The organism is Micromonospora sp. NPDC007271 (assembly GCF_040634005.1).
Classification (GTDB): domain Bacteria; phylum Actinomycetota; class Actinomycetes; order Mycobacteriales; family Micromonosporaceae; genus Micromonospora.
Genome location: NZ_JBEYER010000001.1, coordinates 113,167 through 168,571 on the forward strand (window position 1 = coordinate 113,167; position 55,405 = coordinate 168,571).

At 74.5% G+C, this 55,405-nt stretch carries 55 protein-coding genes and 1 pseudogene (2 of these 56 running past the window's edge); 19 read left to right on the forward strand and 37 right to left on the reverse strand.

What is annotated here, in order from left to right:
- The 3 genes in view from ABZ570_RS00505 to ABZ570_RS00515 are tightly spaced (at most 58 nt apart) and all read right to left on the reverse strand, a layout consistent with a single transcriptional unit that may run on beyond the window.
- Window positions 1-80: the beginning of an alpha/beta hydrolase gene (locus ABZ570_RS00505; protein WP_358055142.1), read on the reverse strand. It extends 904 nt beyond the left edge of the window; 80 of the gene's 984 nt are visible here — the first part of the coding sequence; the start codon lies at window positions 78-80; its stop codon lies off the left edge, out of view.
- Window positions 80-1,306 (reverse strand): cytochrome P450, encoded by a 1,227-nt coding sequence (locus ABZ570_RS00510; RefSeq protein ID WP_358055144.1) that lies wholly within the window; start codon window positions 1,304-1,306, stop codon window positions 80-82. The genes ABZ570_RS00505 and ABZ570_RS00510 overlap by 1 nt, the downstream gene beginning before the upstream one ends.
- Before the next feature lie 58 nt (window positions 1,307-1,364).
- A complete protein-coding gene (locus tag ABZ570_RS00515; protein ID WP_358055315.1) occupies window positions 1,365-2,648 on the reverse strand; it encodes an SGNH/GDSL hydrolase family protein in 1,284 nt (427 codons plus the stop codon).
- Between the two features lie 353 nt (window positions 2,649-3,001).
- On the opposite strand from ABZ570_RS00515, the gene ABZ570_RS00520 reads away from it, so the two are divergent.
- The 5 genes from ABZ570_RS00520 (at window position 3,002) to ABZ570_RS00540 (ending at window position 7,831) form a co-directional block, all read left to right on the forward strand.
- Window positions 3,002-4,651: an AMP-binding protein gene (locus tag ABZ570_RS00520; protein WP_358055146.1), complete on the forward strand. Its 1,650-nt coding sequence runs from the start codon at window positions 3,002-3,004 to the stop codon at window positions 4,649-4,651.
- Window positions 4,648-5,871, forward strand: coding sequence for an MFS transporter (locus tag ABZ570_RS00525; RefSeq protein ID WP_358055148.1), 1,224 nt, complete (start codon window positions 4,648-4,650; stop codon window positions 5,869-5,871). Before ABZ570_RS00520 ends, ABZ570_RS00525 begins: the two co-directional genes overlap by 4 nt.
- Before the next feature lie 219 nt (window positions 5,872-6,090).
- On the forward strand, window positions 6,091-6,747 hold the full coding sequence (locus tag ABZ570_RS00530) for an ABATE domain-containing protein (RefSeq protein ID WP_358055150.1): 657 nt from the start codon (window positions 6,091-6,093) through the stop codon (window positions 6,745-6,747).
- A 17-nt stretch (window positions 6,748-6,764) separates the two neighbouring features.
- On the forward strand, window positions 6,765-7,157 hold the full coding sequence (locus ABZ570_RS00535) for an MmcQ/YjbR family DNA-binding protein (RefSeq protein ID WP_358055152.1): 393 nt from the start codon (window positions 6,765-6,767) through the stop codon (window positions 7,155-7,157).
- The gene (locus ABZ570_RS00540) at window positions 7,154-7,831 is read left to right on the forward strand and encodes an HAD family hydrolase (protein WP_358055154.1); all 678 of its coding nucleotides are present in this window, start codon (window positions 7,154-7,156) and stop codon (window positions 7,829-7,831) included. The genes ABZ570_RS00535 and ABZ570_RS00540 overlap by 4 nt, the downstream gene beginning before the upstream one ends.
- A 59-nt stretch (window positions 7,832-7,890) precedes the next feature.
- Here ABZ570_RS00540 and ABZ570_RS00545 read toward each other — a convergent pair whose 3' ends face one another.
- Entirely contained in the window at window positions 7,891-8,067 is a 177-nt protein-coding gene (locus ABZ570_RS00545; protein ID WP_358055156.1) for a hypothetical protein, read from the reverse strand.
- 113 nt (window positions 8,068-8,180) lie between these two features.
- Here ABZ570_RS00545 and ABZ570_RS00550 point away from each other — a divergent pair, with 113 nt between their 5' ends.
- On the forward strand, window positions 8,181-8,876 hold the full coding sequence (locus tag ABZ570_RS00550) for an SGNH/GDSL hydrolase family protein (protein ID WP_358055158.1): 696 nt from the start codon (window positions 8,181-8,183) through the stop codon (window positions 8,874-8,876).
- Between the two features lie 56 nt (window positions 8,877-8,932).
- The gene (locus ABZ570_RS00555; protein WP_358055160.1) at window positions 8,933-9,439 is read left to right on the forward strand and encodes a hypothetical protein; all 507 of its coding nucleotides are present in this window, start codon (window positions 8,933-8,935) and stop codon (window positions 9,437-9,439) included.
- Window positions 9,440-9,542: 103 nt separating this feature from the next.
- Here ABZ570_RS00555 and ABZ570_RS00560 read toward each other — a convergent pair whose 3' ends face one another.
- From ABZ570_RS00560 to ABZ570_RS00615, 12 genes and pseudogenes are all read right to left on the reverse strand, one after another.
- Complete coding sequence (locus ABZ570_RS00560) at window positions 9,543-10,526, reverse strand: phosphotransferase (protein WP_358055162.1); 984 nt, start codon at window positions 10,524-10,526, stop codon at window positions 9,543-9,545.
- Window positions 10,527-10,603: 77 nt separating this feature from the next.
- Window positions 10,604-11,959: a hypothetical protein gene (locus tag ABZ570_RS00565; RefSeq protein WP_358055164.1), complete on the reverse strand. Its 1,356-nt coding sequence runs from the start codon at window positions 11,957-11,959 to the stop codon at window positions 10,604-10,606.
- Between the two features lie 3 nt (window positions 11,960-11,962).
- Window positions 11,963-12,928: a transketolase C-terminal domain-containing protein gene (locus tag ABZ570_RS00570; RefSeq protein WP_358055166.1), complete on the reverse strand. Its 966-nt coding sequence runs from the start codon at window positions 12,926-12,928 to the stop codon at window positions 11,963-11,965.
- Window positions 12,928-13,896 carry a thiamine pyrophosphate-dependent dehydrogenase E1 component subunit alpha gene (locus ABZ570_RS00575; RefSeq protein WP_358055168.1) on the reverse strand — a complete coding sequence of 323 codons (969 nt, stop codon included), beginning with the start codon at window positions 13,894-13,896 and terminating at the stop codon, window positions 12,928-12,930. The genes ABZ570_RS00570 and ABZ570_RS00575 overlap by 1 nt, the downstream gene beginning before the upstream one ends.
- Window positions 13,893-14,816 carry a phytanoyl-CoA dioxygenase family protein gene (locus ABZ570_RS00580; protein WP_358055170.1) on the reverse strand — a complete coding sequence of 308 codons (924 nt, stop codon included), beginning with the start codon at window positions 14,814-14,816 and terminating at the stop codon, window positions 13,893-13,895. The genes ABZ570_RS00575 and ABZ570_RS00580 overlap by 4 nt, the downstream gene beginning before the upstream one ends.
- Window positions 14,813-15,901, reverse strand: coding sequence for a 4-hydroxyphenylpyruvate dioxygenase (hppD, locus tag ABZ570_RS00585; RefSeq protein WP_358055172.1), 1,089 nt, complete (start codon window positions 15,899-15,901; stop codon window positions 14,813-14,815). The genes ABZ570_RS00580 and hppD overlap by 4 nt, the downstream gene beginning before the upstream one ends.
- Window positions 15,902-16,082: 181 nt before the next feature.
- Window positions 16,083-17,300 (reverse strand): annotated as a pseudogene (locus tag ABZ570_RS00590) (beta-ketoacyl-[acyl-carrier-protein] synthase family protein); the annotation flags it as partial.
- Window positions 17,297-18,967: a class I adenylate-forming enzyme family protein gene (locus tag ABZ570_RS00595; RefSeq protein ID WP_358055174.1), complete on the reverse strand. Its 1,671-nt coding sequence runs from the start codon at window positions 18,965-18,967 to the stop codon at window positions 17,297-17,299. The gene ABZ570_RS00595 and the pseudogene ABZ570_RS00590, both read right to left, overlap by 4 nt.
- Window positions 18,964-19,455, reverse strand: coding sequence for a beta-ketoacyl synthase chain length factor (locus tag ABZ570_RS00600; RefSeq protein ID WP_358055176.1), 492 nt, complete (start codon window positions 19,453-19,455; stop codon window positions 18,964-18,966). Before ABZ570_RS00600 ends, ABZ570_RS00595 begins: the two co-directional genes overlap by 4 nt.
- 122 nt (window positions 19,456-19,577) lie before the next feature.
- The gene (locus tag ABZ570_RS00605) at window positions 19,578-20,696 is read right to left on the reverse strand and encodes a beta-ketoacyl synthase N-terminal-like domain-containing protein (RefSeq protein ID WP_358055178.1); all 1,119 of its coding nucleotides are present in this window, start codon (window positions 20,694-20,696) and stop codon (window positions 19,578-19,580) included.
- Window positions 20,689-20,934, reverse strand: coding sequence for an acyl carrier protein (locus ABZ570_RS00610; protein ID WP_358055180.1), 246 nt, complete (start codon window positions 20,932-20,934; stop codon window positions 20,689-20,691). The genes ABZ570_RS00605 and ABZ570_RS00610 overlap by 8 nt, the downstream gene beginning before the upstream one ends.
- Window positions 20,934-21,200, reverse strand: coding sequence for an acyl carrier protein (locus ABZ570_RS00615; RefSeq protein ID WP_358055182.1), 267 nt, complete (start codon window positions 21,198-21,200; stop codon window positions 20,934-20,936). Before ABZ570_RS00615 ends, ABZ570_RS00610 begins: the two co-directional genes overlap by 1 nt.
- Window positions 21,201-21,217: 17 nt before the next feature.
- Here ABZ570_RS00615 and ABZ570_RS00620 point away from each other — a divergent pair, with 17 nt between their 5' ends.
- A complete protein-coding gene (locus ABZ570_RS00620; protein ID WP_358055184.1) occupies window positions 21,218-21,373 on the forward strand; it encodes a hypothetical protein in 156 nt (51 codons plus the stop codon).
- 8 nt (window positions 21,374-21,381) lie between these two features.
- On the opposite strand, the gene ABZ570_RS00625 is transcribed toward ABZ570_RS00620, so the two are convergent.
- A complete protein-coding gene (locus ABZ570_RS00625; RefSeq protein WP_358055186.1) occupies window positions 21,382-22,728 on the reverse strand; it encodes a class I adenylate-forming enzyme family protein in 1,347 nt (448 codons plus the stop codon).
- A 424-nt stretch (window positions 22,729-23,152) separates the two neighbouring features.
- Between ABZ570_RS00625 and ABZ570_RS00630 the strand changes: the two genes are divergently transcribed.
- A complete protein-coding gene (locus ABZ570_RS00630) occupies window positions 23,153-23,605 on the forward strand; it encodes a hypothetical protein (protein WP_358055188.1) in 453 nt (150 codons plus the stop codon).
- A 13-nt stretch (window positions 23,606-23,618) separates the two neighbouring features.
- Here ABZ570_RS00630 and ABZ570_RS00635 read toward each other — a convergent pair whose 3' ends face one another.
- The 8 genes from ABZ570_RS00635 to ABZ570_RS00670 are packed head-to-tail and all read right to left on the reverse strand — an operon-like array spanning window position 23,619 to window position 31,425.
- On the reverse strand, window positions 23,619-24,863 hold the full coding sequence (locus ABZ570_RS00635; protein ID WP_358055190.1) for a beta-ketoacyl synthase N-terminal-like domain-containing protein: 1,245 nt from the start codon (window positions 24,861-24,863) through the stop codon (window positions 23,619-23,621).
- Window positions 24,860-26,128 (reverse strand): beta-ketoacyl-[acyl-carrier-protein] synthase family protein, encoded by a 1,269-nt coding sequence (locus ABZ570_RS00640; RefSeq protein WP_358055192.1) that lies wholly within the window; start codon window positions 26,126-26,128, stop codon window positions 24,860-24,862. The genes ABZ570_RS00635 and ABZ570_RS00640 overlap by 4 nt, the downstream gene beginning before the upstream one ends.
- Window positions 26,125-26,532 (reverse strand): cupin domain-containing protein, encoded by a 408-nt coding sequence (locus ABZ570_RS00645; RefSeq protein WP_358055194.1) that lies wholly within the window; start codon window positions 26,530-26,532, stop codon window positions 26,125-26,127. The genes ABZ570_RS00640 and ABZ570_RS00645 overlap by 4 nt, the downstream gene beginning before the upstream one ends.
- Window positions 26,525-27,250, reverse strand: coding sequence for an SRPBCC family protein (locus ABZ570_RS00650; RefSeq protein ID WP_358055196.1), 726 nt, complete (start codon window positions 27,248-27,250; stop codon window positions 26,525-26,527). Before ABZ570_RS00650 ends, ABZ570_RS00645 begins: the two co-directional genes overlap by 8 nt.
- Window positions 27,247-28,779: an acetyl-CoA carboxylase biotin carboxylase subunit gene (locus ABZ570_RS00655; RefSeq protein ID WP_358055198.1), complete on the reverse strand. Its 1,533-nt coding sequence runs from the start codon at window positions 28,777-28,779 to the stop codon at window positions 27,247-27,249. Before ABZ570_RS00655 ends, ABZ570_RS00650 begins: the two co-directional genes overlap by 4 nt.
- Window positions 28,779-29,255 (reverse strand): acetyl-CoA carboxylase biotin carboxyl carrier protein, encoded by a 477-nt coding sequence (gene accB, locus ABZ570_RS00660; RefSeq protein ID WP_358055200.1) that lies wholly within the window; start codon window positions 29,253-29,255, stop codon window positions 28,779-28,781. The genes ABZ570_RS00655 and accB overlap by 1 nt, the downstream gene beginning before the upstream one ends.
- Window positions 29,252-31,066 carry an acetyl-CoA carboxylase carboxyltransferase subunit alpha gene (locus ABZ570_RS00665; protein ID WP_358055202.1) on the reverse strand — a complete coding sequence of 605 codons (1,815 nt, stop codon included), beginning with the start codon at window positions 31,064-31,066 and terminating at the stop codon, window positions 29,252-29,254. Before ABZ570_RS00665 ends, accB begins: the two co-directional genes overlap by 4 nt.
- Entirely contained in the window at window positions 31,063-31,425 is a 363-nt protein-coding gene (locus ABZ570_RS00670) for a TcmI family type II polyketide cyclase (protein WP_358055204.1), read from the reverse strand. Before ABZ570_RS00670 ends, ABZ570_RS00665 begins: the two co-directional genes overlap by 4 nt.
- Before the next feature lie 440 nt (window positions 31,426-31,865).
- Here ABZ570_RS00670 and ABZ570_RS00675 point away from each other — a divergent pair, with 440 nt between their 5' ends.
- The 4 genes from ABZ570_RS00675 (at window position 31,866) to ABZ570_RS00690 (ending at window position 34,649) form a co-directional block, all read left to right on the forward strand.
- The gene (locus ABZ570_RS00675; RefSeq protein ID WP_358055317.1) at window positions 31,866-32,699 is read left to right on the forward strand and encodes a BTAD domain-containing putative transcriptional regulator; all 834 of its coding nucleotides are present in this window, start codon (window positions 31,866-31,868) and stop codon (window positions 32,697-32,699) included.
- A 157-nt stretch (window positions 32,700-32,856) separates the two neighbouring features.
- Window positions 32,857-33,213: a TcmI family type II polyketide cyclase gene (locus tag ABZ570_RS00680; RefSeq protein WP_358055206.1), complete on the forward strand. Its 357-nt coding sequence runs from the start codon at window positions 32,857-32,859 to the stop codon at window positions 33,211-33,213.
- A gap of 215 nt (window positions 33,214-33,428) precedes the next feature.
- On the forward strand, window positions 33,429-34,280 hold the full coding sequence (locus ABZ570_RS00685; RefSeq protein ID WP_358055208.1) for a helix-hairpin-helix domain-containing protein: 852 nt from the start codon (window positions 33,429-33,431) through the stop codon (window positions 34,278-34,280).
- A 162-nt stretch (window positions 34,281-34,442) separates the two neighbouring features.
- Window positions 34,443-34,649: a hypothetical protein gene (locus ABZ570_RS00690; protein WP_358055210.1), complete on the forward strand. Its 207-nt coding sequence runs from the start codon at window positions 34,443-34,445 to the stop codon at window positions 34,647-34,649.
- Window positions 34,650-34,677: 28 nt separating this feature from the next.
- On the opposite strand, the gene ABZ570_RS00695 is transcribed toward ABZ570_RS00690, so the two are convergent.
- The 4 genes from ABZ570_RS00695 to ABZ570_RS00710 all read right to left on the reverse strand — a co-directional run bounded on the left by ABZ570_RS00695 (window position 34,678) and on the right by ABZ570_RS00710 (window position 41,552).
- Entirely contained in the window at window positions 34,678-36,786 is a 2,109-nt protein-coding gene (locus tag ABZ570_RS00695) for an amino acid transporter (RefSeq protein ID WP_358055212.1), read from the reverse strand.
- 121 nt (window positions 36,787-36,907) lie between these two features.
- Window positions 36,908-37,648, reverse strand: coding sequence for a phosphotransferase (locus ABZ570_RS00700; RefSeq protein WP_358055215.1), 741 nt, complete (start codon window positions 37,646-37,648; stop codon window positions 36,908-36,910).
- 69 nt (window positions 37,649-37,717) lie between these two features.
- Window positions 37,718-38,488 carry a DUF5995 family protein gene (locus tag ABZ570_RS00705; RefSeq protein WP_358055217.1) on the reverse strand — a complete coding sequence of 257 codons (771 nt, stop codon included), beginning with the start codon at window positions 38,486-38,488 and terminating at the stop codon, window positions 37,718-37,720.
- Between the two features lie 112 nt (window positions 38,489-38,600).
- A complete protein-coding gene (locus ABZ570_RS00710; RefSeq protein WP_358055219.1) occupies window positions 38,601-41,552 on the reverse strand; it encodes an AAA family ATPase in 2,952 nt (983 codons plus the stop codon).
- Between the two features lie 190 nt (window positions 41,553-41,742).
- Between ABZ570_RS00710 and ABZ570_RS00715 the strand changes: the two genes are divergently transcribed.
- Window positions 41,743-43,887, forward strand: a complete 2,145-nt coding sequence (locus ABZ570_RS00715; RefSeq protein ID WP_358055221.1) for an adenylate/guanylate cyclase domain-containing protein — start codon at window positions 41,743-41,745, stop codon at window positions 43,885-43,887.
- Window positions 43,888-43,959: 72 nt separating this feature from the next.
- On the opposite strand, the gene ABZ570_RS00720 is transcribed toward ABZ570_RS00715, so the two are convergent.
- From ABZ570_RS00720 to paaK, 4 genes are read right to left on the reverse strand one after another with little or no spacing between them, the layout of a single operon-like run.
- Window positions 43,960-44,526, reverse strand: coding sequence for a dienelactone hydrolase family protein (locus tag ABZ570_RS00720; RefSeq protein WP_358055223.1), 567 nt, complete (start codon window positions 44,524-44,526; stop codon window positions 43,960-43,962).
- 55 nt (window positions 44,527-44,581) lie between these two features.
- Window positions 44,582-45,691, reverse strand: a complete 1,110-nt coding sequence (locus tag ABZ570_RS00725; protein WP_358055225.1) for a nucleotide disphospho-sugar-binding domain-containing protein — start codon at window positions 45,689-45,691, stop codon at window positions 44,582-44,584.
- Between the two features lie 50 nt (window positions 45,692-45,741).
- Entirely contained in the window at window positions 45,742-46,170 is a 429-nt protein-coding gene (gene paaI / locus ABZ570_RS00730) for a hydroxyphenylacetyl-CoA thioesterase PaaI (protein WP_358055227.1), read from the reverse strand.
- A gap of 1 nt (window position 46,171) precedes the next feature.
- Entirely contained in the window at window positions 46,172-47,479 is a 1,308-nt protein-coding gene (paaK, locus tag ABZ570_RS00735) for a phenylacetate--CoA ligase PaaK (RefSeq protein ID WP_358055229.1), read from the reverse strand.
- Between the two features lie 171 nt (window positions 47,480-47,650).
- Here paaK and ABZ570_RS00740 point away from each other — a divergent pair, with 171 nt between their 5' ends.
- Window positions 47,651-48,130, forward strand: a complete 480-nt coding sequence (locus ABZ570_RS00740; RefSeq protein ID WP_358055231.1) for a CrcB family protein — start codon at window positions 47,651-47,653, stop codon at window positions 48,128-48,130.
- Window positions 48,127-48,489 carry a fluoride efflux transporter CrcB gene (crcB, locus tag ABZ570_RS00745; protein WP_358055233.1) on the forward strand — a complete coding sequence of 121 codons (363 nt, stop codon included), beginning with the start codon at window positions 48,127-48,129 and terminating at the stop codon, window positions 48,487-48,489. Before ABZ570_RS00740 ends, crcB begins: the two co-directional genes overlap by 4 nt.
- Before the next feature lie 99 nt (window positions 48,490-48,588).
- Here crcB and ABZ570_RS00750 read toward each other — a convergent pair whose 3' ends face one another.
- Window positions 48,589-48,921 carry a hypothetical protein gene (locus tag ABZ570_RS00750; protein WP_358055235.1) on the reverse strand — a complete coding sequence of 111 codons (333 nt, stop codon included), beginning with the start codon at window positions 48,919-48,921 and terminating at the stop codon, window positions 48,589-48,591.
- 104 nt (window positions 48,922-49,025) lie between these two features.
- Window positions 49,026-50,240 (reverse strand): MFS transporter, encoded by a 1,215-nt coding sequence (locus ABZ570_RS00755; RefSeq protein ID WP_358055237.1) that lies wholly within the window; start codon window positions 50,238-50,240, stop codon window positions 49,026-49,028.
- 159 nt (window positions 50,241-50,399) lie between these two features.
- On the opposite strand from ABZ570_RS00755, the gene ABZ570_RS00760 reads away from it, so the two are divergent.
- Together ABZ570_RS00760 and ABZ570_RS00765 are read left to right on the forward strand one after the other, a co-directional pair.
- Entirely contained in the window at window positions 50,400-51,389 is a 990-nt protein-coding gene (locus tag ABZ570_RS00760) for a LacI family DNA-binding transcriptional regulator (RefSeq protein WP_358055239.1), read from the forward strand.
- A gap of 70 nt (window positions 51,390-51,459) precedes the next feature.
- Window positions 51,460-52,155: a phospholipase gene (locus ABZ570_RS00765; protein ID WP_358055241.1), complete on the forward strand. Its 696-nt coding sequence runs from the start codon at window positions 51,460-51,462 to the stop codon at window positions 52,153-52,155.
- Between the two features lie 7 nt (window positions 52,156-52,162).
- On the opposite strand, the gene ABZ570_RS00770 is transcribed toward ABZ570_RS00765, so the two are convergent.
- Entirely contained in the window at window positions 52,163-53,227 is a 1,065-nt protein-coding gene (locus tag ABZ570_RS00770) for an FUSC family protein (protein ID WP_358055243.1), read from the reverse strand.
- A gap of 206 nt (window positions 53,228-53,433) precedes the next feature.
- Window positions 53,434-53,871, reverse strand: a complete 438-nt coding sequence (locus ABZ570_RS00775; RefSeq protein ID WP_358055245.1) for an NUDIX domain-containing protein — start codon at window positions 53,869-53,871, stop codon at window positions 53,434-53,436.
- Window positions 53,872-54,088: 217 nt separating this feature from the next.
- Here ABZ570_RS00775 and ABZ570_RS00780 point away from each other — a divergent pair, with 217 nt between their 5' ends.
- Window positions 54,089-55,405: the 5' portion of a cellulase family glycosylhydrolase gene (locus tag ABZ570_RS00780; RefSeq protein WP_358055247.1), read on the forward strand. Its footprint extends 129 nt past the window's final position; only the first 1,317 of its 1,446 coding nucleotides appear in the window; its start codon is at window positions 54,089-54,091; the stop codon falls past the right edge of the window.

Sequence of the window (55,405 nt, forward strand, 5' to 3'; positions counted from 1 at the left end):
AGGGTCTGGGTGTAGAGCGGCGCGGTGCCGGCGGCCTTCCGCGCCGCCCGCCACGCGACCACCTGCGGGTCGAGTGCCATCAGTGCTCCCGGTTGCCGGTGCTGACGAAAAGCTTGTCGATGCCGCGCAGGAACAGGCTCCCGCTGTACGTGAACGGCTGCGTGACCGCCAGGCGGGGGAAGCGGGCGAAGAGCCGGGGCAGGGCGAGCCGCCCCTCCAGCTTCGACACCGCCGAGCCGAGGCAGAAGTGCAGCCCCACGCCGAAGGCGAGGGAGGGCGGGCCGGGCCGGTGCGGGTCGAACCGGTCCGGGTCGGGGAAGCGGGCCGGGTCCCGGTTGGCGGCGGCGACCAGCAGCAGCAGGTTCTCGTCCCGCTTGACCGGCACCCCGCCCAGTTCGGTGTCCTCGGGCGCGGAACGGGCCAGGAAGTGCACCGGGCTCTCCATCCGCAGCACCTCGTCCACGCAGCCCCGGGCGAGGGCGTCGTCGCCGGGCAGCGCGGCGACCACGTCGGGGTGGGCCAGGAGCAGCGGCAGGCCGTTGCTGAACATATAGACGGTGGTGACGAAGCTGGCGTTGAACAGCACGATCAGGTTGCTGATCAACTCCTCCTCGGTCAGCTCCACGCCGCCGGCGTCCAGCACCTCGACCAGGCCGCTGATCAGGTCCTCGCCGGGCTGCCGGCGCCGGTGGGCGATGAGGTCCCGGTAGTAGGCGCGCAGCTCCTCGGCGGCCTGGTTGGCCCGGGCCACCCGTTCCGGGGTCTTGCCGGCGACGTCCATGTACTCGTCGATCCAGTCGACCCGCTGCCGGTACCAGGCCAGGTCCGCCTGGGGCAGGCCGATGAACTCGGCCATCACCAGCGCCGGGACCGGGTACGCGAAGTCGGCGACGAAGTCCACCTCGCCGCCGTCGGCGCCGGCCTCGGCCATCCGGTCCAGCCGTTCCTCGACGACCCGGACGATCACCGGCTCCAGCGCGCCCAGCCGGCGCGGGGTGAACGTCTTGGCGAAGACGGCTCGCATCCGGGTGTGGTCGGGTGGGTTGGTGAACATCATCGAGGACAGGAAGGTGCGCAGGATCTCCTGCTCCTGCCAGCCGGGCGGGGCGCCCTTGTACCAGCCGGGGTCGCGCAGCACCTGGTCGACCAGGTCGTACCCGCCGGCCACGGCGGTGATGGTGCTGTGTTCGGCGCGGGTCGGGACGGCACTGATCGGCCCGTGCTCGTGCAGCGCCGCGTACCACGGGTAGGGGTCCTGCCGGCCCTGCTCGCTGTACAGGCCGGTCAGGATCTGGTCGACGTCCACTCGTTCCTCCCCAGGATCGGTGGCGGGGCGGCGTGAGGTCCACGCCGCCCCACCGGTGTCACAGGCCGAGCAACTTCAGCGGTACGGCGTTCGCCATCGCCTGGTTGCCGGTGTCGTTCGGGTGGATGTGGTCGCCCGAGTCGTACGCCGGCAGCAGCCGGCTGGGGTGCCCGGGGTCGCGCAGCACCTCGTCGAAGTCGATCAACCCGTCGAACTCCTTCGCGCCCGGGCCGCGCAGCCAGGTGTTCACCGCCTGCCGGGTGGCCTCCTTCTCCGGCGTCCACACCCCCGGGCCACCGTTGCCCTCGTACGGGGTGAGAGTGCCGACCAGGCTGGTCAGGCCGCGGGCCTTGGCCTGCTGGTTGATCTGCCGCAGCGAGGCGATGATGCTCTCCGCGCTGTCGCCGTTCATCCAGATGTCGTTGATGCCCAGGTGGGTGACGAGGGTGCGCACCCCGGTCTGCGGGAAGACGTCCTCGTTGAGCCGGGCCAGGGCGTTCGGGCCCAGCTCGTAGTAGCCGGGGAAGCCACCCGCGCCCGGCTCCGGGCCCTCGTGGTTGAGCCGGTTGCCGGCCAGGCTCAGGTTCAGCACGCCCGGGGTGCGCACCTCGGGACGGGAGTCGATGAGCCGGTCGGCGAGCAGGTCCGGCCAACGCTTGTTGGCGTTGACCGTGCTGCCGTTGCCGTCGGCGATCGAGTCACCGAAGACGACCACCGCGCCGGGGCTGAGCCGGCGCTCCACGTCGATCCCGGACAGGAACATCCAGCAGCAGTCGGGCTTGATCGTGAAGCCCGCGCCGTCCGCCGCGGTGGCCAGATCGTTGGCGCCGATGAAGTTGGTGGCCCGGGACTGACCGTGGAAGGTGACCGGCCCGGTCAGCACCGGGAAGTACAGGGTGACGACCAGTTCCTCCTGCTCCCGGACCCGGAAGCCCACCGGGTCGCTGAGCAGTTCGGCGCCCCTGTTGATGGTGGCCGAGGAGGCGCCGTTGAAGGTCAGCTCGTGCAGGGTGGCCGGGTCGATGTCGGACCGGTCGTCGACGGTGGCGGTGTCGGGGCGGGCGATGGTGGCGTGCCCGACCTTCACGGCCTGCTCGCCGTAGAGGTTGGTCAGCCGGACCCGGAGCCGGTCCCCGCCCACCGAGGTGTGCACGGTCATCCGGATGCTCTGGTTGTTGAGGCCGGTGTTGGTCAGGCCGACGGTGTTCCCACGGGTCACCGCGGCGGCCCAGCTCCCCGCCCACTCCGTACGCCCGGTGCGGGCACTGTCGGTGTCGGCGGGACCGGCGCTCGCGGTTACGGCCGGGGCACCGGCGATCAGCAGTGCCGCGGCGGAAGCTATGACGTGCCATCTCTTCGGGGTCATCGAACCTCCATGGTTGGCGGCCCGGGGCGCGGCGCGATCGACGGCACCACCCGGACGATGGTCCGGAAACTAGCCGCCGGCCGTGACGACCGTCAATCAACCTGATCGACATGATCGAATGTCTTCGGGGTGCCGGCGGACACCGTTCGGCTCTGTCCCCACCGGACCTCCGGTGCCTAGGCTCGAGGTCGGCGGCGGTGCGGTCGCCGACCCTGCCACCTGTCGCCGCGTCCCGGCTCCGACCTGCCCGGACGCAGTTCTCGACGGTCGTCGTGGCGCCGCCCTCGGCGGTCCGCCGGCCGCCGGCGGATCACGATGGGGGCGGTACGTTGACTGATCGGCCGAACTATGTGCACGAGGCACTGGAGCTGTTCGCCCGGTTCGGCGACCGGGAGGCACTGGTGGGTGGCGGCCGCCGGCTGACCTACCCCCAGGTCGCCGCCGAGGTGCGCGGCCTGGCGGACGCGCTGCGGCGGCACGGCGTACGGCCCGGTGCCGCGGTGCTGGTGATGCTCGGCAACACCGTCGAGGGGCCGCTGCTCCAGCTGGCGCTGCACCTGTTGGGCTGCCGGAGCATGTGGATTGCCCCGGTGACCTCGCGGCGGGAGGTCGACGAGTTCGTCGCCCTGGCCCGCCCGGACGCCTTCGTCCACGACCCGCGCGCCGCGGACTCGCTCGGCGCGGAGATCGCCGCCGGGCTGGCCGGCGTACCGGTGCTCTGCCTCGGGCCCGGCGGCGCCGGGCCGGACCTCACCGCCCCCGACCCCGGGCCGGACCTCGCCGTCGCGCCCGGGTGCGTGCCGGCGGAGCAGCCCGTCGAGGTGCCGGCGCCGGAGTCGTTCCTGCAGACCAGCGGCACCACCGGCACCCCGAAGCTGGTGCACCACCGGGAGAGCTTCTACCGCCAGATCCTCGCCCTGGCCGCCGACTTCCGGGCGGCCGGCTTCCCGCTGCTGCGGCACCTGTCGCACTCGCCGATATGGCTGGCCAGTGGCCAGATCACCACCCTGTTCAATCTCTTCACCGGCGGCGTGCTCTTCCTGCGCGAGCAGTGGGATCCGGAGGCGTTCATCCGGACCGTGGACGCCGAACGACTCACCTCCACCTTCGTCACCCCGCCGATGCTCTACGAGGTGCTCGACCATCCCGCCCTGGACGGCGCGGACTTCTCCGCCATGTTCATGTTCAACGTGGGCGCCGGGCCGGCCGCGCCCGCCCGGCTGCGGCAGGCGATCGCCCGCTTCGGCCCGTGCCTGCGGATCGTGTACGGGCTCAGCGAGGCGGTGGTGATCTGCGCGCTGCCCGGGCTCACCGACGACCCGGAGCACCCGGAGCGGCTGCGCTCCTGCGGCCGGCCGTACGGGGACGTGACGGTGGAGATCCGCGACGCCGACGGCCGGGTGCTGCCGCCCGGCGAGGACGGCGAGGTGTGGGCGCGCACCAAACTCAGCTTCGCCGGCTACCACGGCCAGCCCGACTTGACCGCGGAGACGCTGGTCGACGGCTGGGTGCGGACCCACGACATCGGCCACCTGGACGCCGACGGCTACCTCTACCTGGTCGACCGGCTCCAGGACCGGATCCTCACCCGGCAGCGGAGCTGGCCGATCTACTCCCGCCCGATCGAGGACGTGCTCGCCGCCCACCCCGAGGTACGCGCCGCCGCCGTCATCGGCGTGCCGGACCCGGTGGCCGGGGAGCTGCCGTACGCGTACGTGGTGCCCGCGCCGGGGGCCACGGTGACCGGGGACGAGCTGATCGCGCTGGTCACCCGGGAGCTGAGCGAGACCTGGGCGCCGGGCGCGGTGGAGTTCGTCGACGCGCTGCCGTTGAACCGCTCGGCGAAGGTGGACAAGCGCGCCCTGCGCGCCCGGCACGCCGCCGCACACCCCGCCGCCGCACACCCCGCCGCCGCCGAGGCCGCCGAGCATCCCGGCGACGCCGACGCCGACGCCGCGGCGATCGGCAGCCGCGGGTGAATCCGCGCCGGGAGCTGTACACCCTGGTCGGTGCCGACCTGCTGTCCAACCTGGGCACCCGGGTGTCGGTGGTGGCCATTCCCTGGCTGGTGCTGGAGACCACCGGGAGCCCGACCCGGATGGGCCTGGTCGCGGCGGCGGAGACCCTGCCGTACATGCTTTCCAGCGCTCTGGCCACCCCGTGGGCGGACCGGTTCGGGGTGCGGCGCACCGCCGTCACCGTGGACGCGGCCAGCGCGGCGGCGATGGCGGTGGTGGCGCTGGCCCCCTGGCTCGGGTTCGGGGTGCTGCTGGTGCTGGTCGCGGTGGCCGGCGGGCTGCGCGGCATCGGCGACCGGGTCAAGCACGTGCTGTTCAAGCCCGCCGCCGAACGGGCCGGGGTGCCGCTGATCCGGCTCACCTCCGCCTACGACGGGCTGGCCCGGGGCATGACGCTGTTCGGGGCGGTGCTCGGCGGGCTGCTCATCGACTGGGTGGGGGTGACCCGGGCGATCTGGATCGACGCGGCCACCTTCGCGGCGTGCGCGCTGCTGATCGGGCTGCTGGTCCGCCCGCCCGCGCCGGCGAACCCGGCCCCTCGGGAAAGCTACCTGCAGGCCCTGCGCGGTGGCTTCGGCTACCTGCGTACCGACCGGACCCTGCTGACCATGCTGGTGGTGGTCTCGGCCTCGAACATGTTCGCCAACGCCAGCGTGGCGGTCTGGATCCCGCTCTGGGTGAGCCGGGTGCTCGGCGATCCGGCCGGCTTCGGCCTGGTGCTGGGCGTCTTCTCCGCCGGGGCGCTGCTGGGCAACCTGCTCTTCACCCTCGCCGGGCCGCGGCTGCCCCGCCGGGCGACCTTCGCGCTCGGGCTGGCGCTCAGCGGCGCGCCCCGGCTGCTGGCCCTCGCGCTCAGCGACCAGTTGGTGGTGGTGCTCGCCGTGACGTTCCTGTCCGGGGTGGCGATCGCGGCGGTGAACCCGCTGCTCGGCACGGCCCTCTACGAGCGGGTGCCGGAGTCCCTGCAGACCCGGGTGCTGGGCATCTCCGGCTCGGTGGCCTTCCTCGGCCTGCCGGTGGGGGCGCTGCTCGGCGGCTGGTCGGTGGCCGCGTTCGGGTTGGCCCCGGCGCTGCTGGTGATGGCGGCGGCCTGCCTGGTGCTCACCGTCGGCCCGCTGCTGCTGGCCCGGCCCGGCGCCGACCGCCCGGCGACCGAACCGGCGGTGTCCACCCCGGCCTGACCGGCCGGGGCGGCCGTCGGCCGCCCGCCCGAGCGCGGCCGGCGGCCGGCGCGCGAGTCGGCCCGCCTGCCCGAAGGTGACCACGCTGCTGGACGAGTTTCCCGCAGCCGGGCCGCGGGGCGCGGACGACGAGGGCTGACCGGGCGCCACGCCCCGGCCAGCCCTCCGCCGGAGCGGTCAGTCCAGGTCCTCGCAGACGTTGGGACGCGGCTCCGCGAGGTGCACCGACGGATCCTCCGCGCGGACCACCGGCTCGACCGCCCGGGCCGCCGGCTGTACGAGGTACGCGTACGCGGCGAGAGCCTGCCGTGGAGCGTCGGCGGGCACCCGGCGCTCGACTTCTGCAACACCTTCGCCGGCTGGCGGCACCCGGCGCCCTCGCCCGGCGCCGACTGGCTGCGCGGCTACCGCACGCTGGCGGTGTGGGCCGGCCACGTCGGGTTGGTCGACGACGTCGCGGTGAGCCGGCTCATCGAGCTGGCCCGGCGGGATCCCCGGGAGGCTGCCACCGTGCTCGACGAGGTCCGGGCGCTACGTACCCGGCTGTACGCCTGCCTCACCGACCCGGCCGACCACCGCGCCTTCGATGCGGTGGCCCGCCACGCCGAGGCGGCCGCGCAGGTGCAGGTGTTCCGGCGTGCGGCGGACGGGCGCGGCCGGTGGTGGCCGGACTTGCGGGCCGGGCTGCGGGTACCCCTGCACGCGGTCGCCTGGAGCGCCGCCGAACTGCTGGCCGACCCGCGCCGGCACACCATCCGGGCCTGCCCCGATCCGGCGTGTGGCTGGCTTTTCCTCGACGGCAGCGGACTGCGCCGCTGGTGCAGCGTGGGCACGTGCGGCCGGTCGGGCGCGGAGGCCCGGTGCCGGACCGCCTGATCCACTATCGTCTGACCATGGCGACCTGGGATGACGTACGCCGGATCGCGCTCGCCCTGCCGGAGACCACCGAGCGCGGCAGCCACGACCACCTGCCCGCCTGGCGGGTCCGGGACAAGCCCTTCGTGTGGGAGCGTCCGCTGCGCCGCGCCGACCTCGACGCCCTCGGCGACGCCGCCCCCGACGGCCCCGTCCTCGGCGTCCGGGTGCCCGACCTGGGCGCCAAGGAGGCGCTGCTGGCCGATGACCCCACGGTCTACTTCACCACCCCGCACTTCGACGGATACCCGGCCGTGCTGGTCCGGCTCGACCGGGTCGACGTTGCGGAGCTGGCCGAGCTGATCACCGAGGCGTGGTGCGCCCGCGCCCCGAAGCGGCTCGCCGCCGCCCACCGGGCGGAGATCCGGTGAGCACCGTGCCCCGTTCCGGCGCGCCCGGTCGGTCCTGGCCCGGGCAGGCGCGGGTCGACGGGATCGTCTTCGACATGGACGGCACGCTGATCGAGTCCCACGCGGTGGTGCCGGCGGCGTACCGGGCCGCCATCGTGGACGGCGGTGGCCCGGCCCTCTCCGACGCCGAGATCATCGCCGGGTACTCGCTCGGTCCGCCGGTCGCGCTGCTGACGCACCTGATGGGGCGACCGGCCACCGACGCCGACCTGGCCTGCTACCACGAGCACCTCGCCAAGCTCGCGGATCAGGTGACGGTCTATCCCGGCATGGCGGAGGTGCTCGCGGAGCTCGCCGCCCGGGTGCCGGTCGGGCTGTTCACCGGGGCCAGCCACCGCGCGGCCGAGATCCTGCTCGATCGGGTCGGCCTGCTCGGGCATTTCCGGTTCATCCTCGGCGGGGACGAGGTCCCCCGCCCCAAGCCGTTCCCGGACGGCGTCGAGCTGGCCTGCCGGCTGCTGGGCCTCGCCCCCGCCCGCGCCGCGTACGTCGGAGACTCGCCGCTCGACCTGCGGGCCGCCCGGAGCAGCGGCGCCGTGGCGGTGGCGGCCGGCTGGGGCCACCAGTACGACGCTGAGGAGCCGGCCGATCTGACGGCCGGCTCGCCTGCGGATCTGCGGTCGCTGCTCGACTGACCGGTGCCCGTGCCGTCCGGGAGCGGCGACCGGCGCCTGCCCGGGTAGCCCCGCTCCCGTCAGCCGGACGGACGCCGCGCGACGTCGACGGCCTCACCCGGGTCGGTGCCGTCGTCGGGGCGTACCCCGATCACCAGACCGCCGCGGGACCGGGCCCCGGCGGCGACGGCGGCCATCACCCCGCCGCCCCCACCACAGAGCACGGTGACCCCGCGCTGCGCCAGCAACTCCTGCACCCGCATCCCTCCATTCCGGCGGTTGATCATGAGGTTGACGGCGCGACACGCCGGGCGAAGCCCCGCCAACCTCATGATCGACGGATGTCGCACGGGTGGGTTAGCGTTCCGGGGTGGGATCGATGTTGACCGAAGCGACCGACCCGCACTGCCTTCGGGACGGCGAGAGCGCGGAGTTGCTGCGGGGGCATCCGTGGCGGCGGTTCGTAGTGCTCGGCGACAGCGTGGCCGAGGGGCTGTGCGAGCCGGTCGAGGGCTATCCCGACCTGCAGTGGGCGGACCGGATCGCGGCCGAGCTGCGGACCGTCCAGCCCGAGCTGGCGTACCTCAACCTGGGCCGGCGGGGGCTGCGGGCGTACGAGGTGCGGGCGGCCCAACTGGCACCGGCGCTGGCGTTCGGCCCGGACCTGGCGCTGGTGGTGTGCGGCGGCAACGACGCCTTCCGGCCCGCGTACGACCCGGAGGCGGTCGACGCCGAGCTGGCCGAGATGATCACCGCTCTGCGGGCTGCCGGGGCGGACGTCATCACGGTCGGCATGTTCGACGTCTCGCACAGCCCGGCCGTGCCGGCGGCGCTGCGGGTCGGCCTCGGCGAGCGGATGCGTCGGCTCTCCGCCCACACCGCCCAGATGGCCGAGCGGCTCGGCGCCCTGCACGTGCACCTCACCGACCATCCGGCCGTCGCCGATCCGTCGCTGTACAGCAGCGACGGCCGGCACGGCAGCGCCCGCAGCGACGCGATCGCGACGGCCGAGACCCTCCGCCGGCTCGGTGCCCACCTCGGCGCGGTCGCCGGACCGGCGACCTGACCGCGAGCGGGCGTGCCCTACAGTCGAGCGCACCCGTCGACCGGAGGACCCCCCTCATGGACCTGCAGCAGGAGAAGGCTTTCCGCGCGTCCTCGCCCCTGATCTTCGGCTTCTATCTGCTGATCGCCGTCGTGGCCTGGGTGTTCGTCCAGGCCGTGCTCGCCGTCGTCGGGGGCCCGCCGTACGACCTGTCGGGCGCCGCACTGTCGGGCGCGATCTTCGTGGCCGTCTACACCGCCGGGTCGTTCGCGCTGCACCGTCGCAACTGGTCGTCGGTCGACGTCGCCGGGGAGGCACTGCGGCTGGCCGAGAAGGGGCGGGCAGCCGTCCTGCCGTGGCCGGTGATCCAGTCGGCGGTGGTCCGCTACCCCGGACCGTTCGCCACGCTCCGGGTCACCCTCCGCCCCGAGGCGGTCCTGCCGCCCGCCACCCTCCGGCCACGCATCCGCGCTGGCCGTCCGGTCTATCAGGTCAACGTCGGCCTGCTGCGGCCCACGCCGAGGGTCCTGCGGGCGGAACTCGCCCGCCACCTGCCACCCGCCCCCGCCCCCGCCGGAGCCTGACCTCCCGGCCGGACCGCACCGGTCCTCCTCGCCGCATTCGCCGGCCCAGGCTGAGCAGAGGTCTGCGCCGGAAATCCAGGTCGCGAAGGGGCAAACCTCTCGATCAACGGTGGGACAGGCGGGCCAGAATGCGATCGGTGGCGTGGTCCGCGATGGACCGCATGAAGGCGCGGTCGGGGAAGTCACCCTCGAGCAGGCGCAGCGGGCCCTCCACCAGGGACAGGTCCATCGCCAGGCGGTAGAGCCGCAGCCGCACCTCGTCCAGGCCGTCCACCGCCAGGTGGCGGTAGGTGTCGCCGAAGCGCAGCTCCAGGAAGACGTGCTCCCACTCCAGGTCGAAGAACATCACGCCCTCGATGTCGATCAGCACCGGCTGGTCCCGGTCGTCGATCAGAACGTGGTCCGGGCCCAACTCACCGTGGATCAGGGCGTACCCGGTCCGGGGGGTCACGGCGGCGTGCGCGGCGTCGATCATCGCGGCGATCCGGTCCCGTACCGCTGCGATCCGCGGCACCTGCCGGGCGGACGCGGCCAGGTGGCGCAGCGCCCGGTCGCGGACGACGGTGTGCGGCGGCGGTGCGCCCGCCGGCGCGAGGGCCAGCGGCCGGCCGTACCGGTCGCTCCGCCTGGCGTGCAGGGCGCGCACCTGCCCGCTGAGCCGGGCCAGCACCGGTTCGGCCCGGCGGGGGTCGCGGGCGTGGCGGGCTTCGAGCGTGCCACCCCGTACGTCCTCCACCACGGCCAGATCGCCGGGGATCACGGCGCGACTCCGGTCGAGCAGCAGGAGCTGCGGCACGCGTACCCCGGCGGCGGTGAGTTCGGCGTGCGCCGCCGCGAAGAGGTCGAGGCCAGCGGCGGCGGCGAACTGCCCGTCCGCCTCCTCGTCCTGGGCCGGCCAGTAGTTCTCGTCGTCGTTCCACACGTGCACGACACAGCTCGCGCCGTCGTCCAGCGTGAGCCGGTAGACGCCCTTCTTCGTGCCTCCGGTGAGCCGCGCGACGCTCCGCACCGCCCGCGCCCCGCCGTACACCTGGCGGACCACGCCGCCCAGTTCCCCGGCCCCCAGCCGCCGCCGCTCCCCGCCCACCCGGGCATTCTGCTGGTCCGGCCCCGGCGTTGACCAAGGGGTTCACGCCAGGAATCCGGGGCCCGGACGAGAAGTGGTCAGTCGGTGAGGAGGATGCCGGTCATGAGGACGCCTCTGGCGAGGTTGAGCACCTCCTCGCAGCCGGGGTAGCCGACCCGGGCCAGGGCGCCGGAGCCGGTCCGGCCGAACAGGTACGGGGCCAGGCTGTACGGCACCTCGGCGCTGACCGTCTCCCCGGTCTCGATCTGCACGAAGTCCATCGCCACCCGGTCCGCCTCGTGGTAGCGCTGGAGGATGTTGCCGCCCGCGTCGATCGCGGCGCGTACGCCGTCCTCCCAGGCCACCACGCTCATCTCCCGGCCGATGAGCACCCCGTGCCCGGCCGAGCCGCCGGCCGGCTTCGCCACCAGGTCGGCCTGCTCGGCGAGGGCCCGGTCGAGCTGGTCCGCGGTGAGCGCCACGGTGTGCGGCACGTACCGGCGGATCAGTGCCTGGTCGGTCTCCGACAGCAGCGGAAGGTCGGCCCAGAGCCAGGCGTAGTTCAGCTTGTTGCTGAGCAGCCAGGCGGCCGGGCTGACGAACATCGGCAGGGTGCCGGCGGCGAGGGCCCCGGCGACGGCGTCCAGGCCGGCGCTGGGGGTGACCCGGTTGGGCACGAACAGCCGGAACAGCGCGTCCACCGGGGCGCCGCCGACCACCAGCCGCCGCTCCTCGTCCAGGGTGGCGCTGCGGACGGGGGCGATGACCAGGTCGATGCCGAAACGCTCGGCCTGGTCGGCGAGCGGGGAGAGGATCCGGATGAACGTCTCCGGGTCGTCCAGCCCCGGGTACTCGGCGTCGAAGTCCATCAGCAGCGCCACCCGGGCACCGTCGGGCAGCCCGAGGGTGTCCCGGATCGCCACGAACCGCTGGTCCAGCAGGGACGGCGCCGGGCGGACCGGCAACCCGTCGAGCAGGCCGTGCTCCCGGTAGAGGTCGGCGTACCGGTAGATCACGGTGTCCGCGTCGAACCCGCCGCCGAGGCTGCTGTCGATGTTGTACTCGACGATGCAGGGCACCCCGCCGGAGAACAGCACGTCCGGTCGGTACGCGGCGAGCAGCCCCTCGTGCAGCGGCTCGTCCTCGTCGAGCAGCTTGGTCTCCCCCTCCGGCACGTCGAGCAGCCGGCGCAGCTCCCCGGCGGTGCGGGCGCGCCGCCGGCACACCTCGAGGATGAGCTGGGCGATCCGGTCGCAGACCTCGTTCAGCTCGCGGAACGCGTCGGCGGTGAGCACCGGCGGCCGGGCCAGCCGCCACTGCTTGTTGTAGGTGGCCCGGCCGTGGAAGATCTTCTCCCAGGCGGCGGCGCCGGCGGCCACCATCGCCGTACGGGTCGACTCGGGCAGGTCGGTCCACGCCTGCCCGGCGGGCGGCCACGAGTAGTTCGGGTCCATCGGTCAACCGTCCTTCACTGTCAGCTGGATGGCGGCGGTGAGCTGGTCGCGGCCGGGTTGCACGGCCCGGTCCAGCGCGAGCGCGAACGGCAGCACGGCGCCGTCGGGGCGGGTGACCCGGCGGGGCGGCGCGGCCAGCCGTACCCGCTCGACCACCGTCGCGATGATCTCGCCGGCGATGCCACAGGACCGGTTGGAGTCGTCCACCACGACGAGGCGCCCGGTGCGGGACACCGACTCGACGAGCCCGTCCCAGTCGAACGGGTACAGCGTCCGGGGGTCGAAGACCTCCACCGACACCTGGTCGGCGAGTTCGTCGGCGACGGCGAGCGCGTCGTGCACCAGGTGCCCGACGGCGACGACGGTGACGTCGGTGCCGGCCCGGCGGACCACGGCCCGCCCCAACGGCACCGGCGCGAGATCGTCGACGTCGGCCCGCACCTCGAGCGCCCCGGCGGGGGCGAACACCACCACCGGGTCGTCGCAGCGGATCGCCGACACCAGCAGCCCGTACGCGTCGGCCGGGGTGGCCGGGACGACGGTGGTCACCCCGACGTGGGCGAAGAGGCTGTACGGGTGGTCGGAGTGCTGCCCGGCCCACCCGGTACGCGAGCCGGAGCCGGGCACCAGGTAGGTGACCGGCACCGCGCACTGCCCCCCGGTCATCAGCGGGAACTTGTGCGCGTGGTTGACGATCTGCTCGAAGACCAGGAAGAGCAGCGACGGGATCTGGAACTCGATCACGGGCCGGAGCCCGGCCAGCGCCGCGCCGGTGGCGAAGCTGGTGAACGCCTGCTCCGACAGCGGGGTGTCCCGCACCCGCTCCGGCCCGAACTTCTTCAGCAGCCCGGAGGTGACGTTGGCGGCGGCCACCCGGATGTCCTCGCCGAGCAGGAAGACCGACTCGTCGCGGGTCATCTCGTCGGCGAGCGCCCGGGTGAGCGCCCTGCGGTAGGAGAGCCGGGGCATCAGCCACCTCCGGTCCGGGCGGTCAGCCCGCTGGCGTACAGGTGGTCGAGGGCCCCGGCCGGGTCCGGCTCGGGGCTGGCCAGGGCGTACTCGACGGCCGCGGCGAGGGTCGCCTCGACCTCGGCGTCGACGGCCTCCCGCACGTCGGCGGGCAGCCGTGCGCCCTGGATGGCGACCGGGTCGCGGGAGCGGCCCCGGGCGACCTCCTCCGGCGGGCGGTAGTCGAGGCGTACCACGTGTTCGAAGGTGTGGTGCGCGTCGAACCGGTAGGTGCGGGCCTCCAACAGCTCCGGGCCGCCGCCGGCGCGCATCCGGGCGACGGCGGCGGCGGTGGCCCCACGTACCGCCTCGGGGTCCTGGCCGTCGACGGCGGCGGCCGGCATGCCGAACGCGGCGGCGCGGCCGGCGATGGTGCCGGCGACCGCGCCGCCGACCGGCATGGTGGTGGCGTAGCCGTTGTTCTCGCAGACGAACAGCACCGGCACCCGCCAGAGCGCGGCCAGGTTGAACGCCTCCAGCAGCATCCCCTCGTTGACCGCGCCGTCGCCGAAGAAGGTCGCCCCCACCAGGTCGTCGCCGCGCCGCCGGCGCGCCCACACCGCTCCGGTGAGGATCGCGCCGGCGGCCCCGACGATGGCGTTGGCGCCGAGCACCCCGACGCCGAGGTCGGCGGCGTGCATGGACCCGCCCCGGCCCCGGTTGAGCCCGGTGACCCGGCCGCAGAGCTCGGCGAGCATCCGGGCCGGGTCGGCACCCTTCGCGAGCACGTGCCCGTGCCCGCGGTGGGTGCCGGTCACCAGGTCGTCGGCGCGCAGCGCGGCGCAGACCCCGGCGGCGATCCCCTCCTGCCCGAGGTACGGGTGGATGCCGCCGACGATCTCCCCGGAGCGGACCAGCTCGATGGCCCGCTCCTCGAAGCGGCGGATCAGCCGTACGGTTCGGTAGAGCCGGACCTCGATGTCGGTCACGCCGGGCGCCCGGTCCGGTCGCGCCAGATGACCGGGCAGAATTCGGGGTCCGCGTAGTCCGGCCCGCCCTCGTGGGTGCGGCGGACCAGCACGTCGTGGTTGTACGCGGCGAGCGTGCCGTCGGAGAGCGGGTACTCCCGCCAGGCGTTGCCGCCGTCCTGCAGGTGCAGCGAGATGGCCTGGCGGGGTCGCCCGCTGACGTTCGCGCCGCTGCCGTGGTAGGTGCGGCAGTGGTGGAAGCTCATGTGTCCCTTCGGGATCGCCATGGGGATCTTGCGGATTTCCGCCTGGTTGTACGCGGCGTTCTCGGCGAGCATCTCCTCGAGCTGGTCACGGTCCCGGTCGGCGAAGTGCCGGACCACGGTGTCGTCGGCGCCGATCTCCCGCCAGCGGTGCGACCCGTCGACCATGGTGATGGTGCCCATCTCCTCGCCGCAGTCGTGGAAGGGGATGAACGCGGTGAGCATGTTCTCCGAGGAGGAGGACGCCCAGTAGTGCTTGTCGAAGTGCCAGGGCACGATGTTGGACGGCTCGCCGGAGATCGGCGGCTTGTAGATCAACGTGGACTGGAAGATCCGGATCTCGTCGGCCTGCGCGAGCCGGGCGGCGACCGCCCCGATCAGCGGCTTGCGCAGAATCCGGCTGATCGCGTCGTGCTCGTAGTGCACGTAGTCGTTGTGCCGCTGCACGTCCCCCAACGCCGGCTCCCAGTACGCCAGCTTCGGCGGCCGCACGGGCAGCCGCCGGTCGCGTTCCCCGGCGTAGTAGCGGTCGGTCGCCGCGAGCAACTCGTCCACCTCGTCGTCGGTGAGCAGCTTCTTCGACAGGTACCAGCCGTGTTCGCCGTAGTGGCGGACGTCGGAGTCGGAGGGCAGCAGCGCCTCCTCCTCGGCGGTCAGCGCGGGTTCGGTCGTCGTCATGCCCCCACCTCCTGTGGTTTCGCCGCGGTCGCCGCGGCCAGCTCCCGTTCCTTGGCCTCGTAGAGCGCCTTGATGTTGCCGCTGCCGAAGGTGGTCGCCCCGCGCCGCTCGATGAGTTCGAGGAAGAGGGTGCGCCGCACGTGCATCGACTCGGTGAAGATCTGCAGCAGCTGGCCGCCGTGGTCGGAGTCGACCAGGATGCTCAGGTCGCGCAGCCGGTCCAGCGGCGCGTCGACCGGCCCGACCCGCCGCTCCAGGTCGTCGTAGTAGGCGGCCGGGGTGCCGGCGAAGCGCACCCCCTGGTCGGCGAGCGTGCCGACCGCGGTGACGATGTCGTCGGTGCGCAGCCCGAGGTGCTGCACCCCGGCGCCGGCGTGCCAGCGCAGGAAGTCCTCGATCTGCCCCGGCCGCCGGCTGGTGTCCGGCTCCAGCAGCACGACGGTGACCCGCCCGGACCGGCTCTGCACCACCTTCGAGTTCATCGCCTGCCCGGCGACCTCGACGTGCTCCTCGAAGATCTGGGCGAAGCCGAAGACCTCCTCGTAGTGCTTCACCGTCTCGTCGAGCTGGCCGGGCGGCACGCAGACCGCCAGGTGGTCGATCTCGACGAGCAGCTTGTCGTCGTCGCCGGCCGGCAGCGGCTCGATCGCCCCGGGCAGGAACTCCGTCCGGGCGCCGCGCCGCTCGACCAGCCGGTGCAGCACGTCGCCGAACCCACCGACCTCGGCGATCACCACCTCGCTGTCCGCGCCGGTGAAGGTACGTGGCGGGGTCACCCCCGTCGCCCCCCGGGCCATCAGCTCCGCGTACGCCCCCGCGGCGTCGTCGACCGCCAGGCCGACCACCGCGACGCCGTCGCCGTGCCGTTGCACGTACGCGGAGGCGGGGTGCTCGGCGGTGAGCCCGGAGGTGAGCAGCATCCGGATGTCGGCGTGCGCCAGCAGCAGCGAGCGCTGCCCGGTCAGCCCGGTCTCCGGTCCGCCCTGGCCGCGTAGCCGGAAACCGACGGCCGTGCCGAAGTAGAAGGCGGCCTGCCGGGCGTCCCCCACGTACAGTTCGATGTGGTCTATTCCGTTGATGTCCATCTGTCAGCCCTTCCCATGTCCCCCCGTGACTGCCGGCCCGGGCGCCCCGCGCCCGGGATGGAACGTCGGATCACCTCCCCGCCTCGGCGGCCGGCGCACCGGCGCCCCGCCACGCCGCTGACGGCCACTCCGGCTCGGCGCGTCTGTCGCCGCGCCGCGACCCGGAGCGGTCGCCGGTGACCCGGCGGAGCAGCAGGCTCACGTTCTGGCCGCCGAACCCGAACGAGTTGGTCAGCGCGTGCTCGGCCCGGGTCGCCCGGGGCGTGGCGCGGACGTGGTCCGCCGCGCAGTCCGGGTCCGGGTCGTCGAGGTGGTAGGTGGGTGGCAGCAGGCCGCGGCCGAGCGCGAGGGCGGTGGCCGCCGCCTCCAGCACCCCGGACGCGCCGAGCAGGTGCCCGGTGAGCCCCTTGGTGGAGCTGACCGGCACTTCGCCGACGCCGAACACCTCGGCCAGCGCGGCGGTCTCGGCGCTGTCGCCGAGCCTGGTGCCGGTGCCGTGCGCGTTGACGTAGCCGACCTGGGCCGGTTCCACGCCCCCGCTGGACAGGGCGCGGCGCATGCACTCGGCCGCCCCGGCGCCGTCCGGTCGGGGCGCGGTCGGGTGGTAGGCGTCGCTGTTCACCCCGTAGCCGGCGACCTCGGCGTAGCCGGTGACGCCCCGGGCGGCGGCGTGCTCGGCGCGTTCCAGTACCAGCAGCGCCGCCCCCTCGGCGAGGACGAACCCGTTGCGCCGCTTGTCGAAGGGCCGGCTGGCCTCGGCGGGCTCCGCCCAGCCCCGGGCCAGCGCCCGGGCGTTGCCGAAGGTGTCGGCGAAGGTCGGGAAGAGCGGCGCCTCGCTCGCCCCGCACAGCACCACGTCGGCCTCGCCGGCCCGGATGAGGCGGACCGCGTCGGCGACGGCCTGGGCGCCGGACGCGCAGGCCGTGCCCACCGAGGAGCTGTAGCCCCGGATGCCGTGGGCGATGGCGATCCGCGCCGCCGGCATGTTCGGCAGGATCCCGGTGAGCAGGTACGGGCTGACCGCCGCTCGGCCGCGGGCGGCCCGCGCGAGCACCTGGCTCTCCAGGGTGGACAGCCCGCCGACCCCGCCGACGATCACCCCGACCCGGTCCGGGGCGACGTCCCGCCCCACCTCGATACCGGCGTCGGCGAGCGCCTCGGCGGCGGTGAGCAGGGCGAGCAGCACGATCCGGTCGAGCACCTTGGTCTCCGGGCCGGAGACGACGCTACGCGGGTCGATCTCCGGCAGGACCCCGGCCACCTCCAGGCTGCCCCGCGCGGGGTGCCCCTCGGGCAGGCGGCGCAAACCGGACCGGCCGGTGGTGAGCGCCTCGAAGGTCGCCTCGACGCCCTGGCCGGCCGGGGTGAACAACCCCATCCCGGTGATGACGGCGGTCATGACGCCGACTCGGTCAGGTAGCGCTCGCGCAGCACCACCTTGCGGACCTTGCCGGTCACGGTGACCGGGATGTCGTCGGCGCGCACCGGCACCACCCGGCGCAGGGTCGCGCCCACGTCCGGCCCGAGCGCCGCCCGGATCCGTTCGGTGCGGTCCTCCGCCGGGTCCGCCCCGGCGGCCAGTTCGAGCAGCACGTCGGTGACGACCACTCCGGATCGCGGCGTGGCGTCCGGCACGTCGAGCCGGAGTGGTCGGTCGACCGGGTCGTTCTCCTTGACGATCACCACGGTGCAGTCGGTGACGTCGGCGCAGGCGGCGAGGATCCGCTCCTCCGACAGGGCCGTGAAGAAACGCTTCCCGTCGCCGACCTCGACCGAGTCGACCGCCCGGTCCAGGTGGTGGTAGCGCCCGTCGGCGTCGGCGTACACCAGGTCGCCGGTGAGGTACCAGCCGCGCAGCCGGGACCGGTAGGTGGTGACCGAGTCGTTCCAGTAGCCGCGGAACAGCGACGGCGAGTCGATGCCGAGCCAGCCGACCTGCCCGGGCGGCAACTCGTTGCCGTCCAGGTCGAGCACCGCCGCCCTGGTGAACCGGTACGGGCGGCCGACGCAGCGGCCGTACCGGTTGGTGTCGACGGTGTGGGTGATGTGGAACATCGAGTGTCCCATCTCGCTGGAGCCGAGCCCGTCGATGAAGACCGACCCGGGCACCCGGGTCACCCCGTCGCGGGTCACCACGTCCCGCGAGCCGACCCGGACCAGCCGGCGCACGTGCGGCTCGTGGCTGCAGTCGCCGGTGTTGAACCACAGCCGCACCGAGTCCAGGTCGTACGCGGACAGGCCGAAGCGGGCCAGCTCCGCCCAGGTGACGGAGAAGCCGAAGACCCCGTCGGGCCGCCAGCGTTGGATCGCGTCGAGCACCCGCTCGCCGTCCTGTTCGGAGAGGAGGAACATCTCCGCCCGGTTGCCCAGCGCCTGGTTGACCATCAGCACGGTCGCGGTGTGCGGGGCGGGCAGCGCGTTGAGGATCCGGCTGGTGCCCTGCGCCTGCGGCATGGACAGCAGGTGCCGGGTGGCGGCGAAGAGGCTGGCGTGCGAGTGCAGCACGGCCTTCGGCACCCCGGTGGTGCCGGAGGTGTGGGTGATGACGATCGGGTCGTCCGGGTGGTGCCGATAGTGGGCCGGGGCGGCGGCCGGGTCGCCGGTGCCCGCCTCGGCGGGCTGGCCGAGCAGCGGCGCGTCCAGGTCGTGCCCCGCCAGCGCCGCGGCGTGGACGGCGTCGGCGACCACCCCGGCGCCCCGCAGCCGGCGGATGTACTCGGCGGCGATCTCCGGCCGCAGCTTGCCGTTCATCAGTGCGGGGATGGCGCCGAGCCGGGTCAGCGCCAGGAACGACAGCACCATGTCGGCGGCGGTGCCGGCCCAGACGGCGACCGGGTCGCGCGGTTTCACGCCGCGCTCGTGCAGCCAGGCGGCCCGCGCGGCGACCCGCTCGTCGAGCCGGCCGAGGGTCAGCGGGTGCTCGGCCGGGTGACCGTCGACCGGCGTGTCGAAGGTGAGCCCCGGCCCGTCCGGGTCGGCGCCGTGCGCCAGCACCCGGGCGAGCACGTTGCCGGCGCCCAGTTCGGGGTCGGCGGCCAGTCGGCCACGCAGTCCCTTCGTCCTCATTGACGTGTTCCTCCCCCCAGCAGCACCGCGACCGCCTCGCCCGGCGTACCGTCGGGTGCCTGTTCGACAAGGACCAGCAACACCTCGTCGGCGTCGCCGTCGTACCGCAGCAGTTCCGCTTCCGCGATGCCGTCGGCCCGTGGATCGCCGGTCGGGCTCAGGCAGACCACTGGCCCGTTCAGTCCCCAGCGCGCCGCGATGTACCCGGCGACGCTGTTCGGCACCGACTGGAAGAAGAACAACGGCCCGACCCGGCCGCCGTCGGCGACGGTGGCCCGGACGTGCTCGGCGCTGGCCCGGTCACCGCTCGCGCTGACCAGCACCACCGCCGTCCGGTTGCCGGCGGGCGCGCCCCGCGAGCCGTACCCCCGCCCCAGACACCGCTCCGCCGCCGCCACCACCACCGGCTGAAACCCCGAGTACACGAACCCCGCCACCCCTCTGGGCGCTCCATCCCCCGGCTCCGGCCACCGCCCCTCCGCCAGCACCCGCACCCCTTCTCGCGATCTTGCAGTTTCTGCCGTCGATACGCGGCTTTCGTCCGCTTGATCCGGGCCGGAAGTGCAAGATCGCGGGGTGGGGGTGGGGGTGGGGGTGGGGGTGGGGGCGGTCACGGGGCACCGACCAGGAGGGCGGTGTTGGCACCGCCGAAGGCGGCGTTGAGGGTTAGGGCGTGGGGGGTGGTCGTGGGGCGGGGGGCTTGGGTGATGACGTCCAGGGGGCAGGTCTCGTCGGGGGCCAGGAAGCCGGCGTTGACCGGCAGCTTGCCGTGCCGCAGCGCCAGCACCGTGACCACCAGTTCGAGCAGGCCGGACGCCTCGAGCGCGTGCCCGTGCACCGACTTGGTGGAGCTAACCGGGATCCGGCCCGCCAGGTCGCCGAACACCCGGCGCAGTGCCGCCGCCTCCGACGCGTCACTGTACGACGTGCCGGTGGCGTTGGCGTTGACGTAGCCCACCGCCTCGGCCGGAAGCCCGGCCCGGCGCAGTGCCGCGTCCACCGCGCGGGCCAGCCCGCCGCCGTCGGGGTCGGGCTGGCACGGGTGGTACGCGTCCCCCGCCCGGCCCCATCCGCGCACCGTCGCCACCGCCGCCGCGCCCCGGTGGGCGGCGGCGGTGGCCGACTCCAACACCACCGCGACCACGCCGTCGCCGAGCAGCAACCCCTGCCGGCCGGCGCTGAACGGGCGGACCGCTCCGTCCGCGGCGAACGCCCGTCCGGCGTCGAAGAGCGCGTACTGGTCCGGCTCGACCAGGTAGCCGCCCGCGACGACGATCCGGTCCAGGTCACCCCGACCGATCAGCGTGGCCGCGTCGGCGACCGCGGTGCTCGCGGACACGCAGGCGGTGGTGTAGACCCGGGTCCGGTCGGCCAGCCCGCAGCGACGGGCCAGGTGACCGGCGAGCGCCGGCGCCTCCGGACCGCCGCCGGGCAGCGAGGGCGGCCCGCCGTGGGTGGCGAGGAACAGTGCCGCCTCCGCCCGCCGCGCCCGGTCCAGGCCGGCCGCCCGGCAGGCGGTGTCGACCGCGTCGGCCAGCTCGTCGGCCAGCGGACCGGCCTCCGGCAGGGTGGCCGCCACGGTGACCCGGCGGCCGGTGGTGTCGAACCGGCGTACCGGGGCGAACGCCGGGGTGCCGGCGAGAACCCCGGCGAGCAGCGCGTCGTCGCCCCGGCCGAGGGCGCTGAGCGCGTGGACGCCGGTGATCTGAACGTGCTCCCGCTCAGCCATCGGCGGGGGTGGTCAGCGAGGTGTGGAACACCGCCAGGGCGTCGTCGACGGTGCGAATACCGGCGAGCTGGTCGTCGGTCAGCTCCATCCGGCGGTCGTAGCGTTGCTCGACGAGGTGCACCAGCCAGGCCAGCTCCATCGAGCCGATCCGGTCCGACACCTGGTCGACGGGTCTCGCGGTCAGTTCGGCGAGCATGCTCACCAGGTCAGCTCGCCCCAGGTCGGGCTGACCGGCCATCAGGCTGCGTCGCTCGTCGCGCCGGCCACCCGGTCGGCGACCATCGTGGTGAACTCGCCGACCGTCATGAGGGCCAGCTGCTCCGACTCGTCGTCGGCGAACTTCAGGCCGAACCGGTCCTCGACCCGGACCGCCAGATCGGCCAGGGCCAGCGACTCGAGGTCGACGCCGGAGGGGCCGAGGGTGGTGTCGTCGTCGATGTCCTCGACGTCGTAGTTCATGTCGGCGAGCTGCTCGACGACGAAGGTGCGGACCTCGTCTCGCATGGCGTGAACCTCTTTCCGTGAACCAGCTACCGGTGCCCGATCGGAACACCGGGTACGTGTGGATCGGCCGTACCGCCGGGGTGCGGGTGGGCCACCCGGTGGCCGGGGACTGCCTGGTGCTCGCGGTGGCGGTCGTCGGGGCGGCCGGGAAGGTCGACGTCGTCCTGGCGTAGCGGGCCGGTCATGACGCCGCATCCCGCAACGCGGCCGCGGAGCGGACCAGTTTGCCGGTGGTGGTCCGCGGCAACTGGTCGAGCAGGCGCAGGGTACGCGGCCGCTTGTAGCCGGCGAGGCGCTCGGCGAGCAGCTTGTCCAGGGTCTCCTCGGACAGCGGCCCGTCGGGCTGCACGTACGCGGTGATCCCGTCGTCCCAGACCACCACCGCGGCGCCCACCCCGGGCAGCTCGGCGACGGTGGTCTCCACCTCGGTGAGGTCCACCTTCATGCCACCGACCGACACCTGCGAGTCGAGGCGGCCCTTGACGGTGACCAGCCCGGTCTCCGGGTCGACGGTGCCGGCGTCGCGGGTGTGCAGCCAGCCGTCGGACCAGCGGGTCGGGTCGCTGAGCCCCACGTACGGGGACGCCGGGCAGCTCACCTGCAGCTCGCCACCGCGTTCGCGCACGCGGGCGCCGGGGGCCGGGGCGATGGCGGGGCGGTGCCTCCCGTACAGGTCGGTGCCGATGACGCCGACCTCGGTCATCCCGTACATGTTGCCCAGCGGTACGCCGTAGCGGTCGGTGAAGGCACGGGCGACGGCGGCCGGCACCAGCTCGCCGCCCGTGGTCATCCGCTTGAGCTGCGGCAACTTCCCGGGCGGGGTGGTGGAGGCGAGCAGCCCGATGTGGAACGGCACGCCGAGCACGGTGGCCGGGCTGTCCTGGGCGGCGACGGCGGCGAGGATCGCGTCGCCGCTGAGCCGCTCCGGCGGGCAGAGCTCGACGCCGGCGTGCAGCCCGTAGAGCAGGCCGCCGACCAGGCCGAGCACGTGCACCATGGAGGGCAGCAGGATGATCCGCTCGCCGGGCAGCGCCACCCCGTCGATCCGGGTGTACCGGTGCACCTCGCCGACCAGGTCCTCGGCGGTCCGGCCGATCACCTTGGACGGCCCCGTGGAGCCGGAGCTGAGCTGGATCACCGCGTGCGGGCTGCCGGCCGGACGGTCGGAGTAGGACGTGATCGCCTCGGTGACGTCGACGAAGACGCGCAGCGCTCCCCCGCCGGTCCGCACCGGGGCCACCACCACCTGCGGGGTGAGCCGGCGCAGGGCCCGGTCGACCTCGTGGTCGGTGAGCCGGTGGTCCAGCAGGATGGCCTGGGCGCCGCTGCGCCAGGTGGCGAGCAGGTTCACCACGTACGCCAGCGACGGCGGCAGCCGCAGCGCGGCGGCGCCCCCGCGGCGCAGGCCGGCCTCGGCCAGCCGGGTCTGCGCCTCGCCCACCAGGCGACGCAGGGTGCCCTTGTCCACCGGCTCCGGCAGGCGTAGACACGGGTCACTGGGATGCCCGGTGAACAGAGTGTCGTCCACCCAGCCCGCCGTTGCCGCCGACGGATCTCCCGCTACGGAATGCGCAGTCACGATCGCCCACCGCCCAGCCTCGAAGTGGGCGAAATCCGCCCAACAGGTGCCTCCCCCGGAGTGCTGACGGAACCCTACGACAGCCCTTTAGTGCATCACCACATGCAAATGGCTAGATCGATAAGGGCGGCTGGACGGATTGCCGGGGCTCGATCGGACAGGCAGTATCGACCGGGTACGCCGGCACGCGACACCATCGGCCGCCGGCTGCTGGACGGTCCACGTGCCCGGACCAGCACCCGGTCCGGCGCATCCCGGCCACACCCGTCCGCAGCCCCGTGACCGGAGGGAACGTCGGTGCGCGTCGGTATCCTCCGCACGCCGCACGCCGCACGCCGCTCGGCGCCCCGCCGACGGCAGCAGGGAGGGCACGATGACCGACGGGCCGCCGCAGCTCATCGCGATCGACCACGACGGCCACCACGCCGAGCACGTGGGGCACACCGCCGATGGCCGGCAGTTCTTCCTCACCACGCCGTTCGAGCCGGGCGACCCGGAGACCGGCGGGGGCGCCGAGTTCGTCGCCCGCTTCCTGTTCGACGGCGCCGGTCGGCTGCTCGATGCCACGATCGACGCGTTCGGCCCACGGCACCTGATGGACCGCGACGCCCGGCGGCGGACGTACGAGGCGCGGCTGGCGCAGCTCGGACCGGTGACGTTCGGCCGGATCGAGGTGGCGCCCTTCGCGGTGGAGCGGTTCGGCACCACCTTCGGCCTGATCCCCCGCCCGCCCGAGGACGAGGACGACTCCTGGTGGGTGGAACTGCACCCGGGCAACTACATGGCCTTCACCGAGCCCTGGGACAGCGGCGAGTACGACGCCTGACGCCCGCGCGCCGCTATTCCGACGGCGGGGGCGGGGCGGCGCCGCGCAGCACCAGCGCGCTGTTGAAACCGTCGAAACCGCGCGCCCCGACCAGCGCCACCCGGCTGCGCGGCGGGCGGGGTGACCGCAGGAAAGGCAGGTCGCAGCCCTCGGCGGGCCGCTCCGGGCCGGCCGAGGCGGGCAGCAGGTTGTGCTGGAAGGCGAGCAGCGCGGTCGCCGCGTCCAGCGCCGATCCGCCCTGGTGCGCCCGGCCGGTCAGCGGCTTCTGGGTGGTCACCGACGGAGGGCGCGCGCCGAACACGGCGCGCAGGGCGGCCGCCTCCGCCCGGTCGTACGCGGGCACGCCGAGCGCGTCCGGCCAGACCACGTCCACGTCGTGCGGGCGTACGCCGGCCCGCTCCAGGGCCAGCCGCAGCGCCCGGGCGTAGTGTGCCGGGTCCGGGCCGGACGCCGGGTCGGTGGGCGCGGCGTCGTGGGTCGCCGCCCAGCCGGTGATCTCGCCGTAGATCCGGGCGCCCCGGTCCAGCGCGTGTCCCAGCTCCTCCACCACGAAGACCGCACCGCCTTCGGCCGGCACGTAGCCCTCGGCGGCGGCGTCGAACGGCCGGTACGCCCGCTCCGGGTCGGCGACGTCGCTGAGCAGCCCGGAGCGGAGCTGGCAGGCCAGCGCGTACGGGCTGAGCGGGCACTCGGTCGCCCCGGCGATCACCAGCGGGGTGCCTCGCCGAACGGTCCGCACCGCGTGCGCGAGGCTGTCCAGCCCGCCGGCCGCCTCGGACACCGTCACCCCGCACGGCCCCTTCAGCTGATGGTGGATGGAGAGCTGCCCGACGCTGGCCGCGTAGAACCAGGCGATCGACTGGTACGCCCCGACCGTCCGGGTCGGGCCGCCCCAGAGCCGTTGCAGCTCCCGCTGACCGAACAGGTTGCCGCCGGAGGAGCTGGCCAGGGTGACCGCCCATCGGTACGGGTCGGGGGCCCGCTCGGGCAGGCCGGCGTCGGCCAGGGCCAGCCGGGTGGCGGCGAACCCGAGGTGGGTCCACCGGTCGGTCTGCACCCGCTGCCGGGTGTCGGCGTACCCGGCGGCGTCGAAGTCCGGCACCTCCCCGGCGACCCGGGTGGGGTAGCCGGCCGGGTCGAACAGGGTGATCGGTCCGGTGCGGCGGGTGCCGGCGAGCACCTCGGCCCAGTGCGCGTCGTTGCCGACCCCGGTCGGCGCCACCACCCCGATCCCGGTCACCACCGCCCGCGCCGTCATGCCACCACCGCCAGGCGGCGGAAGATCATCGCGGACTGGAAGCCGCCGAAGCCGCTGCCGACCGACAGGGCCACGTCCACCGGCACCTCCCGCGCCTCGTTGGGCACGTAGTCCAGATCGCACTCCGGATCACGGGTGGTCCAGTTGGCGGTCGGCGGCACCACCCCGTACTCGATGGCGAGCGCGCAGGCGGCCATCTCGATCGAGCCGATCGCGCCGAGCGAGTGCCCGACCATCGACTTGATCGAGCTGATCGGCACCCGGTACGCGGTCGCCCCGAGCGCCCGCTTGAACGCGGCCGTCTCGTGCCGGTCGTTCTGCCGGGTGCCCGAGCCGTGCGCGCTGACGTACGACACGGCCGACGGGGCGAGCCGGGCCTGCCGCAGCGCGTCGGTGATGGCCAGGGCCATCTCCACCCCGTCGGGACGCAGCCCGGTCATGTGGAAGCCGTTGCTGCGGTTGGCGTAGCCGGCCACCTCGCAGTAGACGTGGGCGCCCCGGCGGCGGGCGTGCCCGATCTCCTCCAGCACCAGCACGGCCGCCCCCTCGGCGAGCACGAAACCGTGCCGGTCGGCGTCGAACGGCCGGGAGGCGTGCTCCGGGTCGTCGTTGTCGGGGCTGGTGGCCTGGATGGCGTCGAAGGAGGCGACGGTGACCGGGGAGATCGGCGAGTCGGCGGCGCCGGCGAGGACCACGTCCGCCTCGCCGTCGGCGATGAGCTGGTGGGCGTACCCGATGGCGTCGATGCCTGAGGTGCAGCCGGTGGAGACCACCTGGGCCGGGCCGTGCAGGCCGTGCCGGCAGGCCACGTCGGCGGCCAGGCTGCTGGGGACCAGCGCCTGGTAGAGGTACGGCCCGCCGAGGGTGTGGTCGACCAGCCAATGCCGGCCGGAGTCGCTGACCCGGACGTACTCCTGCTCCAGCGCCATGGTGCCGCCGACCGCGGTGCCGAGCACCACGCCGGCCCGCTCCCGCTCGGCGTCGGTGAGGGTGAGGCCGCTGTCGGCGAGCGCCTCGGTGGAACAGGCGAGCGCGAACTGCACGTACCGGTCGGCGCGCTGCCGTTCGGCGAGGGTGATCCCGGCGGCGTCCGGGTCGAAGTCGCACTCGGCGGCGATCTGCGAGCGGAACGGCGACGGGTCGAAGAAGGTGATCCGCCGGGTGGCGGTGCGCCCCTCGGTGACAGCCTTCCAGAACCGGTCCCGGGTGGCGCCGCCCGGTGCGACGACGCCGACCCCGGTCACCACCGTTCGGCGGCCGGTCACGACGATTCCCGGGGCGGCGGGGCGACCTCGGTGTCGACGTGCCCCAGTTCCGGGCGGGGCGCGAGCGGTCCCAGGTGGAACACCACCTCGGCCGGCTCGTCGCCGGTGTTGCGCAGCCGGTGCCGGACGTCCTTCGGCACGAAGAGCGCCTCCCCGGCGTGCAGCGGCACCGGCCGGTCGTCCAGGTCGACGGTGATCGCGCCACGCGCCACGTAGAGGAACTCCTCGCTGTAGGGGTGGTAGTGCTCGGCGATCCGCTCCCCCGGGCCGAGCATCGCCACGCCCATGAAGCCCGAGGTGCTGCCGACGGTACGCGGGCCCAGCAGCACCCGCAGCTCGCCGCCGCGCCGCCGGTCCGCGGGGACGTCACGGGCGCAGATCGGGGCGGTGGTGGTCTCAGGCATCCCGACTCTCCTCACCGGTCGACGCGGCCGCCCGCCGCTCGATGCGTTCCTTGATCACGGCCAGCTGGACCTTGCTGTTGGCGTTGATCCGGTCGGTCATGCCGGCGTTGTCGACCGGCGCGTCGGGCCGCATGGCGAAGTCCTGCACCCAGGTCATCCGGGTGCCGGCGGGAACCTCGTCGTAACGCCAGTGGATGTGCATGTAGTCGAACGGGCCGGTCTCCACCCGGTGGGCGTGGACCTGCCGGGTGGCCGGGTCGGCGGTGCGCTCGCTGACCCAGCTCCACACCATGCCGTTCTCGTCGGGGTGCATGGTGAGCCGGAACCGCACCGTGTCGCCGGTCCGGTCGAGGATCTCGACCGCGGCGTACTCGGTGAACAGGTCGGGCCACCGGGCGACGTCGTTGGTCACCTCCCAGACCAGCGGCAGCGGCGCGGCGATGTCGATCGCGTTCTCCGTGTGCCCGGGCGGGTCGATCCTGCGGGCCACCAGGTCCGCCACGCCGGCGATGCTGAGCTGCGCGGCCTGCTCGGGGATCTTGACCCGCCACCGGTCGGCGACCACGGCGGACAGTTCGAGCAGGGCGAGCGAATCCATGCCCAGTTCCTCCAGGCTCGCGGCCGGGGCGCGGGCGGCGTCCTCGGCGTCCAGGCCACAGTGCGTGACCAGGATGTCGGTGATCTCCGCGGCGAACGGTCGGTCCGAAGCGACAGTCATTGGGTCCTCCTTGCGGCCGCGGCGGACGCGGCGGTGACGGGGGTACGGCCGGCCGGGTCGGCGACGGCGCGGGCGGCGGGCGCTGCGGGAACGCCGGCCGTGGCCGGCTGGGTGCCCGCCGGCGGGAGCGGCTCCCCGGCGGGGGCCTCGGCGTGGCCGCGGGCGGCGGCGGCCCCGGCGTCGGCGGTGAGCAACCGGTCGACCAGGCCGGTGGTGTGACGACCGGCGCGGAAGGCCACGTCGTGCAGCACCCGCCGGACGAACGGGATGGTGGTGTGGACCCCCGGACCGGCCACCTCGAACTCGCCGAGCGCGCGGTCGAGGCGGTCGAGGGCACCTCCCCGGTCCGGCGCCCACACGGCCACCTTCGCCAGCAGCGAGTCGTAGTGCGGGCTGACCAGGTAGCCGGCGTGGCCGTGGGTGTCGACCCGCGTGAACGGGCCGCCGGGCGGGCGGAAGCGGTCGAGCCGCCCGGGGGCGGGGGCGAAGCCGCGGTCCGGATCCTCCACGTTGACCCGGCACTCGACCGCCACGCCACGCAGCTGGATCTCCTCCTGCCGCAGCCGCAGCGGCGTACCGGCGGCGACGTGCAGCTGCTCGTGGACCAGGTCGACGCCGGTGACCATCTCGGTGACCGGGTGCTCGACCTGGATCCGGCAGTTGATCTCCAGGAAGTGGCACTGCTCCGTCTCGTCGACGAGGAACTCGACGGTCCCCGCGCCGGTGAAACCGACCGACAACGCGCCGCGCAGCGCCACCTCGGCGAGGCTGTCCAGGGTGGACCGGCGCAGCGCCGGGGCGGGCGCCTCCTCGACCAGCTTCTGGTGGCGGCGCTGCACCGAGCAGTCCCGGGTACCCAGGTGCACCCCGTTGCCGTGGTTGTCGCACAGCACCTGCACCTCGACATGCCGGGCGTCGGCGAGGTACCGCTCCACGTACACCCGGTCGTCACCGAAGGCGACCTGGGCCGCGGCGCGGGTGCGGGCGTACGCGCGGGGCAGCTCGGCGGCGGAGCGGACCACGGTCATCCCGCGCCCGCCCCCGCCGGCCGCCGCCTTGACGATCACCGGGTACCCGATCTCGGCGGCCACCTCGAGCGCGTCGGCGGGTGTCGGCAGCGTCTCGACACTGCCCGGCGGCAGCGGCAACCCGGCCTTGCTCATCAGCGCCCGCGCGGTGGACTTGTCGGCCAGCGCGGACATCACCTGCGGCGGCGGACCGACGAAGGTGAGCCCGTTCTCGGCGCAGATCTCGGCGAAGTCGGCGTCCTCCGAGAGGAAGCCGTAGCCGGGGTGCACGGCCTGCGCGCCGGTCTGCCGGGCCGCCTCGACGATCGCGGCGGCGTTGAGATAGCTCTGCCGGCTGGCCGCCGGTCCGATCCGGACCGTCTCGTCGGCCAGCCGCACCGGCAGCGACTGGGTGTCGGCACTGGAGTGCACCACCACGGTACGGATGCCCAGTTCCCGGCAGGCCCGCAGCACCCGCAGCGCGATCTCGCCCCGGTTGGCGATCAGCACCTTCTCGAACATCAGCCACTCCGTCCGGCGAGTGGTTCCAGGGCGAGCAGCGGCTGGTCGTACTCGACCGGCTTGCCGTCCTCCACCAGCACTTCGACCACCCGGCCCGCCTGGTCGGCGGTCACCTCGTTCATCAGCTTCATCGCCTCGACGATGCCCACCACCTGACCGGGCCGGACCAGGTCGCCGACCGCCACGAAGGGCGCGGCGCCGGGCTCCGGAGCGCGGTAGAACGTGCCGACCACCGGCGCCCGCACGGCCGGCCGGTCCGGCGCGGTCGCCGTCTCCGCCACCGGTGCGGCCACCGGCTCCGGATCGGTACGCGGCGCGGGTGCCGCCTCGGCCGGGCCGTGCCACTCCACCTCCAGCACGGTCTCGCCGCTGCGCAACCGGACCCGGCGGACCGGGCCGGCCAGTTCGGCCACGAGCTTGCGCGCCTGCCGGCGCAGCCCGTCCAGCACCTCGTCAGAGGACGCCGAGGCGCTCACCGAGCCACCTCCGTTCGCGACTGCGGGGCTCGCAGAACCGGCTCACTCCTCGCACTCACCGAGCCACCTCCGTTCGCGACTGCGGGACTCGCACCACTCCCCACCGGAGCAGGCACTCGCGCCGCGCCGTAGCGGCGGAAGCGGTGCCGGCGGCGACGGACCAGCGTGGCGGCCGGCACGTCGAGCAGTGGGGTGAGGTTCGCCGCCACCGCCCGGCTCAGCAGCTCGGCGGCGCCGGCCGGGTCGTCGTGCGCGGCGGGCCGCGGTTCGGGCACCACCTCATCGACCACGCCGAGCCGGCACAGGTCGGCGGCGGTGAGCCGCAGCGCGCGGGCCGCCTGCGGCGCCGCGGAGCTGTCCGACCACAGGATGGCCGCGCAGCCCTCCGGGCTGATCACCGAGTAGACCGCGTTCTCCAGCATCAGCACCCGGTCGGCGACGGCGAGAGCGAGCGCCCCGCCGCTGCCGCCCTCCCCGGTGACCACCGCGACGACCGGCGTCGGCAACATGCTCATCGCGAGGATGTTCTCGGCGATCGCCGCCGCCTGTCCCTGCTGTTCCGCGCTCACCCCGGGGTCGGCGCCGGGAGTGTCCACCAGGGTCACCACCGGCAGGCCGAGCCGCGCGGCGAGGTGCATCAGCCGCAGCGCCTTGCGGTGCCCGGCCGGGCTGGCCATGCCGAAGTTGTGCGCCACCAGCTCGGCGGTGGTGTGTCCCTTCTGGTGACCGATCACCATCACCGGCCGCCCGTCGAGCCGGGCCACCCCGCCGACGATCGCCGGGCAGTCCGCGCCGAGTCGGTCCCCGTGCAGCTCGACGAAACCGTCGAAGGCCGTCTCCAGGTAGTCCAGGGTGGTGGGCCGGCCTGGGTGCCGGGCCGCGCGTACCGTCGCCCAGGCGTCCCGCTCGGGGCCGGCCGCCGTCGCGTGCGCAGCGCCGTCGGCCCCGGACGCCGGTCGTGGCGCCGGCTCCTGCCGGGGTACGGACGGACGCCGCACGGCCCGACGACCGGCCTGCGCGGCGGCGAGCAGCGCGGTCAACCGGCCACGCAGCGCGTGCCGGGGCACCACCATGTCGACCTGCCCGTGCCGGAGCAGGAACTCGGCCGTCTGGAAGCCCTCGGGCAGGGTGGCGCCGGTGACCTGCCGGATCACCCGGGGGCCGGCGAAGCCCATCCGGGCTCCGCTCTCGGCGATCACCACGTCGGTGTTGGTGGCGAAGGACGCCGCCACCCCGCCGTACGTCGGGTCGGTGATCACGCTGACGGTGAGCAGGCCCGCCTCGCGCAGCCCGGCGATCGCCTGGCTGACCGTGGCCATCTGCATCAGCGACAGGGCGCCCTCCTGCATCCGGGCGCCGCCGGAGGCGGTGACCAGCACCAGCGGCACCTCGTCGACCAGCGCCCGCTCGGCGGTGGCCGTGATCAGTTCACCGACCGCGCAACCCAGGCTGCCGCCGAGGAAGCGGAAGTCCATCACCGCCAGGGCCGCCGGCTGGCCGCCGATGCGGGCCGTGCCGCAGAGCACCGCCTCGTCGAGCCCGGTGCCGGCCCGGGCGGCGGTGAGCCGGTGCGGATAGGGCAGGGCGTCGACGAAGCCGATCGGGTCCACCCGGGCCGCCCGGTCCGGCAGTGGGGCGAACGAGTCCGGATCGACCAGCTGCGCCACCCGGTCGGGGGCGTCCAGCCGGGTGTGGGTACCGCACTCGGGGCAGACGTCGAGGTTGCGGCGCAGCCGCTTGCGGTACAGCAGCGCGGCGCAGCCGTCGCAACGCGACCAGAGCTGCTCGTCGCGGGGGGCGGTGGTGGTCACGGCCGCCGCCCCGGGGCGTCGTGGCGGTGGGATTGCCGCCCCGGGGCGTCGTACCGGTAGAAGCAGTGGGCCATGGCGTCCCGGGGTGAGCGCCAGGTCGGCAGGTACGGCGAGATGTACGGCCGCAGCCGCTCGCTGACCCGGACGAACTCGGGATGCCCGCGGGCGTCCTCCACCGCACCCTCCGCCGGCAGTTCCGTCTCCAGCAGATGGACGTAGAGGTCGTGCAGCCGGTAGAGCGACCGGTGCCGGACGCCGACCAGGCCAGGCAGTTCGGTCGCGTCGGACTCGGCGAAGATCTCGGCGACCCGATCCTCGGCGGTCGGCACCACCTTGGCGACGATGAGCGAACGGTCCATGGACAGCCTCCCCTTGGGGCGCGGCCCCGGGGCGGGTGCCACCGGTCGCGCCGGACGACTTCCGCCACCGTGCCGCCGGCACCGTCAACGCCGCGTCACCTACCGGCCATCCAAACCGGAATCTGGTGACGCTGCGTTGACGCAACCTGTGCCCAAGCTATGAGAAGATCATTTGACATCAATTCCATGGCGACAGTTTTTCGCAGTTCAGCGTCGGTCTGGCCGAGCCGCAGTGGACGATCACCGCGACGAAGGACCTGTTGACGCAGCGTAACCTTGATTGATAACCTCCGTTCCGGTGAGCCCGGCGAAAACGTCGTCCGTTGCCGCGGCGGAGCCGTTCCGACAGCGAGGTCGCCGGCAGCCGCGCCGGGCAACAGAAACCGTCGGGACGAAGGTTCCGGCGCAGGAGGGTTGCACCCGTGACCGGTGGATCGAAGATGCCGACGGCCGGGGATCCGTCCGCGCCGCGGGTGTCGCTGCACCTGCTCGGCGGCTTCCGGCTGCTGCAAGGCGACGCGCCGGTGATGGTGCCCCGAGGACTGCAACGGGTCATCGCCCTGATCGGACTGCGGCCCGGCGCCACCCGCAGTCACCTGGCCGGGCTGCTCTGGCCGGAGGCCTCCGAGGAACGGGCGCTGTCCTCGCTGCGCACCGCCCTGTGGCGGCTACGGCAGGACCCGTGCTGCCCGCTGCTCACCGACGGCGACACGGTACGGCTCGGCGAGCCGGTCCACCTCGACGTCGACGAGCTGGTCGACATCGCCGCCCGGGTCCGCACCGGTGAGCTGCCGCCGGCCGCCGGCAACGCCGGCCGGCACGACCTGCTCCCCGGCTGGTACGAGGACTGGGTGCTGCTGGAGCGCGAACGCCTGCGCCAGCTACGGCTGCACATGCTGGAGCAGCTCGCCGGCAACCACCTCGCCGCCGGCCGGCACGGTGAGGCCCTCGAGGCGGCCCTGGAGGCGATGGCCGCCGAACCGCTGCGGGAGACACCGCACCGCCTGGTGGTCCGCATCCACCTCGCCGAGGGCAACGCGTTCGAGGCGGTGCACGCCTTCTACGTCTACCGGGACCTGCTGCTGCGCGAGCTGCGCCTGGAACCGTCCCCGGCGATGTGCGCGCTGCTCGACGACACCCTCGCCCCGATCCGGCACGCCACCCGGCACCAGACGCTCGACCCGAAGCGGCGACCCGACCGTCCCGTCCCGAACGGTGGTCCCGCCGCTCCCGCGCCGCAGCGGGGTTCCACCGCGCGCACCGCGCCCCGCTGAGCGACGCCGGCGTCGGCGCGACACCGCATTCACCACCGTCACCGAGGAGCCGCCGTTCGTGACGGAGAGGTGACAGTCGGCCGGGCAGACTTCCTCCACACGGTGTCCGACGCCCCTCGTCCCCGGGCCGGGGGGATCACCGCCGAGAGGGGTCGCGATGAGTCGACTGTTGGTCGTCAGCCGGATCGTGCCGGGCGCGGAAGGACGGGTGGCGCAGATCTTCGCCGAGTCCGACGCGACCGAAGTGCCCAGTCTGATCGGCGTCCGGCACCGCTCGCTCTACTGCCTGCACGACCTGTGCGTACACCTGATGGAACTCGCGGACGTCGACCCGGACACGGCCGCCGGGGCCCGCAACCACCCGCTCTACCGGCGAATGAACGAGCGGCTGTCGGCACACACGTCGCCGTACCTGCCGACCTGGCGCTCCCCCCGGGACGCCGTCGCCGGCTGCTTCTACAGCTGGGACGCCGCCGACGCGACCTCCTACGCCCGACGGGGCGCGGAGGGCTGAGACCGGGCGTCCCGGACTCCTCATACGGCACCAGGGTCCGGGACGCCCCCGTCCCGGCCGGTGGCACACGCACGGTCACCCCAACGCCACCGACCGGGCACAGTCCGTCCCATCAGCGACGAAAGCCACGGACCGCCCTGTCGTCGTCGATCGACGTGTGGGAAGCTGCCCCGAGTTTTCTCACGACTTTCGTTCACGTACGGAGGAGGTTGACCGTGTCGTCAAGTTTCGCGCTGTGGCTGGTCGGGATCCTGACTGTGGTGACGGGCCTGGTGATCTGGCGGGTGCTGGCCGGCGGCCACACCACCGCGGACCCGGCGGCACCCATCGTGGAGGGTGACCCCGCGACCGCCACCGCTGACCAGGAACAGCACGCCACGGTCGTCGACGAGGTTCCCCCACCCGCCGTGGTGGCCGAGGAGCCGGTCCCGGCCCAGGAGGACGCCACGCCCGTCCCGGCCACCCCGGCCGCCGAGACCACCACCCCGCCGTCCACCGACGCCGCCGAGCCGACCGGCTCCGCCCCGGCTGAGCCGGCGCAGCCCGCCACCGACGCCGAGCCGGTCAACACCGAGACCGAACCGGCCAACACCGAGACCGAACCGGCCAGCACGGAGACCGAGCCCGTCACCGCCGAGGCCGAACCGGTCAGCGCCGAGCTCGAAAGCGTCGCCGCCGACGCCGAACCGCGCCCGGTCGCCGCCGACGTGGAGCCGGCCACGGTTCCCGCCGAGCCGGCCGCCCCGGCGACCATCCCCGCGCCGCGCGTCTCGGTCGAGAACAGCACGGCAGCCGCGGCCCCGGTCGCCGCGCCCGCCAGCGGGCCCGCCGACGACTTCCGGAAGATCCAGGGCATCGGGCCGAAGATGGCGGCCGGCCTCCAGGCCGCCGGCATCCGCACCTACCACCAGCTCGCCGAGCTGGACGAGGCGGCGCTGCGGGAGGTCATCAAGGCAGCCGGCCTGCGCGCCGCACCGGGCCTGACGACCTGGCCGCAGCAGGCGAAGGTGCTGGCCGGCGCCGCCGCCGAGGCCGAGGCCGTGCTGCCGGCGGGTACCGACGCCTGAGCCCGTCCCGTCCCGGGCCGGTGCTGACCCAGTCACCGCCGGCCCGGGGCAATCCACCATGGTCGAAATCGGCCGCGCCACGTCACGGCGCTGTTTGACCGTTCCCCCGCGCTGGGTACATGGCCGTCACCCTCGAACCCAGACCCTCCGTGGAGGCCACCCATGCGCGGCACCTCGATACTCGGCGTCCTGATCGTCATCTGGCTCGTCATCGGCGCGGTCGCCGCCGGACAGCGCGGGTACTACAGCAACGACGAGAAGAACTGTGCCGAGGCGGGCACGATCCTGGTCACCATCGTGGCCGGCCCGCTGAACTACATCGGCGCCAACCCCAAGGTGGACTGCAAGCTCCCCGAGCCGTCCAAGTAGGCCGCGAGCGCCCATCGGCCCGCCCCGTTCAACCGCCGACGTGGATGCCGGGACGGCGGGCGGGGTCCGGCTCGGACTTGCGGATGATCTCGCGGACCACCGGCGGGGTGTCGCCGCGGCCGAGGATCAGATAGCGCAGCAGGTGCGCGATCGGATTCCCCTCGGACCACTCGAAGTGGCAGTGCGGGCGGACCCCGGTGGCGTCGCGCAGGGACAGCAGGATCGCGGCGATCGCGTTCGGCGCGGCGGGGCTGCTGGCCCGCAGGATCCGGTACCCGCCAACCTCCACCCCGTGCACCCGCAGGACGTGGCTGAACTGCGACGGGTCGCTCACGTCGATCTCCAGGAACAGCACGTCGGCGGCGCCCGGCACCGGATTCATCCCGCGCTGCGCGCGCTCCTTGACCCGGTACTCCTTGAGCGAGCCGCTCCGCCGCTTGTTCGCGATCAGGTGCAGCCGGCCGTCGTGGGCGACCGACTCGGCGATGAACCGCCGGGCCGGCTCGTCGAACTCGATCCGCTCGGCGCGCAGCTCGGTCGTCCGGGACACCCGGGAGATCAGCGAGACGGCGATGATGCCGGCGATGAACAGGCCGGAGATGGCGATCCCGTCCGGTTTCTCGATCACGTTCTCGGTGAGGGCGTAGAGCAGCACCGCGGTCAGCACCATGAAGCCGGTCCCGGCGAACGGGTGCCGCGCCTGGTACGCGGAGATGGTCACCGCGATCGCACCGGAGACCATCATCGCCAGGATCCCGGTGGCGTACGCGCCGGCCTGGGCGTTGACGTCCGCGCGGAAGGCCACCGTGATGACGATGCTGATCACGGTGTAGACCAGCACCACCGGGCGGACCGCCCGCCCCCATTCCGGTGCCATGCCGTAGGCGGGCAGATAGCGCGGCACGATGTTGATCAGACCGGCCATCGCCGAGGCGCCGGCGAACCAGAGGATGAAGATGCTGCTGATGTCGTAGATCGTGCCGAACCCCTCACCCAGGTGCTCATGGGCCAGCCAGGCGAGCGCCCGCCCGTTGGCCGCCCCGCCCGGCTGGAACTCCTTCGGCGGGATCAGCACCGTGGTGACGAACGTGGTGGCGATCAGATAGACCGACATGATCAGCGCCGCGGTGGCGAGCAGCTTGCGGGTGTTCCGGATGCGCGCCCGCAGCCGCGCCTCGGCGTCCGGGCCACCCCCCTGGACCAGCGGCATCATGCTGACCCCGGTCTCGAAGCCGGAGAGCCCCAGCACCAGCAGCGGAAAGGCCAGCACCGAGGTGCTGACCAGGCCGCCGATCTCGCCGGAACTGCTCAGCCGCTGCCCCCAGCCACCGATCACCGCCGGGTCGCCGATGATCTCCCCGAAGCTGACGACCACGATCACCGCGTTCAGCACGAGGAAGGCCGCGACCAGGGGGATGGCGACCTGCACCGCCTCCCGGAACCCCATCAGGAACACGCCGCCGAGGACGAGCAGCAGTACCGTGGTCACCACCACCGCCGCGACGCCGCCGTGCGGGAACGACGCCGGCAGGTACGGGTTCTCCAACAGGTGCACCGTGGCGTCGGCGGCCGACAGCGTGATCGTGACGATCCACGAGGTGGCCACGAAGCCGAGCAGCACCAGCACGAAGATCTTGCCCCGCCAGAACGGCAGCAGCCGCTCCAGCATCGCCACCGAGCCCTGGCCGTGTGGGCTCTCCCGGGCCACCCGCCGGTACATGGGCAGCATCCCGAGCAGGGTCAACGCCACGATCAGCAGGGTGGCCAGCGGGGAGAGCGCCCCAGCCGCCAGCGCGGCGATGCCCGGCAGGTAGGACAGGGTGGAGAAGTAGTCGACGCCGGTCAGGCACATCACCTGCCACCAGGGATGCGCGGCCGCCTGGTGCTCCCGGGTCTCCGGGCCGACCGGCTGCACCCGGTGCTCGAACAGCCAGCGGGTCAGCCGGCTGGCCGGCTCGCGCGGCCGTACCGGGCTCTCCACGCAGGCCGGGATCTCGATCGTCCCCCGGCCGGAGCCGCCGCCGTGCTCCGGGTCGCGGGCGGCGCGCAGCGCTCGGTCCGCCGCGGCGACCGGCGCCTGGTTACGCCGCCCCCGCGGGCGTCGGGGCTGCGCCGCCCCGTCCCGTCCCTCCGTCATGTGTGCACCCCTTCAGCCCCTCAACCGACGGTAGGCGGTATCCGGGGCACCACCCGGCCGAACCCGACAACCGGCAGAGATCGTCAGGGCGCAAGCGGGGTGGACCCGCCGGGCTGAGGCGTCACGCCAGGGCGGCGGTCCACCGCGGCACGTGCGCGTCCAGCAGCACGGCGGTGTCCTGCCAGTACGCCCCGTCCTCGGCATGGATCCGCGCCCACGGTTGCACCCCGTCCCGGGCGCCCCGGCGCAGCAGCTCGGACATGGCCCGGGCCCGCTGCCCGAGCAGCGTGGCCAGCGCCGGGCGGTCCGCCCCGGCCAGGCCGTAGCCGTCCACCAGGACGCGCAGCCGCTCGGCGGACTCCCCGAGCGGCCGGTCCGGGCGCATCCCGGCCATGCTCTGCGCCGCGTACGCCAACTCCCACAGCCGGGTGCCGGGGCCGGCCGAATCCCAGTCGATCAGCACCCAGCCGCGGGCGGACCGGACGAGGTTCCACGGCGCGACGTCGTGGTGGCAGACGAGGTCCTCGCCGTCGGGTGGGATGATCCGCTGCCACCGCGCCGACGGCGGGGGCACGAAGGCGGCCGTCGCGCGGTGCAGATCGGCCAGGAACGCCCCGATCGAGGCCAACTCGTCGAGCGAGTACGTACCGGTGGGGTCGCCCAGCTCCCCCGGGACGTACTCCAGCACCTGGCGGCCCCGGTCGTCCCGGCCGAGCGGCCGGGGCGCGCCGGGAAAGCAGACGTCGCGCAGGTGGGCCAGCAGGGCGTCGACGGCGTCGGTCCAGGGGCCGGCTGGACGCCGGACGGTGTCCCCGACCCGGACCAGGCCGTATGTCACGTTACCGACCAGCGGCTGCTCCACCGGCCCATCCTCGCACCACCGGGGCCGGAGGCAGTCCCCGCGTGCCGCCCGGACGACGGAGCCCCGGGACTACTGGAGGAACGCCCCGAGCGGTGAGAGCAGCAGCCGACCGAGCAGCGCGGCGTTGTCGTCCAGCCGCTTCCGCTCGCACTCGCGGGCCTCCGGGTCGTGCCGGCACCGCCAGATCTTCTGCGCGTTACGCCAGGCGACGTTGCGGGTGTACTCCACCAGTTCGCCCTGGTACCAGTCGTCGATGTCGCCGTTCAGCATGTCGATCATCAGCTGCCAGTTGTCCAGGTAGCCCCGGCGCAGCCCCGGGATCCGCTCGGCGAAGATCTTGTTGATCTCCAGGTAGTCGCGGTGCTGCTCGCTGCCGTCGACCGGCTCGGACTCGAGGCTGTCGAGCGTGGTCACCAACGCGAACGGCAGGTCGTAGTTGATGTGCGCGTTCACCCCGGCGGCGGCCGAGGGCAGCGGCCGGGCGTCCGGGCCGCGCATGCGCTTGAACAGGCAGGACCACGCCCCCGGGGTGTTCGGGCTGGACTCGGTCCAGAACCGCAACGCGTCGAAGTAGCGGGCGGCGAACTCCACGTCGAGCCGGGCCAGGAACACCGGGTCGGCGAAGCGGTCGTCGTACAGGCCGTCCAGGACGCTGGTGGTGATGGTCAGGTAAAGCTTGTTGAAGTCCGCCAGGGGGCAGCTCTCCTCCAACGGAGGCAGCCGGACCAGCAGATCCTGGAGCTTGGTGAGGTGGTCCACGACCGCCGGCACGTCGGCGGGATGGTCCGCGAGCAGCCCGACGACGTCCTGGTGCACCGGACCCCATACCGGTTCGGTCATCTCTCCTCCATTGTGGCGGGACGCCTGGCGGCGGCGCCGGGACGCTGGACAGCCTTGCAGCCGGCACCGGCCGGCCGGATCCGTCGAACGACGTATTCGCCGCGAACGGCGGTCACTCGGGACGGTTGCGCAGGAAGATCGCGCTGGCCTGCACCCGGGTGCGGACCTGGAGCTTGTCGAAGATGTGCGACACGTGCACCCCGATGGTCCGTTCGCTGATGAACAGCCGCTGGCCGATCTCCTTGTTGGTCAGTCCCTCGGCGACGGCCGCGAGCACCTCGCGCTCCCGGGCGGTGAGCACGGCCAGCTCGTCCACTGACGCACCGGCCGGCGCCGCGGTCCGGGGGCGGGGCACCGGCCGCGCCGGCCGCGCCGCGACGGGATGTTCCTCCAGGGCCACCCGGGCCCGCCCGGCCACGGTACGGATCTCCGAGCTGAGCGGCACCGCACCCAGCCCCTGTGCCATCTGGTACGCCTGCCGCAGCAGCTTGCCCGCGGTCGCCACCCGGACGCGCCGGCCCAGCAACGCCTCGGCCTGCCGCAGCCGCGAGTACGCCGCCGGGTAGGGGTGGTTCCGACGGTCCCACTCGGTCGCCGAGCGGGCCCACAGGTCCGGGTCGCCCCGGCCGTCGTCGAGTCGGCTGATCTCGGCGTCACAGAGCGCCAGGAACCCGTCGGCGACGTAGCGCACCGGGGCGCCGGCCTTCTCGCTCTTGCGGGCCACCCGGTCGACCACCTCACGCAGCCGGCGTACCGCCGTGGGGTCCACCTCGACGGTCCGGCTCGTGTACGCCTCCGCCTCCGCCCGCAGACCGTGCCAGGCGAGGGTGGCGAGCACGATGACGTCGTCGGAGCGGCTCTCGGTCAGCCCCCGTTGGACGGCCTGCCGGGCCAGGTCGTGCCGGCCCTGCCACATGGCCAGCCCGGCCCGCAGGATGAGCATCGGCAGCACGTGCCGCGCGCCGCCACCGGCGAGCACGGTGGCCACCGCCTCCAGGTCCCGGTCGGAGGCCTCGATGTCGCCGTACCCGACGGAGAGCCGGCACCGGGCGAGCAGCAGCTCCACCGCGTCGGCGCCCGAGGGACGGTGCCGCAGCGCGGCGGCGACCACCTTCTCCGCCTCCGCCCACTGCCCGACCCGGAACAGCCCGTTGGTGGCGATGGCCAGCAGCCGCGTCTCCCAGGTGCGGCCGAGCCCCAGCTCGGCGACCCGCTCCGCGCCCCGGCGGGCCACCACCACGCCCTCCTCGAGGATGTTCAGCGGCCCGGTCAGCAGCTCGGCCAGGTGCAGGTACGCGCAGGCCACGTCCTCCGGCCGGCCGGACCGCTCAGCGGTCTCCAGGGCCTGCCGCATGACCGCCAGCCCACCGTCCGGGTCCTCCAGGAAGGCGTCGCTGTAGCCGAGCGCGGCGCTGGCCAGCACCACCTCCGAGGTGGTGCCGTCCACCGCGGCGGCCAGCTGGAGCGCCTCCCGGGCCTGGTCGCCGGCCTCGGCGTACCGGCCCAGGTGCAGCAACAGCTCGGCCAGGTGGGCGGCGGCGCTGGCCCGCTCGCGGGGCGTGCAGCCGGCGACCGCCAGGGCCCGCCGGTACTCCGCCTCGGCCGGGGCGGACCGGCCGGCGGCGGCCAGATAGCGGGCCCGGCGGATGTGCAGAGCGCAGGCCGTCGGGCCGGCAGGGTCCTCGGCCAGCTCCTCCAGCAGGGTCAGCGCCCGGGCGTGCTCACCGCAGTGGTGGGCCGTCTCGGCGGCGTGCTCCAGCAGCTCGGCCCGGTTCACCTCGACCGGGGCCGGCCGGTCGGCGTCGGGCGGCCCCGCCGCCGGGGCGGCGGCCAGCTGCAGCGCCGCCGACCAGTGGCGATGCGCCTCGGCGTACCCGTGCAGCCGCTCCGCCTCGCGGGCCGCGGCCATCGCGGCCGGCAGCGCGCGGCCGGGTTCGCCGGCCAGCCGCCAGTGGTGGGCCAGCCGGGCCTGGTGCAGCTCCGCGGTGGCCGAGGTGAGCGCCTCGGCGTAGCGGCGGTGCAGCGAGGCCCGCTCGGCGGGCAGCAGTTCGTGCCCCAGCACCTCGGCGACCAGCCGGTGCCGCAGCCGGTAACCGTCGTCGGCGCCGACCAGCAGCCGGTGCGCCACCGCGGCCCGGACCGCCTCGATCAGCTCCTCCTCGGGCAGCCGGACCACCTGGGCCAGCAGCCAGTGCTCCACCGGTTCCACGCCCGCGGCGACCGCGTGCACCACGGCGTGCGCGTGCTGCGGCAGCGCGTCGACCCGGGCCAGGAACACCTCGCGCAGCGTGTCGGAGAGCCCGTCGTGGCCGTCGCGCAGGTCCCGGGCCAGCTCCTCGACGACGAACGGGTTGCCGCCGCTGCGCTGCCACATCTGGTCGGCGGCGTCCGGGGGCAGCGGCGCGCCGACGATCGCGGCGGCCAGCTCGTCGGTGCCGGCGCGGTCCAGCGGCGCCAGGTCGACCACCCGGACCGACCGCAGCCGGCGCAGCTCGGTGAGGACCCGGCGCAGCGGGTGCGCGCCCTGCAACGCCTCGGCCCGGATCGCCGCGAGCACCGACAGCTGGAGGTCGCCGAGGCCGGCGAGCAGGTAGAGCAGGAGTTGGCGGGTGCTCCGGTCGACCCACTGCAGGTCGTCCAGGACGAGGACCAGCGGGCGACCGGCGGCCACCACGTGCAGGCCCCGGGACACCCGCTCCAGCAGCGCGCCCGCGCCGTCGGGCCCCGGGGTCTCCTCGTCGAAGACCTGCAGCAGGCCGCGCACCGCGGAGGTGGTGCGGGCCTCGGTCAGCTCGGCGTCGAAGCGACGCAGCGCCTGCCGCAACGGGTGCAGCGGTGAGGCGTCGCCGATGTCCAGACAGGAGCCGGTGAGCACCAGCGCGCCCGCGTCCCGCAGCCCGTCGCTGACCTCGGTCAGCAGTCGGGTCTTGCCCACCCCGCCCTCGCCGGTGAGGAAGACGGCCGCGGTGTGCCCGGGCGCGATGCCGTCGAGCAGCGCCGACCGGAGCATCGCCAGGGTGTCGGCACGGCCGACGAGCGGTGCGGTGTCCACATCGCTGCCCATGGCCCGCAGCCTAATCACAGGTCCCCGCACCGTTCTACGGGCTCAGGGTGCCAGTGGTACCTCTCGCGTCGACATTGCGACTAAAGGTTGCGGGTGGTCGACATACGTCGTCCTACCGATCCCCCGACGACCCGGTGGTGAAAGTCTCCGGAGGTCGTCAGGCACCGGACGGCGCGAAAGGGTGGGTGCGATGCCAATGACCACGATCGTGGGAAGTCGGGAAGCCGTCATCGCCGCAGACTGGCCGGTGCCCGAGGAGAGGCGTACGGTCAGCGTGCTCTTCGCCGACATCGTCGGCTCGACCGGGCTGGTCGAGCGGCTGGATCCGGAGGACGTGCGGGAGCTGCAACGGGCGTACTTCGCCACCGTCGCCGGGGTACTGCGCCGCTGGAACGGCGTGGTGGAGAAGTACGTCGGCGACGCGGTGATGGCGTTGTTCGGGGCGCACGGCTCCGACGGGTTCGACGCGTACCGGGCGGTGCGGGCCGGGCTGGAGATCCAGGACGCGCTGGACCGGCGGGCGTCGACCCGCGGGCTACGGGTCCGGGTCGGCGTGGCCACCGGGGAGGTCGTGGTCGACCTGGCCGCCAGCCGGGACGGCGGTCACGGCACGGCCAGCGGCGCGGTGATCACCAGGGCGGCCCGCCTCCAGGAGTACGCCCCGCCGCGCGGGGTGGTGGTCTGCGCGGCCACCGGGCACTGCGTCGCCGGGCTGGTCGTGCAGCGACCGCTGGCCGCGATGACGGTGGCGGGGAAGGCGCAGCCGTTGGATGTCTGGCGGGTGGTGGGGGTGGCCCGGCCGCAGCCCGCCCGCCACCACGGCCAGCTGGTCGGCCGGCGCCGCGAGTTGGCCACCGCGGGCGACGAGATCGCCCGGGCGGTACGGGAGCGCCGGCCGCGCTGGGTCTCCCTGTTCGGCCCGGCGGGCAGCGGACGCAGCCGGATGCTGCACGAGCTCGCCCACGTGACGTCGACTGTGGATGACGTGCCGGTCCGCTGGTGCGTCACGCACTGCCCGCCGTACCCCGAGGGGGAGCTGGCGCCGCTGGCCGACATGGTCCGCGCCTTCGCCCGGGTCCGCGACACCGAGCCGACCCCGACCGTACGCCGCCGGCTGGCCACGGCGCTGGACGGGCTGCTGCCGCCGGCCCGCCGTGCCGCGGCGGCCCGCGCGCTGGCCGACTTCGTCGCGGCGCCGGCCGACCCCGGGGCAGCGGTTCGCGGCGCCGAGGTCTGGCGGGAGGTCCTCCTCGCACTGGCGGCCGGCCAGCCGACCGTGGTGGCGGTGGACGACGTGGACCGGGCCGCCCCGGCGGTGAACCGCTTCCTGCACCGGCTCTTCACCACGGCGAGCGAGCGGGGGCTGCCCCTCGCCGTGGTGGTCACCCACGGTCCGGGCTGGGCCGACCTGCTGCCCGGGGCGGCCGGTCGGCGACGCCGGGTGCCGCTGCCCGCGCTGGGCGCGGTGGACACCGGGCGGCTGCTCCGGCACCTGCTCGACCGGGCCGGCCGACCGGCCGCGCTGGCCGGGGCACTGCTGCCCCTGGTGGGCGGGAACCCGGCCGTCGCGCAGGCGTACGTCCGGGCGCTCGACGAGGACAGCGACCCAGCCGGGGTGCCGGAGGCGGTGCGCCGCCTGGTCGACGCCCGGCTGGACCGGCTCGACGGCGGGCAGCGGGCGGTGCTGATGGCCGGCGCGGCCCACGGGACGCACTTCACGGCCGACACGATCGACCAGCTGCTCGGCTGGACGCCGGGCCGGGCCGAGCCGGTGCTGCGCACGTTGGACGCGGCCGGCCTGCTGCGCCGGAACACCCACGGCAGGTACGCCGTCGCTGAGCCCACGGTGGCCCGGGTGGCGCGGCACCGGCTGCCCCGCGCGCTGCGGGCGGAGCTCGCCCGGCGGGCGCGGACCGCCCCGCAACCCGCGGTGGCCACCCGGACCGGCGCGGGGGCGCGCCCGGACCGCGTCCGCGCCACGGCAGGGCTCGCGGATCGGTCGAGCGCCGGCCCCCGGGTCGGCGACCCGGCGACCTGCCCGACGACGGCGAACTGCCCGGCCCGGCCGGGTGCCGGGTGGTCGCCGGGCGATGGTGGGACGAGGGGGCCGCTGTCCAGTTCCCCGTCCCGGTTCGCCGGCCTGCCGCACACCGGGTTGCCGCGCGGAGAGGGCGCACCGGTGGACGGTCGCCGGCAGGCACTGCCGGCCGTCGGGCCGCCAGCCGTGGCGAAACAGGGCCGGGAACCGGCGCACCGGGCAGCGACCCGGGCGCGAGCCCGGGGACGCGGTCTCACGGGCGCCTTCGCCGGGTCGCCGGCACTCGCCGTGGCCTGAGCCCGGCGCCGGGGCGGAGCGGGCACGGGGCCGCTCCGTCCCGGCGTCGTCCCGGTCCTCGCCTGCCGAGGCTCAGTGGTCGGCGAGGAACGCCAGGGCGCGGTCCCAGGTCAGCGCGGCCGCCAGCGGGTCGTGATCCGGCAGATCGGGGTCGGTGTAGAGGTGCCCGGGGCCCGGGTAGCGGTACACGGACAGCTCCGCGCCGGCGGCGGTCATCGCCCGCCGCCACTCCGCCACCTCGTCCGGCGGCTCGTACTCGTCAGGGTCGGCGAGGTGCAGCTGCACCGGCAACCCGGGACGCACCGACTCCGGGGTGCCGCCGGTGCCCTGCAGCAGGAGCAGCGCCGCCGCCTGGGGCCGCTCGGCGAGCAGCGCCCCGGCCACTCCGGCGCCCATCGAGAAACCGGCCAGCACCGCCTCGGCGGGGAGATCGCCTGCCGCCGCGCGGGCGCGGTCCAGCACGGTGTCCCGGCCCACCTTGTCGAGCAGGGCGAAACCGTCCGCGACGGTGTCCGCGGCGGGCAGCCCGTACAGATCCGGGGTGGTGACCTCGTGCCCGGCGGCGCGCAGCCGGTCAGCGGCGGCCAGCACGGCGGTCCGCAGCCCGTAGACGGAGTGCAGCAGCAGGATGTGTGCCATCGGCCCATCCTGCTGCCGGCGCACCGGCAGATCGGGCAGCCGCGCCGGTGCAAGCTCAGCCCAGCGACTCGATCCGGGCCACCAGCTCGGCCGGCGGCGGCATCGCCGCGATCTCCCGGCTCACCTGGCGGGCAGCGGCGGCGAGCTGGGTGTCGGTGACCAGCCGGGTCAGGACGTCGGCGCTGATCCCGGCGGGCGGCGCGGCGAGGCCGGCGCCCCGGTTCGCCACCAACGTGGCGTTGTACCGCCGGTCACCTGCGCCGGTGGTGGCGAGCTGCGGTACCCCGGCGACCAGCGCACCGAGCACGCTGCCCGCACCGCCGTGGTGGACGAGCGCGGCACTGGCGGGCAGGGCGGCGCCGATTGGGATCCAGTCGACGGTCCGGACGTTGGCCGGAAACACCGAGCGGGACAGCCGCCCGTGCGGCCGGACCAGGACGAACTCGGCGTCCACCCGGTCGGCGGCGGCGACCACCGCCCGCATCGGGCCCGCCCCGCCCGGCCCGGCCACGGTGCTCCGGCTGACCAGCACCCGTGGCCGCTCCCCCGGTTCGCGCAGCCAGTCCGGCAGCGCACCGCCACCGGCGTACGGCTCATAGCGCATCGGCCACCCGTCCTGGGTCACCACGCTGGGCGGGGCGACGGCGATCGCCCCGGCGGGTGGCGGGATCGCGGCGACGTGGTGCCGACGCAGCGCCCGGGTGAGCCGTTCCGTGGTGACCCGGACCAGCTCACGCCCGTCGAAGAGCGAGTTCTCGTGGCGTACCGCCGGGACGCCGATCCGGGCCGCGGCGAGCGCGCCGGCCACCGCGAACGGCTCGTGTACGACCACGTCAGGGGACCACTCGCGGGCCAGGGCGACGAGGCCGTCGGCCAACTCGTCATTGACCTGTCCGAAGAGGAGGGCGGCACCACGGGTGCCGGCCGTGCCGGCCAGCTCGGCCCGGGCGATCAGCGGGTGGCGCAGCAGGACGCCGCGGGCGATCCGGCCGAAGTCGAACGCCGGCGCGACGTCGCGGACCGGCAGCCCGGACCGGGCCGCCGCGAGGCCGTCGGCCGCGGTGGCGACCAGCACCTCGTGCCCGGCGTCGCGCAGGGCGAGGGCGAGCGGCAGCAGGGGGAAGACGTGCCCGATCAGGGGCGCGGACGCCACAAGTACACGCATCCCCCGGATGCTAGTAACTAGGTCGTCGCCGGGTGGGGGCGCTCGCCGGCTCAGCCGGCCCCGTCGGCCCGCACGTCTCGGGACAGGGTGCGGCTACGGCCACGGAACTCGGCGACCACCTCGCCGTCCCGCCACACCGTGACGTCGTAGATGCCGCTGCGGCCATAGCGGACCCGCTCGGTGGCCCGGGCCTCCAGCAGGTCGCCCTCGCGCACCGGACGCAGGAAGCTGATCTCGCCGCCGGCGGCCACGGTGGCCGGGCCGTGGCTGTTGCAGGCCAGCGCGAACGCGGTGTCGGCGAGCAGGAAGACGAAGCCGCCGTGGCCGATCGCGTGGCCGTTGAGCATGGCCGGGGTGACCCGCATCCGGGCCACCGCGGCACCGTCGCCGGCCGAGACCAGCTCAATGCCGAGCCCCTTGGAGGCCACGTCGGCGTCGAACATGTCGTGGGCCGCCGTGCGGCCGTCGTGTTCCGCCATCTCAACGCCCCCGCCGCTGGTCCACGATCCGGCGCATCTTGCCCATCGACCGTTCCACCCCGTCGGGCTCGATCACCTGCACCGCCACGCTCACCCCGATGGTGTTCTTGACCTGCTGCACCAGGGCCACCCCGGCCCGTTCCGCCTCGTCGGCGGGCACCCCGGCCCGCCGCTCCACCTTGACGGTGAGCGAGTCCATCCGGCCCTGCCGGTCCAGCACGCACTGGAAGTGCGGCGACAGCGCGGGCGTACGCAGGATCAGCTCCTCGATCTGGGTCGGGAAGACGTTCACCCCGCGGACGATCATCATGTCGTCGGTCCGTCCGGTGATCTTTTCGATCCGCCGCATCGTCCGGGCGGTGCCCGGCAGCAGCCGGGTCAGGTCCCGGGTGCGGTAGCGGACCACCGGCATGGCCTCCTTGGTGAGCGAGGTCAGCACCAGCTCGCCCTGCTCACCGTCGGGCAGCACCTCGCCGGTGACCGGGTCGATGATCTCGGGGTAGAAGTGGTCCTCCCACAGGTGCAGGCCGTCCTTGGTCTCCACGCACTCCACGGCCACTCCGGGCCCCATCACCTCGGACAGGCCGTAGATGTCCACCGCGTGCATGTCCAGGCGCTGCTCCATCTCGCGGCGCATGTCCTCGGTCCACGGCTCGGCGCCGAAGATGCCGACCTTGAGCGAGGTGGCCCGGGGGTCGACGCCCTGGCGTTCCATCTCGTCGACGATGGCCAGCATGTAGCTGGGCGTGACCATGATGAGGTCCGGCTCGAAGTCGCGGATCAGCATCACCTGCCGCTCGGTCATGCCCCCCGAGACCGGGATGACCGTGCAGCCCAGCTCCTCCGCGCCGTAGTGGGCGCCGAGCCCGCCGGTGAAGAGCCCGTAGCCGTACGCGACGTGCACCCGGTCGCCGGGCCGGCCGCCGGAGGCGCGGATCGAGCGGGCCATCAGCTTCGCCCAGGTGGCCACGTCGGCGCGGGTGTAGCCGACCACGGTGGGGCGGCCGGTGGTGCCCGAGGAGGCGTGCAGCCGGGCGATCCGCTCCCGGGGCACGGCGAACATGCCGAAGGGGTAGTTCTCTCGCAGCTCGACCTTGCTCGTGAACGGGAACCGGGCCAGGTCGGACAGCTCGCGCAGGTCGTCCGGGTGCGCCCCGGCCGCCTCGAACGCCCGGCGGTAGTGCGGCACGTTGTCGTACGCGTGCCGCAGCGACCAGCGCAGCCGATCCAGTTGCAGCGCCCGCAGTTCGTCGACGCCGGCCCGCTCGACGGGCTCCAGCTCGTCGGGACGAGGGGTGCGGTCCTGCACGGTTGCCTCCTGCACGACGGTCCCGACGCCGCCTCGCGCCGGACGATGCCGCATACCGTACGCCCGTACCGAGCGTCCTGCCAGGTCAGGCTGGGGGTGGCCAGCACTCATCGTGATCATGGGGGGACGGCCCGCAGCCGGGCCGACCCCCGGGCTTATGGTGGGGGCACCGTGACACGACCACCCGAGTTCCCCGTCGACCCCGACGTCGACCTGCACGTACCCGCCGACCGGCGGGAGCTGACCGCCCACCCGGCGGCGGTGCTCGGCACCATCGCCGCCGGCGGCGTGCTCGGCGCGCTGGCCCGGGCCGGCCTCCAGGCGGCGTTCCCGCACCCGCCCGCCGGCTTTCCGTGGGCCACCTTCGGCATCAACGTCGTCGGCTCGCTCCTGATCGGCGTGCTGATGGCGGTGCTCACCGCCCGCCCGGCCGGCCCGCTGGTCCGGCCGTTCCTCGGCGTCGGGGTGCTCGGCGGCTTCACCACGTTCTCCACGTACGCCGTGGACGCGCAGCGGACGGTGGCGGCCGGGGAGCCGGGCACAGCGCTGGCGTACCTGGCGGCGACCCTGGTCGGGGCGCTGCTGGCGGTCTGGGCCGGGGACGCCGTGGCCGGCCGGCTGCTGGCCCGGCGCGCGGGGGCGGCCCGGTGACCGTCCTGCTGATCGCGATCGGGGCCGCACTCGGCGCCCCGCTGCGCTACCTCACCGACCGGGCGGTGCAGGCCCGGCACGACTCCGTCTTCCCCTGGGGCACCCTGACCGTCAACGTGGCCGGGTCACTGCTGCTCGGCGCGGTGGCCGGGATCCCGGCCACCGCGGCGGTGACCGCGCTGGTCGGCACCGGCTTCTGTGGCGCGTTGACCACCTGGTCCACCCTGAGCTACGAGACGCTGCGGCTGGCCCGGTCGGGCGCCCGCCGGCACGCCCTGGCGAACGTGCTGGTCAGCATCGTCGCCGGGCTGGCCGCGGCGACCCTCGGGTACGCCGTCGCCCACACCCTGGCCGGCTGACCGGCGGCCCGGAGCCCACCCGCCGGCGAGGACGGCAACCACACCGCCGGGCAGCAACCGCACGCCGGACGGCAACCGCACCGGGCGACGGCCGGGCCGTCAGCGGGCGCGGCGCTCCGGGTGGGCCCGGTTCCAGGCCCGCATCCGCTCCGGGTAGCCGGTGCGCGCCGCTTCGTACAGCGGGACCGCGTGGCGCCGCGCGATCTTGGCAGCGGCCCGGGGCGAGCCCGTTCGGCGGCGGATCCACTCGCCGTCGTGGGCGATGGCGACCACGGTGGTGTCGGTGGCCGTGGTCTCCGGCTCCAGGTAGAACTCCACGCCCCGGCGGCTGGTCACGAACGCCTCCAGCGCGGCCAGGTCCTCCCCGGTCGCCTCGCGGTCGAGCTTGGTCGGGGTGGTCGGGTCGGCGGCCCGTCGGCTGAACCAGCCCATGCCGGCCTCCTCTCGTCGGGTCCGTCCCAGTGCAGCACCCGTACCTGAGGACCGGCTGCGAGCCCGGTGGGAAGCCGCTGACCGACCGGGCCGGATGTCCGGGGTCAGCGGGCCGGCGGGCGCAGCACCGGGACCAGGGCGAGGGTGGGCAGCAGCAGGAGCGGCACGACGCCGAGGGCGTGCAGGGTGCCCAGGTGGTCGCCGAGGAGACCGAGCAGCGGCGGACCGCCGAGGAAGGCGGTGTAGCCGATCACGGCGACCACGCTGACCCGGGCCGGTGCCCGGTCCTCGTCGTCGGCGGCGGCGCTCATCCCGACCGGGAAGCCGAGCGACGCCCCGACCCCCCAGCACGCCACGCCGATCACGGCGAGCGGCCCCGAGCCGGCCAGCACGGCCAGTGCGGCCCCGGCGGCGGCCAGCCCGATGGTGCCGAACAGCACCGGCACCCGCCCCCAGCGGTCGATGGCGAGGGTGCCGGCGGTCCGGCCGAGGGTCATGCCGACCACGAAGACGCCGAAGACCATGGCGCCGGCCGCCTCGCTGAGGCCGTAGCCGTCGACGAACGCCACCGCCAGCCAGTCGTTGGCGCTGCCCTCGGTGAACGCCATGACCAGCACCAGCAGGCCGATGAGCAGGGTGCGCGGCTCCCGCCAGGTGGCCAGCAGCGCCCGACGCCGGGCTGCCGGATCCGCCGGGCCGTCCGCCTCGGCGGGGGCGGGCAGGAACGCGCGGGCGCCGAGCAGCGTGCCGACCAGCACCACGGCCGCGAGCGTGGGCAGGTGCACCCCGACCGGTACGTCCAGCCGAGCCGCCCCGGCACCGATCCCGGCCCCGGCCACCGTCCCCAGGCTCCACGCCGCGTGGAAGCGGGGCAGGATCGTCCGGCCGAGGCGCTTCTCCACCGCCGCGCCCTCAACGTTCATCGCCACGTCACAGGTGCCGGAGCCGTAGCCGAAGGCGAACAGCCCCAGCGCGACCCCGGCCACCGAGCCGAGCAGGCCGGCCGAGAGACCGGCGACGACCGTGCCGAACGCGACGAACAGGACCGACGCCGCGACCGTGCGGGCCGGGCCGAGCCGCTGGGTGACCAGCCCGGCGACGGGCATCGCCAGCACCGCGCCGGCCGACATGGCCAGCAGCAGCAGGCCGAGCCGGCCGGCGCTCAGCTCGAGCGCCTCGCGTACCGCCGGCACCCGGGAGAACCAGGTGCCCACCGCGAGCCCGTTGAGGGCGAAGACGACGGCCACCCCGTTCCGGGCGGCCACGACCGCCCGGGGCGCGGCGGGCCGGTGGGTCGGCGTGTCGATGGTGCTGCTCACCGCTTGTCTTCCTCTCCCCCGGGCTGTCCGACGACCATCCCATACCTGAGAGCGCTCACACGACAACCGCTTTCCACCCCTTACCGCGGGCGGCCCCGACCGGGCATGATGCCGGCAGGGCCGGGTGTGGGGGCTGGCCGGGGGCACGGAGGACGAGACATGGGTACGCCGACGACACGACCCGCCACGCTCGACGACGTGGCCCGGGCGGCCGGGGTGTCACGGGCCACCGCCTCCCGGGTGCTCGGCGGCTACGGCTTCGCCTCGCCCGCCGCCCGGGACCGGGTCACCGCCGTCGCCGAGCGCCTCGGCTATGTGCCGAACACCGCGGCCCGCGCGCTGGTCCGCGGCGCCGGGGTCCGGCTGGTGGTCGCCGTCTCCGGCGCGGACGCCACGATCCTCGACGACCCGTACGTAGACCGGGTGGTGAGCGCGGCGGCCCGGGTGTGTGCCCCGCAGGGGGTCGGTGTGGCCCTGGAGTGGCTGCCGCTGAGCACGTTGTCCGGCCTGCGCCGGCTGGGCGAGGACCGGAGCGTCTGCGGGGTGCTGCTGGTCAACACCACCGCGGCGGTGCTCGCCGCGGTCCCCGCCGGGCTGCGCGGCCGGGTCGTCTCGATCGGCACCGGCTCGCCGGCCGTCCCCTCCTTCGACGTGGACAACGCCGCCGGCGCCGACGCGGTACTGCGCCACCTGTACGCCGGAGGCCGCCGCCGGATCGCCATGGTCACCGGCCCGCGCTGGCTCTCCTGCGCCGAGCGGTCGGTGACCACGTACCAGGCGCTCATGCGGGCGGCCGGGTTGCCGGTGCGGCTGGTCACCGGGGATTTCACCGCCGCCCGGGGCGGCCGGGCCGCGGTGGAGGCGCTGACCCGTTGGCCGGACACCGACGCGATCTACGCGGCCAGCGACGCCACCGCGCTGGGCGCGATCGCCGCCCTGCGGGGGCGCGGGTTCCGGGTGCCGCACGACGTGGCGGTCGCCGGCTTCGACGACATCCCGTACGCCGCGGTCAGCAGCCCGACGCTGACCACCGCGACCCACCCGGTCGGCCTGATCGCCACGGCCGCGGCCACCGCCGTGCTGCAGGGGCGGCGGGTGCCGCCGAGCACCGCGTTCCCCTCGGCCCTGGTCGCCCGGGAGAGCGCCTGACCGGAGCGGTTGGGCGGCCGGGAGCCGGGTATGCGCCCGCCGACCCGACCGACGACGAAGGCGAGCAGAGTTGACCGAGCCCGCGCCACCGCACCGGCAGCCCGAGGAGGGCCACCGGCACGGCCGGCTGGCCGCCCGCCCCGTCGCCGTTGCCGTGCCCGGTCCGACCGGGCTGGAGTCCCTTCCCGACCCGGAGGGCGGGCCGCCGGCGCTGCGGTACGTCCCGCCCGGCGGCACCGGGCCGTACCGGCTGGTGGTGCTGCTGCACGGCGCCGGTGGCTCGGCGCGGCAGGGGTTGGACCTGCTGCTGCCCCTCGCCGACGCGCAGCGGCTGCTGCTGCTCGCCCCGCCGGCCACCGCGAGCACCTGGGACCTGATCGTCGAGGGATTCGGCCCGGACGTACGCCGGATCGACGCGCTGCTGGGCGCGGCGCTCGCCGAATACCCGGTGGCCGGGGTGGCCCTCGGCGGCTTCTCCGACGGGGCGTCGTACGCCCTCTCCCTGGGCCTGACCAACGGCGACCTGGTCGACGCGGTGGTGGCCTTCTCCCCCGGCTTCGCCGCGCCGCTGGTCACCCACGGCCGGCCGCGCGTCTTCGTCTCGCACGGCGCCGACGACCGGGTGCTGCCGGTGGACATGTGCAGCCGGCGCCTGGTCCCCCGCCTGCACACCCTCGGCTATTCGGTGGAGTACGCCGAGTTCCCCGGCGGCCACGACGTACCGGCGGAGATCCGCCAGCGGGCGGTCGACTGGCTGGCCGGCTGAGCCCGGGTCACTGCGCCGGCCCGGCGACCGCCGCGTCGACCCGGCTCAGCACCGACGCGTCGTCGTCGACGCCGACCCCGCGCAGCAGGTCGATGGCGGTGGCCCTGATCTGCCCGATGATCATCGCCAGCGGCAGGGTCTGGCCGGGGGTGAACAGCCGGCCGGCCACCCGGACCGCCTCCAGCGCGGTGGCGTCGGCCCGCTCGGCGTGGCTGTCGGCGGCCCGGTCCTGCCCGCTGAGGTCGGCGGCGAGGGCGTCCCCGGCCGAGCGGACCGCCTCGGCCAGGGTCCGGACGGCGCCGCCCAGGTCGGGCGGCACCGGTGCCGGGCCTCGGGTGAGGGTCACGGCGGCGCGGGCGAGGACCCGCACGTTACGCACCGCATAGTCGATCTGCCGGATCGAGCCCTCCACCGAGCGCAGCCGGCCGAGGTGCTGGCGGCGGTGCAGGTTGAGCCGGAGCGCCTCGCCCGCGGCCTGCACCGCGCCGCGCAGCCGCTCCACCCCGGCGTCGGCCTGCCGGGCCCGCTCGAGCGCGGCCAGGGCCGCCTCGTCGTCGCCCTGGTCCAGCGCCGCGGCGATCTCGTCGAGCGCCCCGGCCAGCTCCTGGAAGGTGTGCCGGAACTCGGTGACCAGCGGGGCGAGCGGCCGGCGGGCGTCGACGAGCTGACTCGCCACGAGCGCCACCGCGCCGCCGATCAGCGCGTCGACGAACCGGAACGGGACCAGCGTGTCGGTCGGCGGCGCGACGACCACCAGGTAGAGAGCGGAGACGGCGGCCTGCACGACGGTGACCGAACTGGCGCCCACCGCCACCGCGAGGGCCACGGTGAGCAGGATGACGGTGAAGACCGTCCAGGTGGTGCGCGGGCCGAGCGCCTGCACGACGAGGTCGGCGACGAGCACGCCGGCGGCCACGCCGAGGACCACCTCGACCGCCCGACGCATCCGCTGGCCGCGGGCCTGGCCCAGCACGATCAGCGCGGCGGCCGGAGCGAAGAACGGCTGCGGGTGGCCGACCAGCCGGGTGGCGAGGATCCACGCGACGGTGGCCGCGAGGGTCGCCTCCGCCACGGGCAGCCACCGCCGCCGCAGTCGCCCTGCGGCCTCGCGGACGGCCGGTCCGGGTCGCGGCGCGGCGGCAGAACCGCCGAGCCGGAGTGGTCGCAAGCTGCCCCACCGCGCCATTGTCGCCTCCCATCGCCCGCCCAGACCCACCATGGTGCGCCTCAGCAGGCCCGAGGGCAGCGGTCCGGGCCACCGCCCGCCGGTGTCCCCGGTCACCCCCGGCACGGGGCGGATCGGGTGGTGAGGTCGGCGTATTCGGGGGAGGCGAGGAAGCGGGCGAGCACCGCCACGCTGCCCGGGGTGTACGGCCGGCCGTCCAGCACGTCCGCCGGGGCGGTGAAGACGAGGGCGGCACCCTCGCCGAGCACCACGTCCTCCTGCCCTGCCGTGGTCGCGCCGCAGAAGTAGTGCTTGATCCGGCCGGCCTCCGGGAGCTCCTGGGTCGCGAAGAGCCGCAGCGGCCCGTCCGGGCGCAGCCCGGTCTCCTCCCACAGCTCCCGCAGCGCCGTCTCCTCGATCGTCTCCCCCGGCTCCCAGTGCCCGCCGGGCAGGCCCCACACGTTCGGGTGGTACGTCGCGTTCTCGTCGCGGAGCTGGAGGAGCAGCCGGCTGGCGCGGTCGACCAGCAGGACACAGGCGATCGGATGCATCGAGCCACCGTAGTACGCCCGGGCACCCGCCCGCTCACTCCCCGCCCGACTCCGCGGCCACGGCGCACGCGTGGCCGTCGATGTGTTGCACCCCGCGGCATGCCCCTCTACCCTCTCGGTGGGAGCGCTCCCGAAGCTGCCGCGTGAACTTTCCGGGCGAGTTCTGGCGGCACCGCCATCACCCACCACCGCTCACCACCAGATGGGACGACCCCGCATGACCTCGATTCCGCGCCCGTCGCGGCGTTCCCTCCTCGCCGCGGGCGCCGTCGGCGCGCTCGCCCTGGCCGCCGCGACCCTCCTGCCGTCGACCAACGCCATGGCCGGGACCGGCTGCGCCGTCACGTACACCACCAACTCCTGGCCGAGCGGGTTCACCGCCAACATCACCATCCAGAACCTGGGCGACCCGGTGAACGGCTGGACCCTCGGCTTCACCTTCCCCAACTCCGGGCAGCGCGTCACCCAGGGCTGGTCGGCGACCTTCCAGCAGAACGGCAGCGCGGTCACCGCGCAGAGCCTCGACTACAACAGCGCGCTGGCCACCGGGGCGAGCACCACCATCGGGTTCAACGGCTCCTGGACCACCGCCAACCCGGCACCGACCACGTTCACCCTCAACGGCACGACCTGTACCGGGAGCACCACCCCGCCGACCACGCCCCCGCCGACAACCACGCCCCCGACCACCCCGCCGCCGACCACGCCCCCGCCGCCGACCGGCACCACGCCGGTGGCCGTCAACGGCCAGCTGCGCGTCTGCGGGGTGAACCTCTGCAACCAGTACGGCCGGCCGATCCAGCTGCGCGGGATGAGCACCCACGGGTTGCAGTGGTTCGCCCAGTGCTACAACGACGCCTCCCTCGACGCCCTGGCCAACGACTGGCAGGCCGACCTGCTGCGAATCTCCATGTACGTGCAGGAGCAGGGCTACGAGACCAACCCGACCGGCTTCACCAACCAGGTCAACAACCTGGTGGACAAGGCCACGGCGCGCGGCATGTACGCGCTGATCGACTTCCACACGCTGACGCCCGGCGACCCGATGTACAACCTGGAGCGGGCCAAGACCTTCTTCGCCGCGGTCTCGGCACGCAACGCCGGCAAGAAGAACGTGATCTACGAGATCACCAACGAGCCGAACGGGGTCAGCTGGTCCACCATCAAGAACTACGCGGAGCAGGTCATCCCGGTCATCCGGGCCAACCACCCCGACGCCGTCGTGCTCGTCGGCACCCGCGGCTGGTCGTCGCTGGGCGTCTCCGAGGGCGGCAACTCCGACGAGATCGTCAACAACCCGGTCCGGGCCAGCAACATCATGTACACCTTCCACTTCTACGCCGCGTCCCACAAGGACAACTACCGCAACGAGGCGCAGCGGGCAGCGGCCCGGATCCCGCTGTTCGTCAGCGAGTTCGGCACGGTGACCTACACCGGTGACGGCGCGGTCGACACGGCCAGCAGCACCGCCTGGCTCGACCTGCTGGACCGACTGAAGATCAGCTACGCGAACTGGACGTACTCCGACGCCAAC

Bases quoted from the DNA above. Each gene is read 5' to 3' on its own strand.
- ABZ570_RS00535 (WP_358055152.1), top strand. From the start codon at position 6,765: ATGGCGACCTGGGATGACGTACGCCGGATCGCGCTCGCCCTGCCGGAG.
- ABZ570_RS00555 (WP_358055160.1), top strand. From the start codon at position 8,933: ATGGACCTGCAGCAGGAGAAGGCTTTCCGCGCGTCCTCGCCCCTGATC.
- ABZ570_RS00565 (WP_358055164.1), bottom strand. From the start codon at position 11,959: ATGGACCCGAACTACTCGTGGCCGCCCGCCGGGCAGGCGTGGACCGAC.
- ABZ570_RS00570 (WP_358055166.1), bottom strand. From the start codon at position 12,928: ATGCCCCGGCTCTCCTACCGCAGGGCGCTCACCCGGGCGCTCGCCGAC.
- ABZ570_RS00580 (WP_358055170.1), bottom strand. From the start codon at position 14,816: ATGACGACGACCGAACCCGCGCTGACCGCCGAGGAGGAGGCGCTGCTG.
- hppD (WP_358055172.1), bottom strand. From the start codon at position 15,901: ATGGACATCAACGGAATAGACCACATCGAACTGTACGTGGGGGACGCC.
- ABZ570_RS00595 (WP_358055174.1), bottom strand. From the start codon at position 18,967: ATGAGGACGAAGGGACTGCGTGGCCGACTGGCCGCCGACCCCGAACTG.
- ABZ570_RS00605 (WP_358055178.1), bottom strand. From the start codon at position 20,696: ATGGCTGAGCGGGAGCACGTTCAGATCACCGGCGTCCACGCGCTCAGC.
- ABZ570_RS00610 (WP_358055180.1), bottom strand. From the start codon at position 20,934: ATGGCCGGTCAGCCCGACCTGGGGCGAGCTGACCTGGTGAGCATGCTC.
- ABZ570_RS00615 (WP_358055182.1), bottom strand. From the start codon at position 21,200: ATGCGAGACGAGGTCCGCACCTTCGTCGTCGAGCAGCTCGCCGACATG.
- ABZ570_RS00630 (WP_358055188.1), top strand. From the start codon at position 23,153: ATGACCGACGGGCCGCCGCAGCTCATCGCGATCGACCACGACGGCCAC.
- ABZ570_RS00635 (WP_358055190.1), bottom strand. From the start codon at position 24,863: ATGACGGCGCGGGCGGTGGTGACCGGGATCGGGGTGGTGGCGCCGACC.
- ABZ570_RS00645 (WP_358055194.1), bottom strand. From the start codon at position 26,532: ATGCCTGAGACCACCACCGCCCCGATCTGCGCCCGTGACGTCCCCGCG.
- ABZ570_RS00650 (WP_358055196.1), bottom strand. From the start codon at position 27,250: ATGACTGTCGCTTCGGACCGACCGTTCGCCGCGGAGATCACCGACATC.
- ABZ570_RS00655 (WP_358055198.1), bottom strand. From the start codon at position 28,779: ATGTTCGAGAAGGTGCTGATCGCCAACCGGGGCGAGATCGCGCTGCGG.
- ABZ570_RS00670 (WP_358055204.1), bottom strand. From the start codon at position 31,425: ATGGACCGTTCGCTCATCGTCGCCAAGGTGGTGCCGACCGCCGAGGAT.
- ABZ570_RS00675 (WP_358055317.1), top strand. From the start codon at position 31,866: ATGCCGACGGCCGGGGATCCGTCCGCGCCGCGGGTGTCGCTGCACCTG.
- ABZ570_RS00680 (WP_358055206.1), top strand. From the start codon at position 32,857: ATGAGTCGACTGTTGGTCGTCAGCCGGATCGTGCCGGGCGCGGAAGGA.
- ABZ570_RS00690 (WP_358055210.1), top strand. From the start codon at position 34,443: ATGCGCGGCACCTCGATACTCGGCGTCCTGATCGTCATCTGGCTCGTC.
- ABZ570_RS00695 (WP_358055212.1), bottom strand. From the start codon at position 36,786: ATGACGGAGGGACGGGACGGGGCGGCGCAGCCCCGACGCCCGCGGGGG.
- ABZ570_RS00705 (WP_358055217.1), bottom strand. From the start codon at position 38,488: ATGACCGAACCGGTATGGGGTCCGGTGCACCAGGACGTCGTCGGGCTG.
- ABZ570_RS00710 (WP_358055219.1), bottom strand. From the start codon at position 41,552: ATGGGCAGCGATGTGGACACCGCACCGCTCGTCGGCCGTGCCGACACC.
- ABZ570_RS00715 (WP_358055221.1), top strand. From the start codon at position 41,743: ATGCCAATGACCACGATCGTGGGAAGTCGGGAAGCCGTCATCGCCGCA.
- ABZ570_RS00720 (WP_358055223.1), bottom strand. From the start codon at position 44,526: ATGGCACACATCCTGCTGCTGCACTCCGTCTACGGGCTGCGGACCGCC.
- ABZ570_RS00725 (WP_358055225.1), bottom strand. From the start codon at position 45,691: ATGCGTGTACTTGTGGCGTCCGCGCCCCTGATCGGGCACGTCTTCCCC.
- paaI (WP_358055227.1), bottom strand. From the start codon at position 46,170: ATGGCGGAACACGACGGCCGCACGGCGGCCCACGACATGTTCGACGCC.
- ABZ570_RS00750 (WP_358055235.1), bottom strand. From the start codon at position 48,921: ATGGGCTGGTTCAGCCGACGGGCCGCCGACCCGACCACCCCGACCAAG.
- ABZ570_RS00760 (WP_358055239.1), top strand. From the start codon at position 50,400: ATGGGTACGCCGACGACACGACCCGCCACGCTCGACGACGTGGCCCGG.
- ABZ570_RS00775 (WP_358055245.1), bottom strand. From the start codon at position 53,871: ATGCATCCGATCGCCTGTGTCCTGCTGGTCGACCGCGCCAGCCGGCTG.